This window comes from Chloroflexaceae bacterium (assembly GCA_025057155.1).
Taxonomy (GTDB): Bacteria; Chloroflexota; Chloroflexia; order Chloroflexales; family Chloroflexaceae; genus JACAEO01.
On the sequence record JANWYD010000002.1, the window covers coordinates 57,672 to 115,342 of the forward strand.

The following is a 57,671-nucleotide window of genomic DNA, read 5'->3' on the forward strand; positions in this document are numbered from 1 at the left end:
TATGGAGCCTACCATCGTCAACTGGCTCACCGGGCTGTGGCAGGTGACGCAGGCCAACGGGCGCTTCGGCTCCTTCCTGCTTGGCCCCTACCCCCTGGCGCTGCTACCGCTGGGCCTGTTGCCCCTGATCTGGCGCCCAACCCTGCGTCCCCTCCTCACGCTCCTCGGCCTGAGTCTGCTGGCCCTCTACAGCATCTGGTTTCTCCTGACCCACCAGACGCGCTTTCTGTTGCCGGCCATGCCCTTTGCCATCCTCTTCGGCGCCGCCGGGGCGGCCTGGGTCGGGGCGATGGTCCCGCGACCGGCGCGTGTGGCCATACTGGGCGGGTTGCTGGCCTGGCTGCTCGCGGGGGCGTGGATCTTCGACCCTTACCAGCGCGAAAGCGCCTGGCGCGCCCTGCCCTACCTGCTGGGCCAGATTGACCGCGAGAGCTACCTGACCAGCGTCTACGACGATTATCCCGCCTACGCCTATCTCAACCGCCATCTCGCCACTGGCGACCGCGTGCTGCTGGCGCCCATGGATGTTCGCGGCTACTACCTGGACCCGCCCTACCTCTGGGCCAACGCCATCGGGCAACGCTACCTGCGGCTCGAACAACTGGCCGACGCCGACGCGCTCTACGCTGAGTTGCAACGTCACGGCGTCAGCCATGTGCTGATCAACACGCGCTTTGTGATCCAGGGCATTCCCTACCAGGAGCACATCAATGACCTGCTGAACGGCCTGGTGGAACGTTACGGGCGCCTGCTGTACGAACGCGGAGCCTCGCGTGTGTACGCCCTCGATGGACCGGTCGCAGCCATGCCGAGGTAGCCTCGCACCCCATCGTGACCAACGACATCCCTCTGGAATACATCGCCTGTCCCCTGTGCGGCGCCACCGGCTGCCGGGAGCGCTATCGCCTCCCCGATATGGCCCTCGAACGCCCCGGGTTCTTTACCCTGGTGGAGTGCGACACGTGCGGATTGCTCTACCAGAACCCCCGGCCGGCGCCGGAGGCCATGGGCGCCTTCTATCCGCCCGAGTACGCTCCCTTCGAGGCGCCACCCTGGGCCGATCCCCGACCGCTCCGCCGGCTAGCGCGCCTCTACGGGCTGAAGAAGCGCTGGCGGGTCGTTGAACGCTACGCTCCAGCGCGCCCGGGCCGGCGCGCGATCCTCGACGTGGGCTGCGCGACAGGTCTGTTCCTGGCCGCGGGGAGCGATGCCTGGGAGAAGACGGGGATTGAACCGTCGGCCTACGCCGCCGAGTATGCGCGAAACCGCTTTGGTCTGCGGGTTCACACCGGCACTCTGGAGGACGCGCCCCTGGAAGAGCGGCAGTTCGACGTTATAACCATGTGGGACGTGCTGGAGCACCTGCATGATCCCCTCGGCAGCCTGCGGCGCGCCCGCGCCCTGTTGCGGCCCGACGGGGCGCTGGCGGCCCGCGTGCCCAATCGCGCCGCCGTGGAGGCGCGCTGGTTTGGCGGCGCCTGGGCCGGCTTCGACCCGCCCCGGCACATGTTCGTGCCTGATCGGGTGACATTGACCGGGCTGCTCGAACGGGCCGGCCTGCGCGTCGTGGCCCTGCCCCCCATGGGCGGCAGCTATGCTATGCTTGTGTTAAGCTGGAACTTCTGGCTCAAACGGCGCATGCGCGACGGCTGGCGGCGCCGGCTCGCCCAACGCGTCATTGACAACCTGGCAGTGCGCCTGGCGCTGCTGCCCCCAATCTGGTTCATGGAGCATCAACTGGGGATGGGGTCGTCGCTTACCGTCGTCGCCCGACCCGGTGAGGTGTAGCGCCGTGGAGCCGGGGAGCAACGAGAATGCTCAAAACCCTCTGGAAGAACGGCCGCCTGATCGGCCATAACGCCCACGGGCGCCGCATCGCGCTGGCGCTGATCCTTGCGGCCAGTCTTGGCGCGGTCCTGTGGATCATCGTTCGCGACTGGTACAATCTGACAACCTACGCCTGGCGCTTTGAGTGGGGTTACCTGGCGTTAAGCGGGCTGGCCTATGTTGTGGCACTGGCGCTGGCGATTGCCGCCTGGATCGTGATCATGGCCGGGCTGCGCGCGCGGCTCCCCTGGAAAGAGCACGGGCGGTACTTTCTCTACTCCTGGATGGCGCGGCGTTTGCCCACGCCGGCGCCGTTCGTGGCCAGCCGCGTCCTGCTCTACGAACAGGCCGGGGTGCCCCGCCGCCTGAGCCTGGCCGGCATGCTCTGGGAGCAACTGCTGCTCTTCGCCTCTGGAGGCTGGCTGGTAGTGATGCTCTTCCCGCTCACCCCCGCTCTGAGCCAGCGCCTGCCGCTGGCGCCGACAGTGCTGCTGGCAGTGGTCTGCGCCGGGCTGGTGTTGCGGCCCCAGGTTCTGGCGCGGGGGTTGAACTGGCTGCTGCGGCGCTGGAAGCGCGAACCGCTCACTGCTATGCTGACCGTTCCCGGAGCCCTGGTCGCCCTCGGCCTCCACACCTTGCTCTGGCTGAGCGGCGGGGTGATCTTTTTTCTCATGGTTCGTTCGATTTACCTTGTCAACTGGGATCTCCTGCCTTTGTTCATCCAGATCTGGGTGGCCAGCGGACTGATCGGCTATATCTCCTTTTTCGTTCCTGTTGTGCCGGGCGTGCGCGACATGAGCATGATCGCCCTGCTGAGCATTGTCGTTCCCCTCTCGGTGGCGCTGATCATCGCCCTGCTGGTGCGGCTGTGGGTCACGCTGAATGAGTTGTTGTGGGCCGTGGTGTTCTCGCGGTTGTGAGAGGAGAATGTAAACAAGGATTGGCGGGGAAAGGTCAGGCCATCTCATTTTTTCCTGTTCTGCCAGATCTGAAAGACCATCTATGCCCTGGTACCCGATTGAGATCCGCCATGCTCCGACCGAGCAGGCTGAACAGCAGGCCTATGATCGCCTCTACCGCGAGCGCGGGCTGCACCAGCGCGACTCGCTCTACCTGTGGTTCCTCGACCAGGTGCGCCGCTTCGCGCCGCCGCCGGCCAGCCTGCTCGACGTTTCGTGCGGCGAGGGCGATTTTCTACGCTTCGCGCGCCGGGCGGGGTACCGCGTCACCGGCTTCGATTTTTCGCTCGCCGCCCTGCGGCGCCTCGACCGGCGGGGCGGCGCGAGCATCCCCGTGGTTCTTGCCAATGCCCAGGTTCTGCCATTCGCCAGGGCCAGTTTCGATGTGATCACCAACATCGGGAGCCTGGAGCATTATTTCGACCCCGGCCAGGCCATCGCCGAGATGGCGCGGGTGCTGCGACCGGAGGGCGCGGCCATTATCCTGGTACCGAACGCCTACGGCATCTTCGGCAACGTCTTCCATGTGCTCCGCCACGGGGAGGTCTTCGACGACGGGCAACCCCTGCAACGCTACGCCACCCGGCGTTCCTGGGAGCGCCTGCTGGCCGCGCACGGGCTGCTGGCCCGCCGGGTGCTGGCGCTGGAGCGCCCTTTTCCCCGGACGGCGCGCGATCTCTGGTGGATGGCGCAGCGCCCGCACACCTTCGTGCGCGCAGTGCTGGGCGGCCTGGTGCCGGCTAACCTGGGTGACCAGCTGGTCTTTGTGTGCACCGCGACCAACCTGGACCTCAACCCGTGAGGTCCAGGGCTGACGCCCTGCGAAACGCCGGGCATGCGCGCCATCTTCGGGGAGAAGCCATATAACTCCAAAATCCGAAATCCGCAATCCAAGTATTACTAGTCTGTAAACACAGTCTTTCGTTCCATCCCCACCCCCTCCCCAACCCTCCCCCGCTGGGGGAGGGCGCCTGCCTCCTCCCCCCAAGGGGGGGAGGTTGGGAGGGGGGCGGAAAGGCCAGAACCTTACTTTACAGACTAATTAATCCCAGGACCAGAGTACTACTACTTCTGGATTATTCGTCCCCGAAGCCCAGGAGTAGGCCCGAAAATACTCGCAAAGCGGTATGCGCTTGCTCCGTACGGGGTATGGACTGTGGCCCGCCAGCTAGCTAGGATGGGGCTAATCAGGGCAGTCGCACGTCATCCAAAAAGGAAAGGAACGCTATGTTTCGCAAGTTCATCGCCCTCCCGCTAGTCTGCGCGCTCCTCTTCGCGTTCGGTCTGGCGCTGATGCCGGCGCAGCGGGTCGCCGCCCAGCAGGGCATCACGTGGACGACTGGCTTCCGTGTGCAGAACCTGGGCACCGCCACCGCGAATGTGAATGTGCAACTCTACAACCCTGACGGCAGCACCGCCGGGACTATCAACGACACTATTAATGCCAGCGACGGCAAGACCTACTTCCCTGTGCCGAACGTGCCCGCCGGCTTCCAGGGATCGGCGGTGATCAGCGCCGACCAGCAGATCGCGGCCATCCTCAACATCAGCGGCAACAACTTCGCCTACAATGAGTCGGCCCTGGGCATCTCGCAGCCCTCGAACACTGTGCGCCTGCCGCTGATCATGCGCAACAACGCCGGCTTCAACACCTGGTTCGCCGTGCAGAACGCCGGCACCGCTCCGGCAAGTGTCACGGTGCAGTTCACAGCCAACCCCAACGCGGGCAACAACTTCACCACCCCTGCCCAGACCATCGCCCCTGGCGCGTCGGCTATCTTCGACCAGTCCACCCAGAGCCAGCTTGGCAACCTGTTCGTGGGTTCGGCGATCGTTACCGGCAACCAGCCGCTGGCCGTGGTTGTCAATCAGACCGGCACGGGCAACTTGCGCCAGTTGCTGGCCTACAGCGGTTTCGCCAGCGGCTCGAGCAACGTGATCCTGCCCCTCGTCCAGCAGGCGAACGCTGGCTTCAACACCGGCATCTCGGTGCAAAACTCGGGCACCACGCCCGCGAGCGTGACCGTCACCTACGGTCCCAACCTGGTGCCGGGCGGGTCGCCGCTGGCGAACGATACGGTCACTCTCGATCCGGGTCGCAGCACGGTCTTCCTCAAGAGCGGCGCTGCGCGCTACGTGGGTTCAGCCACGGTGACGACCGGCGCCGGCCAGGAAGTGGTGGTCGTGGTCAACCAGTTCTCGAGCCGCTCGGGCACGGCCTACGAGGGCATTAACAACGCCTCGGCCACCGATAAGGTCAGCCTCCCGCTGCTGATGTCTCGCAATGGCGGTTTTGACACCGGTGTGCAGTGCCGCCACCTCGGCAGCGGAAATGTTACCATCACCCTCACCTACACGCCGAATACGGTGCCGGGCAGCACCTTCAACCCGCCCCCGGCCTCGCAGAGCGTTCCCGCTGGCACGCCCTTCAACGTGCAGCAGGGTCTGTTCCCCGAGCGCTACGTGGGCAGCGGCATCGTGACCACCAACCCCCCCACGCCGGTGGTGTGCATTGTCAACCAGCTCAACAACGCCGCGCCCGATGATCGCTTCCTGACCTACAACGGCGTTAACTACTAAAGCGCGCAAGCCCTCTGAGGGCTGCGCCCGCCCATCTTGCAGGTGGAGGGGTGTGGGGAAAATAAGGTAGTTTTCCCACCCCCCTGCTTAATGAGAGGGGCTGGGAGGCCTGCATCCTCCCAGCCCCTCTTTGCATCTCCACTGCCGGGTGGCGAAGCGGGGGGCGTAGCGGTAAGATGTTAAGATAAGAAGCGGAGGAACGTTTTCTTCCTTCGCAGCACCCTCGCCGCACATCGTTTATGCATGCGTTCCAGCGACAGAGGGGTTATCGAAACGTTGCCTCCTCCGAACGAAAGGTCGCATGGCGAAACCAGGTCTTGCGTAGTTAGCAGGTTATATCCATGAAACGTTACTGGTTATTGAGCGCGCTGCTGGCGCTGCTGGCGGCGCTGGCGGGATGTGGCGCGCCCGCGGCCCCGCAGCCCACCCCTTCGGCGCCGGGCGCCACAGCCATTCCCACGGCAGGTGCTTCTCCGTCCGGGGCGGAAACCGCCGCTCCGGCTGGAACAACCGGCGCCCAGGAAGCCTATCCAGGCCCGCAAACCGAGTACAACCCCTATCCCGGACCGGCGGCAAGCCCGGCGCCGACGACCGCCTCCGCCCCGGCCCCGCCCACCCCGGCGCCGATCCCGACCCCATCGGGTAGCACGGGCGTGGTGCACGGCAAGTTGTACAACATTCAGACGGACGAACCTCTGACCGAGGGCGTGCTCATCTATCTCTCACCGGTGCAGAAGACCGACAATCCCGACATGAGCGCGGTGGCCCTCGATCCCCTGCGCGATCGCAGCACCGTGCCCGATGCCGAAGGCGGCTTCTTCTTCGCCGATGTGCCGCCTGGCCGCTACGGCATCGTAGTGCAGGCGCCCACCAGCCAGTACCTGACCAGGTTCGGAAATAATCTCGATAAGGACGTGGTCATCACGGTGGAGGCCGGGCAAACGGTGAATGTGGAGAAGATCGTATCGGGGTATCCCTAGAGCGCTGTCCGGAATGGTTGATCCGCTGAGGACACTGAGCACTGAGGACACTGATCGTTGCGGATCAACCGTTTCACGCAACGCTACGGACCGCGGTGTGGCTGGATCAAACCGGACGGGTGGCCGTCGCCCACATGTTCAGCCCCAGCTCGAAGTAACCGAAGCGGATCATAGCCCGGGGAAAGCCCGCGCGCCCGAAGTACCATCCCAGAATTGGCAGCGTGTAGGCGTAGGCGTGTTCCTCGATCTCCTCGCGGCTCACCAGGTTGACCCGGGCCATCGCCCGCAGCAGACCGTCGGACCAGGCCGCCGGCGTGGTGATGATCAGCGTTCCGCCGGGGGCCAGCACGCGGTAGACTTCGCTTAACAGGCTCTCGAGCTTTTCGGGATCGAGATGCTCAACCACGGCAAGCATGGTTACAATGCTAAAAAAGCGATCTGGAAACGGCAACCTTGTATCCTCGTTAAGGTCGCTATTGTGCCAATGAATATCGCCAGTAATATCTCCATTGGGTTTAACTCTGTCTAAGGCAAATTTTTCACGAAAGAAGGTATGTGAGAGAAAATAAGGAAACGAGCCGCAGCCGATATCGAGGATGCGCCCGTCACGCAGGCATGGCGGGATCAACTGGTTGGCTTTGCGGGCGCGCAGCCGGGCGAGCAATGGCTCCAGGAGGCCACCGCCACGGGTTGGCCGGACCTTCCTCGATACGTTCATAAGCCGCGGTGATCCTTTCCTGCTGGTTGGAGCGCAAAGATCCACACCTGATCCTCGTGATACACCAGGCGAAATGCAGCATTGCCCAGCAACGCCTCGGGCGCGATGATCTGCTCGCCTCCGCCATAGCCTACCGTGCCGCCGCGCTGGCCCAGGTACACGTGGGTCACTCCGCGCTCACGCAACCGGGCAATTGTCCGTGGATGGGTAATGCCCAGATCATGAACGGCGGCGTAAAGCTCGTTGATCCACATACGATAGTCGGGACGGGGACCGTGTTCGGCGATGTAGAGGATCGGCGGCAGGGTCGTCTCGCGCCGGGCCAGCAGCGGAAGCCACCATCCGCCGTCGGAACCGACCACCACTTCGGGATTGGGAAAGAAGCCGTTCACGAGAAAGCGCGCCTCGGCGGGGGTTGAGCGGCGAATCCACTCAAAGGCCCGCAGGTCCGCCGGTTCAACCATCGCAGTCGTGGTCAGGTCGAGCTGCTGGAGACGCTGCGCGCCTCCCCACCAGGCCAATCCGGCAACGCCCAGGGTAAGCGCCGCCAGAAGACCGGGGCGGCTGATACGGCCCGGCAACCCTCCCGCCAGCGCCCCGAGGATCAGGCCGGCGGGAATATAGGCGGCAATCAGCCAGGTGAAGTTGGTCAGCGTTCCGGCGCCGGGCAGGCCGAACACGTGGGGATTGACGAGCAGGAGCGCCAGCAACCACCACAGGGCGACCGCCAGCACCGCGCGGTTGCGCCGCCACACCGCCCACAGCAGCGCTACGGGCAGGGCATACCACACCGGCGCGGGCAGGAAGAACAGCGGCCCGCCCATTACGTTCAGCGAGTCGGCCCCCGGCGCGGCGACGTCACGGGTGGCCGAAGCGGCCACAATCGAACCGAGTACGACCGGAAGTTGTCCGCCGAGGACCCGCAGCAGCCACGGCGCTGCCAGGCCGCCGCTCAGCAGGGCCAGCAGGCCGAGGCGCAACGCCCACTCGCGCCAGGAACCCCAGCCGCACACGACCATAACGGCAGGGAAGAAACACAGAGCGAAAATCGCGATCCGGTAATGCGTGAGGACCAGGCCGGCAAAGGTGATTGACGCAATGAGCAACAGGCGCCATTCGCGTCGCGGCGCTTCCAGCAAGCGCCATGCCAGATACACCGCCACCGGCAGCATCACCTGACCGGCAAGCTGGGTGTAGCGTCCCCAATGGACGTACAGCATTGGCATCGGCGCGAGCAGCCCGGCCAGCAGCAGCGCGGCAATGCCGGCCCAGCGGCTCCGCCCCAGCCGCAGGGCCAGGGGGTAGATGGCCAGCACGGCGGCGATATTGGCAATTTGTCCGATGATCACAACCGCCCGCGGGGTTGCGATGCCGGTCATCCAGACGATCGCCGCCGCGTGGGCGTGGAAGCCGAAATGATAGGTGAATGTCTGAAGGGCGGCGTAAGGTTCCCAGGAACGAAACAGACCCTGGTGATCCACGATTAACTGGGCGATCATGGCGTGGTGCACGGAGTCGCCCCACAGCGGCACTTCCAACCCGCGAACCGCCAGGCAGCGCACGCCGACAATACCGCCCGTGACTATCAACAACGCCGTTCCGGGCCAGAAGGCGCCTCCGGGCTCGCGGGCGCGCCAGTTGGGGAGTGGCGCTACGGGACGCCGGTAGCTCCACAGGAGGAGGGGCAGGGCCAGCAGTGGCAGCGCCCATCCCAGGGCTGGCCCCACTTGCAGACCCAGGAGGTGCAGCGCCAGAATTACGCAGGGGTAGAGCGCCATCCCGACACCCAGACCAAGGATCAGTTGCTCGGTGAGGGTAAGCCACGCCGCGCCCCTCCAGCGCCGGAGCAGCGCCCACCCTGGCAAGACAAACAGGAGCGTAGTGGCGGCCAGGGCCAGCAACCACTCGCGGGTCTCTGTGATGGTGTCAGGAGACATGGTCATTCCGGATCAACGCCCGATTATACCACTATGGCGCAGGATGGCTTCCAGTTCACGCAGGCGCTTGATCTGGGAGCGGTTAAGGTCAATGATCGGACGAGCGGCGCGGATGCGGGCGAGGGCGATCCGGTGATCCAGATGCTGGCGGTACATCAGGTAGGCCGCGGCCATGAGCGGGGCGCGCCCTACTCCGGCGTGACAGTGGACCAGGACGGTCAACCCGGCCTCGTGGGCGGCGCTGATGAAGGCGATGCCATCGGCGAGTTGCTCAATAGTAGGCGGGGTGAAATCGCGCACTGCCAGTCGCAGGAGGCGCTCGGGCGCGCCCCCGGCGAAGCGATCCTCGCGTTCAGCCTGCAAACTTAGCACCGCCCGCACCCCCAGGGCGCGCAACTGCGGCCACTGGTCAGGGCGAAACTGGCCGCCTACCAGAAGGTTCGGTTCAACGACCGAGGCGTTAAGTCCAAAAAAGCGTCGCCACTGGGTGGAGAAGTAAACGTCCATGAGCGGGTCCTGATTAGTCTGTAAACAAAGTTTTTCGCTCAACTCTCACCCCTTCCCCGACCCTTCTCAGGTGTAGGGTTTTTCAAGCGAGAAGGGGTTTTCGGCATACCAATGCGCTTACGATCCTCAACTCCCTGCCCCTCTCTCCCGCTCGCGGGAGAGGGGAGTCGGGCGTCCCGATGCCTTAGATGGCGAATGCGACGCGAGGATGCGCTGGAAAACCCTACATCTGAGAACTCCCCAACCCTCCTCCGCCGGGGGAAGGCAGCCGGCGCCTCATCCCAACAGGGGGAGGCTGGAAGGGTAGGGGCGGACATGCCAGGAAACTCGCTTTACAGACTACTGATGTTCAGTTATAGCGCAACCCTCCGGTTATAGCCGCCGGTCTTCCGCGCGAAGCCCCGCAGTAGTGTACAATGAGAACGCCGTGGCCGAGACAGGTTCGCACATCCGGCTGACCGTATGTGGCTCTTTCGCAAAAGTTTCGACATCAGCCGCGCCAGGCCGCGCAATGTCACGCGGAACGATGTCCATGCGGTTTCGCGCCTGCTCCGTGACGGGAGTCGCCGGTTCAGTCTTTTGAGCGGCAACGATCTGGAGATCCTGCTTGCCGAGGGGCTGGGGGTCGCGCTCGAAGCCGCGGGCGAATTGCGCGCAGTGGCGCTGATCAGCAGATCAGGCGAGGAGACGTGCTGGTTGCGGGCGGTGGCCTTTGCCGAAGGGGCGGAGGGCAGCGCCGGGATCAGCGCCCTTATCAGCGCCCTGCATACCAGCTTGAAGGCGGCGGGAGTGCGGCGCGTGTATTTCGGCGGCGACGGCAACATCGAGTTCTGGCTCATACCTACCCTGCGCGCCATGGGCTATCAGCATGATACCGACGTCCTGGTGTACGAAAAGCAGCGCCTCACCATTCCCAGCGCCGGCAACCCCGCCGTTCGCATTCGGCCCGCCACACGGGAGGACCTGCCGACCATTCTGCACCTGGATCAGGTGTGCTTTGAACCGCAATGGACCAAGGATGCCACCGTGCTCAGCCCGGCGGTTGAGGAGGGGCCGTACTTCGTGGTCGCCGAACTCGACGGGAAGGTGGTAGGCTATGCCTATGCCACAGCCCATTTTGGAGGGCGGCTGATGCACCTGGTGCGGATCGCGGTTACGCCGGAGCATCGCCGCCAGCGGATCGGGGTCAGCCTTCTGGCCGACCTGATCACCTACGCACGCGAGCGCGGCGCCTCCGCGGTCACGCTCAACACGCAGGCGTACAACCAGAGCGCGCAGCGTCTCTATCGCTGGTTCGGCTTTGCGCCAACTGGCGAACAGCATCCAATCCTGCGCTGCGATTTGTGACACGGTGACACGGTGACACAGTGGCCGTTTGGAGCGCGTTGGGCGCCCTGACAAGGCTTGAGGGTGCGGAAACCGGGTTTCCCTATACCCCTGCCAGAGGGACGGTTGTATGCGCTATAAGAAATGCAAGCGCCTCCCTGTGCCCGCCATCGCCGGTGTTCACCCTGACGCCATACACGGCAATCGAACATCCAAAATCCACAATCGAAAATGGACAAAGGTGCCACGTGCCTCCACGCGCTGATCCTCGAGACTGGGAACGCTATTTTGGCCCTGGCGCGCCGCGCCGGGGCGGCCCGCTCCGCGCCCTCGCCAACCTGCTGATCGCTGGCGCTGCGCTCGCGCTCCTGGTTGGAGGCGGGTTTTTTGCTGTGCGCTTCGGCCTGGAACGCGCGCGCGTCAGCGCCAGGGCCACGGCCAGCGCCATTGAAACCAGCAACGCCGCCGTGCTTGCCACCCGCACCGCCCGCGCCCTCGCCACGGCCCGCGCCTCCCCTGTCTCCGGCACGCCGGCGCCGGCCATTCTGGGCCGCGGTACGGTGCTGGCTGGCGGCAATCTGCGCAGCGAGCCGCGCATCGCTCCGGAGACGGTTATCGGCCAGATCTGCCCTGGCGACGAGGTAGAGTTTCTGGAACAACGCATTACTGCCAATCAGGACACCTGGTATCGCATCCGGGTCACCGCGAGCGCTGGCGTATGCACCCCGCAACGGGTCAGCGTTGGCAGCCAGGGTTGGGCCTCCGCAACTCTCCTGTCGCAACCGCTGCCGTAGCGGTGAGAAGAAGCTCTTTTATCGCCAGGCGCACCTTCGTGGATTTCTGTGGAGGTGTGGAGGTGTAGAGATGTGGAGGTGAAAGAACACCTCCACACCTCCGCACCTCCGCACCCCTACCTCAGGCTCTCATACACCCGCAGCGTTGCGAGCGCGGTGCGGCGCCAGCAGAACATGCGCGCCCGGCGCCGGCCCCGCTCGCTGAGGGTGCGGCGCAGCACAGGGTTGCTCAGCAGCCGCGTCAGTCCCTCCGCCAGTTCGTGGATGTTGAAGGGGTCCACCGTTAGCGCGGCATCGCCCACCACCTCGGGCAGGCTGGAGGCATAGGCGCAGAGCACCGGCGCGCCGCAGGCCATCGCCTCCAGCGGCGGCAAGCCGAAGCCTTCGTAGTACGAGGGAAAGGCGAAGACCGTCGCGCCGCTGTAGAGCGCCGGGAGATCGGCTTCGGCCACGTTGGGCGCGAAGCGCACCCGCGCCTCAAGCCGGTGTTCGGCCACGAAGCGGCGCGCGTCGCCGTAACGCGGATCTTCGTGACCGGCGATGACCAGTGCCACGCCCTCAGAGGCCCCTGGCGCCTCTTCGAGCACCTTGCGCCAGGCGCGCGCCAGCCGTTCGAGATTCTTGTGCGGCTTGTTGGAGCCGACATACAGGACGTAGCGTTCCGGCAGGCCGTATCGCCGGCGCACCGCCGCTACAGCCTCGGGCGCCTGGGGGTGAAAGCGCCGGCTCGCGGCCAGGGGCGTCACCGCGATGCGTTCCGGCGGCAGACGGTAGACGTGGGCGATGTCAGCACGGGCGCTCTGGGAGATGGTGATGAGGCCAGTTGCAGTGCGGACCGCGAGAGCCATGCTCACGCGATAGAACAGCCGTCCGCGTCGCGAGAGGGTGCGCGGGAAATGCCAGCCAATCAGATCGTAGATCGTCACCACCGAGGGGCACGGCAATCCCAGGTAGGGTTTGATGTAGTAGGGGGAGTGCCACACATCCAGGCGCAACCGGCGCGCCAGGGCGGGCAGAACCAGGTGCTGCGCCGCCGAAAACGGGCCGACGCGGGCTTCGGCCAGTTCCACCCGTGGCAGCGCGCCCGGCGCCGCCAGGTCGTAGCGCCCCCCCTGCGCCCGCGGGTCCACGATCAGCACCAGGGTGTGGTTGTGCTCCAGCTCGGCCAGCGCCTCGGCCAGACTCAGGGTGTAGCGCCCGATGCCGGGAAAGTGGTCCGTCGTGTAACGTGCGTCAAGCCCGATGCGCATAGGTGTCGGAGGCGAGCGTTGCGGCTACGAGTGCCCCCTGATGCCGAGAATACATGCTATAGTAGTCGCAGCGGCGCCGGTTGTCCAGACCGCTGCGCCGCGCCCCGGGAGCAACAAGGGTCGTTCGATTCCCGGATGGGGCAGGGACGCGGGGGCGACCGGTTTCCCTGCGTCAGCGTAGCGGAGGGAGAAGGAGATGCCGCCACTGCGGGAACATTACCTCCACCGGCTCGCGGAACTGGAACGGGAGTGGATCGCATTGGGCAGAATGGCCGACGAGGCGATCCGCCGCGCGCTGTGGGCGCTCAAGCAGGGAGCGCTGGAAGAGGCGCGGGCGATCGTCCGTCGTGATAAGGCGATTGATGAGGCGACCGATGCCCTGGTGCAGCATGCTATTGAGATTATCGCCACCCAGGGGCCAGTGGCTGGAGATTTGCGGCTGGTGAGTTCCTTTATGCAGGGCGCCGTTGAACTCGAACGCATCGCTGATTATGCTAAAGGCATTGCCACGGTGGTGCTGCGTCTGGGTGGCCCGTCGCCCGGAGGCGTTCCTGAAGCGATTGAGCATATGGCCGCGCTTACCCGCAAGATGCTCAACGAGGCTCTCGAAGCCCTGATCGCCCGCGACCCCAGCATCAACCTGCGCCTCAAACAGGAAGATGAAGCGGTTGATGCGGCCTATGCGCAACTGTTTGACGCGCAGATCGAACGGATGGAGCGTGATCCGGCCATGGTGCGGCCCGGTACGTTCCTGCTGTGGATTGGCCACAACCTGGAACGCATCGGCGATCGCGCGACCAATATTGGCGAGTATGTCGAATATATCGTGCGCGGGGTGAAGATCGGCCGGCGCCAGACTCCTGCGGAATGACAGGAGCGGCCTCCTGGAAGAGCTGTGCTCTTCCAGGCGCGCGCCTTGTTATACCAGTCCCCGTTGAACACTGTGCATGCGCATCATTTTCGGGTCTTATTGGGATGCCGCATGCCGCAATCGAAAATCCGAAATCCACAATCCGAAATGGCTTACGTCAGGCGGCCTGTCTCACGCAACACGTCGCTGACCCCTCGCAGGCGCGTGCGTAACAGCCCCCGGGCTCGCGAACTGTCGAGGGCGCAGTTGCGTGGACGTCGCACGGGGCTATCGGCGCTCAATGCACCCTGAATGCCCGAGGGGTCCACATTCCAGGCGCGGGCGATCAGGACGCCGAAGGCGTAGCGGCTGAGGGCTTCGGCGCCGGCAATGTGGAGCGGCCCGTAGTACGGCAGGGCGCAGAGCTCCAGCAGCGCCGCCGCCAGGTCCTCCACATAGATCGGACAGCGGATCTCATCGGTGAAGAGCCGTTCCGTACTGCGCCCAGTAGCCACGTCCAGCGCGAACTGCGAGATGCGATCAATGGGTGCGAAGCCATAGATAAGCGACGTGCGCACCACGACGGCCCCCGGATGGGCCGCGGTCACCAGGGTCTCGGCCCGGGCCTTGGCCGCGCCATAGGCGCTAATGGGGGCGGGGGGGTCATCTTCGGTGTATGCGCCTTCACGTTCGCCATCGAAAATGACATCACTGGAGAGGTGGATAAGGCGAGCGCCAATGGCGGCGGCGGCCCGCGCCACGTTACCCGCGCCGGTGGTCGTCACCGGCAGGAGATCGGGGCCGCCCTGCCGGTAGGCGGTGTGGATGACCACCTCGGGCCGCAGCCGGTCAAGCAGATCCTCAACCGCCAGCGAGTCGCGCACATCGAGGGGCAGCCAGAGCGCCTCATCGGAGGGGGGCGCCTGGGTGTAGTAGCTTGCCGCCACGCGATGACCGCTGCGGCTAGCCTGGCGCACGAGGACCCGTCCGAGGTAGCCCGTGCCGCCGGTGATGAAGATGCTTGTCATAGCAATCTCGCCTGGACAGGATCTTGCTGCGCGGCCTGTTGCGCACCCATTTGGGGAGGCGCGGAGGGCGCAGGGCTGCGTGATCCGTTCGTTCCGCCCGCAGCGGCGGACACCTGCTCGTTTTGAACGGGCGCGCGCTTGCCGCGGGCGGAACAGGAGGCCACGAAGAGGCGTAGCCTCCCCGTGACCCTCCCGACCTGACTCATTCCATCCCGATCATAGCAGTATGACCATATCATCCCGGTGCACCACCTCGGGACCATAATCGTAGCCCAGGATCTCGGCAATCTGGGCCGAGTGCAGCCCCTTAATGGCGCGCACATCGGCGGCGCGGTACTGGGTCAGCCCGCGGGCAATTTCGCGGCCCTCGAGGTCGAAGATGCGGACCGTTTGCCCGCGGTCGAACTCGCCTTCCACGGTGACGATCCCCGCCGGCAAGAGGCTGCGGCCGTCGCGCACCAGAGCATTGACGGCGCCCGCGTCAACCACCAGGCGACTGAGGCGCGCCGTTTCGGCCAGGATCCAGCGGCGGCGCGCGTCGGGGTAACTGGCGCGGGCGGGGAAGCGGGTGCCGATACGCTCGCCGCTGGCCACGCGCAGGATCACGTCGGGTTCGGCGCCCGAGGCAATCACTACCGTCGCGCCAGAGCGAGTAGCAAGATCGGCAGCCTGGATCTTGGTGCGCATGCCGCCAGTTCCCCGGGCCGTGCCGGCGCCCCCGGCGGCGGCCCAGATGCGTTCGTCAATGACCGGCACTTCGGGGATCAGTTCCGCGGAAGGGTCGCTCCGCGGATCGGCGCTGTAGAGGCCGGGAATGTCGGTAAGGATCAGCAACAGGTCAGCTCCCACCAGACCGGCGACCAGGGCCGAGAGGTTATCGTTATCGCCCACCCGGATCTCGGCGGTGACCACAGCGTCATTTTCGTTGACAATCGGCACGATGCCGCGCTCGAGGCAGAGGGTGAGCGTATTGCGGGCATTCAGATAGCGCCGCCGGTCGCGCAGGTCATCGCGGGTGAGCAGGGCCTGGGCCACCTGCAGCCCGTAGATCTCGAAAAGTTGCTCGTAGAGGTGCATGAGCCGGCTCTGACCTACGGCGGCGAACACCTGCTTGAGAGGCACATTGGCCCGCGAACGCTGGTGCGGCGTGACGCCGAGGCGCTCGCGGCCCGCGGCAATCGCCCCCGACGACACTAGCAACACCTGGATGCCCCACTCGCGCAGGGTGGCCACCTGCCGCGCCAGGCCGACCATGTAGGGGCGATTGAGCCGGTCAGTGCCGGCGGTGAGCACGCTGGTGCCGAGTTTGACCACAATGCGGCGCGGCAGGGAGGTTGCGGATTGCTGCCCGGCGCTAGCCATGCCTGATCCCCAGCTCGGCCAGCCGCTCTGGCGTTGGATCGCCATCGGCGTTCCAGCCGTGGCGGCGGTAATACTCGGCCAGCAGGTCGGCAAGAGGCGGCGTCTGGCCGGCGGCAGGACCCTCGCCGAGGGGCTGCTTGCGCCAGCGGGCGGGCAGGTCGTCGCGACCGCCATTATCGGCGTAGCGCCGGGCGAAGAGCCGTTCCACAGTCACGATCCGTTCGCCCAGGCGCGTCATATCGGCGGCGGAGATGGCCGTTCCGGTTGCCGCGTTGATCATGGCCAGCAGTTCACCCGGCGAGACCTGGTAGGCCAGCAAGCCCAGGCGTCGGCAGAGACCTGCGGCATCGAGGGCGGCGGCGAAGCGCTCGTGCCAGATGAGCCGCAGGGCCTGGTTCTGGACGCTCGAAGGAGTGGGAGGGGCTTCGGGCAGCCAGGCGGGCGGATCTTCGACCAGGTCCGCATACGGCATGCTGTAGCGCGCATCGCCGCCGATAGGGGCCGTAGCCATAGCCAGGGCGAAGCCGGTGAGCGCGCGTGGATCGAGGGCCGACATGGCCAGGCCCTTGCTTTGCGGCGCGAAGGCCGCGCCGCCCCAGAACACTTCGGCAATCTCACCGACGCCAAGCGAGAGCAGGTCACGCCGTTCCTGCGGCGTGGCCAGTCGCTCCAGCGCCTCCAGCACCGCCGCCGCGTCGCCCCAGGGGAGCGCAGTGGACAGGCTCAGCCCTTCGGCCTGGCACTCCATCAGAAAGGCCACTGCGGCGCTGGTTGAGACGGGGTCAAGGCCGAGGCGCAGGCAGCGCTCCGCAATAGCCGTGAGCGCCCTGCCATCGTCAATGCCACAGCGCGCCCCGAAACCAGCGACCGTCTCCAGATCCGGCATCGGCGCGCGGCTCTCCGAGGTCTCCAGGTCAAAATAGCACGGCATCGGGCAACCGGCGCACCCCCGGCTGCGCCGCTCGCCCAGAAGTTCGGGAATGGACCACCCTGTCGCGCCATCGCGGCCATTATGGCGGCTGAGCGCGCCGAGCGTGCGCGCCCGTTCGAGCAGGTGCAGGTCACCCGACATGCGAATGCCCGCGGCGACCGAACTCCCCTCCACGCGGCGGCGGATGATCTCCAGCGCGGCGGCCAGGCGTCGCGCGTCCTGGGCGGGGAGCGGGTCGGCGCCAGGACGGACCACAATCGCCTTGAGGCGCTTGTTGGCCATGACGACGGCGGTGCCGGCCGGTTCGGCCATATAGCGCCCCTCAGCGACGATGCTACTGTAGGCCACGCCATTCTCGCCTGCCGGGCCAAGACAGAGCACGCGCACATCATTGCCAAGCGCAGCGCGCAGCGCAGCGTCGGTTGCTGCGGTGTCAAGCCCCATCAACTGCGTCGCGGGGCGCAGGCGCACGCTGGTTCCATCAATGTACAGATAGACCCACTCAGGGGCCTGCCCGCGCACCACCAGCACGTCGCAGCCGGCGCGGCGGAGAGCGGCGCCCCAGTGCCCTGCCGCCCAGCTATAGCCGATCGAGCCGGTGAGCGGCGAACGGGCGCCAACGACAAAGCCCCCGTTAGCGAAGGCGCTGAGGCCGGCCAGCGGGCCGGCAGCGAAGATCAACAGATTTTCAGGCGCCAGTGGCGGCGTATCCGGCGGAAGATGGTTCCAGAGCAGCCAGGCAATCGCGCCGCGACCTCCCATGTAGTCGCGCTCGACGGTGGCGGGAAGATGCTGGCGAGCGTGTCCACGCTCGAGATCAATCGTTAGAGTGCGCAGTGCCATGGATGGATAAATGTGGTGATGACGAAAACCTTCGCGCGACTGCGTGGCGAGACATGGCGGGGGCGCCGTAGCCGCAAGGCGGCGCCTGCCTTCCCTGTTGCGGTGAAACCATCTCTAACAGGGTTATGATCACGATGTTCCGGGCGGGTGTCACTCTCCCAGACCCCCATTTACTATTATACCAGGCAGCTCCGGCGCGTCTGCCGGGTCGTATGCTACAATAACACCGCCGATTGAACCTCTTCGAGGAGCCATGTCAGCCAGGAACGTGACACCGCGCATATCGGAACGGGTCCCGGCGCGCGTTGCGGCGCAACAGCAACGCCGCGAGGCCGCCGTCCAGTTTCTGGGGAGCCTGGATTGTCTGCGAGGCGTGCCGGTCAATGAACGCGCGCGGCTCCTCGATCTGTGCGTCTTTCGGGTCTACCCGGTGGGGGCCACTGTCCTCGGGCAGCAGAAACACAGTCTCTTTTTCTTCATGGTGCTTTCCGGCACCCTCCAGTTACGGCTGCGCGACAAAAACGGCCGCGAGGTGCTGATGGGCATCCTCGGGCGCGGCGATTGCTGCGGCGAGGGGCCGCTGTTTGGCGATTACTTCCGCCAGATGAGCGCCCTGGCCCAGAGCGACTGCCAACTGCTGCAGGCTTCGCTCAGCGAGTTGCGCGGCGCGCTGGACACCCTTCCCCGTCTGGCCGCAGCGCTGCGCCAGGTCTATCAGCGACGCCTGGTGGAATGTACGCTGGCCCGTGTGCCGCTGCTCGGCCAGTTGTCGCCAACCGAGCGTCTGGCGCTCGTCGGCTTGTTGCATCCGGCCCACTATGCCCGCGGCAGTCTGATCCTGCGCCAGGGTTCTCCCGCCGACTCGCTCTACCTGATCGAGAGCGGGCAGGTGGCGATTGAACAGGCCGGCCAGACCATCGCCACGCTGAGCGAGGGCGATTTCTTCGGCGAGATGGCGCTGCTGACCAGCCGGCCCCACCACACCGATGTGCGGGCCCTGACGCCGACGGATGTGCTGGCGCTCCCCGGCGCCGAGTTCCACCGGCTGCTCGAGCATCGTCCCGACCTCGAGGTCCAGTTGCGCGCCGAAGTCGAGCGCCGGTTGAAAAATGGCGCGCTCATGCGCAATGATAGCGCTCGCGCTCGCGAGTTGCAACTCGTGGTGACCCGGGGCCTTTTGCGCGGCTCACACCTGTTTGTGCGCACGCCCGACCTGTGCCCGCCCGGCTGCCGGCTGTGCGAAGAAGCCTGCCTGGAGCGCCATGGGCAGCAACGCCTGCACCTGAATGGCGTACCCCTTGAACGGCCCGGCAACGGCGACGCCGAGCGTCTCGATGTGCTTGACGTCTGCCGCCAGTGCAGCACCGGCCCGGAATGCGTGGAAGCCTGCCCCGAAGACGCCTTTGAACGCCTCCCTGACGGCACGCTCCTGATTAGCGATCGCTGCACCGGCTGCGGCGCGTGTATGCCGGCCTGTCCCTACGATGCCATCACCATTCGCCCCCTGCCCGGCCTGCATCCAGGCGGGGGGCCGCTCGGCGCGCGGCTGCGTCGCCTCATTGGCCTGCCTCGCCGCCACCCCCTGATCCCTCTCCACTCCGGCCATTCTGGCCAGCGCGCCGATAAGTGCGACCACTGCCACGGCTTCGCCGATCGCGCCTGCCTCAGTCGCTGCCCCACCGGGTCGCTCCGCATTGTGCCGGTGGAGGAGTTATTTACACTGTAATGAAGATTAAGAATTGCATCCGGCATAGCCCGCGAAGGCGGGCTTCGCAGCGGTAGCCCGCGGCTTCAGCCGCCGGGCTACAGGGCTGCCCGCCGGACAGGTATGGGAAACCTGATTTCCCTATACCCCGCCTGAAGGGGAACGTCTGGGAACGCTGCGCTATCCCGGATGTTCCCCGGAAACCGATTACGGCAGCCGGAAGCGGAGCCGGCGTCCCAGACCGGTGAACGCGGCGACCCATTGCCGCGCATCCTGGTAGCCCTGGGCAGCTTCACGTTGGAACTCGATGTACACGCTGCGCAGCAGCCGGTAGTACACGTTCTGCGTTTTCCAGACATCAACCTCGAAGGGCAGCGAGCGGGCCAGGGCGATGGCCTCGTCGAGTTGCTGGAGCAGTTCTATTGACTCGGGAAAGGCGTTGAACTCTTCCGTGATACGGTCAATCGTCCGGCCCAGAGTATAGGCCAGGCCAACGGTGTCGAGGGTGACTCCCGAACGCACCGCCTCGCGATGGAGGGCCTGGATGGCGTCGAGGTCAAGATGATCCGCTCCGAGCAGGCGCCGCAACTGAGTATTGATGGCGAACTCCGCTGCGATCTGAAACTCGCGAGGCACAGGCATGCCAATACTGGCAAGAAAGCGCATCAATGGCGCATGGTACTCGTAGATCTGCCGGTAGGCCGCCTCGGCCTCAGCCAGGCTGGAGGTCAGGATCTGGTTCAGGATCTTGCGCTGCTCATCGCCGAACAGCAGTTTGAGCGAATAGGCCTCCTGGGGGAAGTTGCGGTCCACCAGGCGAATGGTGCCGGGGATGTCAGCCCGCTGGAACAACTCGGTGCTTTCGCGCACCAGGGCCTGGTAGGAGGCTTCGTCCTGATACTCGCACACGCCGCCGGAGATGTTATGGTCGCCCAGATGCAGCATGCCGAAGATCAGGCGGGTCGACTCGCGGGTAATGGTCGAGGTGACGCGCATACGCCCAAGGGCCAGGCGGTTCTTGCCGGCGGGGAGCAGGTGGTAATCTTCGCGATCCACCTGGTAGGAATAGATCTGTTCCCGCTCCTCGAAGCTCTCGAAGAGCGATGACATGGCGTACAGTGCGCCAACCTTGCGCAGGTCCACCATTGCGGGACGCACGAAGCGGTCGTAGATCGCCCGCCCGTCGCCCATGGCCGGGTTGTTGCTGCGAGCGCGGGCCAGGCGCTCCAGGAACTGCTCCTCGATATCCTCGCCGAACAACTCGCGGGCCAGTTGTACCGCTCGCCCCGCGTAGCGTATCACCTGGATGGTCTCGATACCGGCCAGATCGTCAAAGAACCAGCCGCAGGAGGTGTACATGAGCAGCAGTTGTCGCTGCAACTCCATGAGCTTGAGCGCGGCGATGCACTGGCTGCTATCCAGGGGAACGCGCTCGTGGCGGGCGAGGAACCGGTTCACCGTCTCGTCGGAGCGATCGAGGATCACCTCGATGTAGTCGTTGCGCGCCTCCCACGGGTCTTTTAGCAACCGGCGGCCCTGCAACTCGAATTTCGGCGCCAGCGTGTCGCGCAGCCAGTCGAGGGCGGCACGCAGCGGTTCGCGCCAGTGCTGTCGCCAGCCGGGATTGCTGCCGGTATTGCAGCCGCAGTCGGTGCTCCAGCGCCCGACGCCGTGCACGCAACTCCAGGCGGTGCGCTCGACGATCTGCACCTCGTGCGTCGGGGGATGCTTGGCCAGATAGCTGGCGTAGTTCGTCAACTTCGCCAGGCCCCGTTCCTCGATGTACTGAAGCGCGTAGGCCAGGGCCATGTCGCCGTGACGATGGTGGTGGCCGTAGGTTTCGCCGTCGGTGGCGATGTTAGCGATCTGCGGCCAGGGACGGTACTCGTTAAAGATCCCGGCGATGCGCGCGGCGAAGGTCGCGCCGTTGATCAGCAGCCGCTCGAAGGCTACCGCCCGCGATACCGGACCATCGTAGATGAAGACCGCAATCGAGCGCTGGTTGGGCAACTGCACAAGGTAGGGCCGGGTGGGATCAATCCGCCCGCCGCGCACGTCCGTCCAGACCGTATCGCCCAGGCGGCGCATGTAGTTCACCTGATGCGGTTCAAGGATGGTAAAGCGGATGCCGTACTCGGCCATGATCTCCAGGGTCTCGAGATCCACGGCGGTTTCGGGGAGCCACATGCCTTCGGGGAGCCGTCCGAAGCGATGTTGAAAGTCACGGATACCCCAGACCACCTGGGTGATCTTGTCGCGACGGGAGGCCAGGGGCATGATAATATGGTTGTAGCACTGGGCCATGGCCGAGCCGCGCCCAAACAGGCGCGCGCTCTCCTCGTCGGCGGCGAGGATGCCCTCGTAGACTGCCGGGGCCTTCTCGGCGAGCCAGCTCAGCAAGGTGGGGCCAAAGTTGAAGCTGATCCGGCTATAGTTGTTGACTATCTTGACGATCTGACTCTGGTCATCGAGGATGCGCGAGGCGGCGTTCTGCTCGTAACATTCGGCATTGATGCGTTCGTTCCAGTCGTGGTAGGGATAAGCCGAGTCCTGCTGCTCAATCGCCTCAAGCCACGGGTTTTCGCGCGGCGGCTGGTAGAAGTGCCCGTGGATGCAGATGTAGCGCTCCGCCATACTTATTTCAGAAGGGTTGTCCCCTCCGGCTCCTCTTCGCTGAATACAGAGAACCCGACAACCCGACGCCGCGACAGGCGCGCCTGCCGGGTGGCCGGGTTGCCGGAGATGACGCTGACGGACACTCTCGAAGCGCCCTCAGCCTTCGCTCTTGAAGTACAGCGCCCCCAGCGGCGGCAGGTCGAGCACCAGGGAGTAAGGACGCCCGTGCGACATGTGCTCCTCAGCCATCACGCCGCCTGCATTGCCGATGCCGCTGCCCCAGTACTCGGTGGCGTCGCTGTTGAGAATCTCCTTCCACCACCCGCCACGGGGCACGCCGATGCGGAACTTGTAGCGGGGAACGGGAGTGCAGTTCAGCACCACCAGGATCAAATCGCCGGTAGAGCGCGCCCGGCGGAAGAACGAGTAGGTGCTGTTTTCAGCATCATTGGCGTCAATCCACTCGAAGCCTGCCGGATCGCAGTCAAGCTCGTGCAGGGCCGGCTCATTCACATACAGCCGGTTCAGATCGGCCACGAGTTTCAAGACGCCCTGGTGCGAGGGGAACATCAACAGGTGCCAGTCGAGGCTCTCGTCGTGCTTCCACTCGCGCCACTGGCCGAACTCGCCGCCCATGAAGATCAGCTTCTTGCCCGGCTGGCCGTACTGGTAGCTGTAGAGCAGGCGCAGGTTGGCGAACTTCTGCCATACATCGCCGGACATTTTATCGAGCAGCGAGCCTTTGCCGTGCACCACCTCATCGTGCGAGAGTGAGAGCACGTAGTTTTCGGTGAACATGTATAGCCCGCGGAAGGTCAACTCATTGTGGTGGTAGCGGCGGTGGATAGGGTCGCGGCGGAAGTATTTGAGCGTATCGTTCATCCAGCCCATGTCCCACTTGAAGCCGAAGCCCAGCCCGCCCACGTAGACCGGCCGCGAGACCATGGGCCAGGCCGTGCTCTCTTCGGCGAAGGTCTGAGCGGTAGGATAGTTCTTGTAGACCTCGGTGTTGAACTGGCGGAGAAACATAATTGCTTCGATGTTCTCTTTGCCGCCGTACTGGTTGGGGATCCACTCGCCGGGCCGCCGCGAGTAGTCGAGATAGAGCATACTGGCCACAGCGTCCACCCGCAGGCCATCGATATGGTACTTATCGAGCCAGAAGAGCGCCGAGCTGATCAGGAAGCTCCGCACCTCATTGCGGCCGTAGTTGAAGATGTAGCTGCCCCAGTCGGGATGGTAGCCCTTGCGCGGATCGGCGTGCTCGAAGAGGTGCGTGCCATCGAAGTAGCTCAGGGCGTAGCCATCGGTAGGGAAGTGCGAGGGCACCCAGTCGAGAATGATGCCGATGCCCTGCTGGTGCAGGTAATCCACGAAGTACTTAAAGTCCTCCGGCGTCCCATAGCGGCTGGTGGGCGCAAAGTAGCCGGTGGACTGGTAGCCCCACGAGCCATAGAACGGGTGCTCGGTGACCGGCAGCAACTCGATATGGGTGAACCCGGCGCGCTTGACGTGCTCGGCCAGACGCGGAGCGATCTCGCGGTAGGTTAAGGAACGGCCGCCCTCTTCGGGCACGCGCATCCACGAGCCGAGGTGCACCTCATAGATCGACATAGGCGCGCTGACGCCCTGGAGCTGGCCGCGGGCCTGCATCCAGGCCCCATCCCCCCACTCGTACTCCTGGTCCCAGACAATCGAGGCCGTGCGCGGCGGGACCTCGAAGAAGAAGCCGAAGGGATCAGTCTTGTCTTCGCGGTAGCCATAGTAGCGCGAGGCGATGTGGTACTTATAGTGCGCGCCTTTGCCGACGCCAGGCACGAAGGTCTCCCAGATCCCCGAATTGCCCCTACAGCGCATGGCATTCTTGCCGGCGTCCCAGCCGTTCCAGTCGCCGATGACCGCCACGTACTCGGCGTTGGGCGCCCAGACGGCGAAGTAAGTGCCCTGTTCGCCATTCAGCGTGGTAATATGCGCGCCCAGTTTCTCGTAGGCGCGGAAGTGGGTGCCTTCGCCGAAGAGGTACAGGTCGTCGTCGGTCAGGAACGGCAGCGGGTACTGCGGCGCGGGGGGAGTCACCGCCACGACGGTGTCGGTCGGGGCCTCGGCAGGAGCGGCGGCCTGCTCGGCCGCGCCGGTGGCAGCATGCTCAGCGACAGCGGCCTCTTCCGGCGCCATTTCCGCGCCATTCGTAGCGAGGGCTTTCTTCGAGCGGCTGGTTGTCCTGATGGTCTCTTCCGACATTATGGTTCCTTATCACTACAGACGCGCGTCAGCCACAATGGTCAGGCCGCGACCTGGTGCAGCACACCGCTGAGGGGGATGCTGAGCCAGGCCGGACGGTTGTTCATCTCATAGCCAATTTCATAGATCAGCTTCTCAAGCATAAAGACCTCGAGCAGCGCCTCCAGATCGGCAAGGGCGGCGGGGATAAATGGCGCTCCCGCCGCGTGGCGCAGATAGGCGCCGAGGTACGCGGCGCCTGCCCGGAAGGACCAGCAATCGGCCCAGCGGCGCATCATCGCCCGCTCTTCACTATCCGGCTGCGCGAAGAGGGTAGCATAGGCGGCGTACTGGAACGAGCGCAGCATGCCCGCGACATCGCAGAGGGGCGAGCGTTTAAGGCGGCGCTCGCTGATGGGGCGCACCGGCTCGCCTTCGAAGTCAATGATCATGAAGTCGGCGCCGGTGTAGAGCACCTGGCCCAGGTGAAAGTCGCCGTGGACGCGGGTTCGCAGCGCCGCGATGGTGGTGGCAGTGATACGCTGAAAGCGCGCCAGCAGGGCCGCTTCCAGCGCCAGGACGGCTTCGGCCTGGGCGCGCAACGCAGCGGGCAGGCGGGGGGCCACCTGACGCAAACCCGCGAAAGTCTGCGTAGTGAGGGCATGCATGCTCGCATAGAGCGCGCGCTGGTAGGAGATGGAAAACGGTTCAGGGGCAAAGGCCGGCTCCGCACCGGCGGCGAGGGCCAGATGCAGGTCGGCGGTGCGTTCACCCAGCCGCTGCGCCTGCGCCAGGTAGGGGCCGACCACCTCTTCGGCCGGTGGCGTTGGCGATTCGAGGGCGGCCGCCAGCAGAGCGGACGTCGTCAGCAGCCCTTCGGGCAGGCGCAGCTCGGCACGGGCGCGGGCCTGGTCGTAGGAGCGTCGCGCCACGGCGAGGGTGTACTCCCAGGCATCGCCTTCATTGGCGACGTAGCCCTGAACCATGCCCAGGCTCATCGGAGCCTCGTCGCCGCGCAGGTATTCGAGGGCGCCGACGGTGGGCGGCGTGTAGGGAAAAGCATATTCGGTAAGGTAGCGTCCGATTTCCAGGTCAGGGTTTATCCCCGGTTCGACCTTGCGGAAGATCTTCATAATCAGCGCGCTGCCGAAGATGAGCGAAGTATTGCTCTGCTCGGCGCTGACGACGCGCGGCGCCAGGTTCTCAAAGCGGGCCGGCGGCAGGGCGGGGCCGGGGCAACCCGCGACCTCGCCCCCGTTGATGGTGCGCAGACGCCGCCCCAATACCGCCACTTCAAGCAGGGCGCGGGCAACATCCCGATCAACCAGCAGCGGTTCAAAAATGACCCCCGGCGCCCCGTCAGCGGTGAGCGCCAGGCGAGCGATCACGGCGTGGCGCGCTTCGCCGAGCAGGCGAAGCGCCCGTTGGCCGGCAGCATAGGCCATGGACACGAGATAGGTTTCGGGAGCGCCTTCGGCGTACTGCACGGCCACCAAGACCAGATAGGCCCGATCGCCGGCATCGGGCAACAACGCAGCATCGCTGATGGTCGCCGACGTAATGGTGCGGGACTTGGCCCCGAACCAGCGCTGCGGGCGCAGAAACGCCGGCAGGGCTTGCTCGAGGGCGCCTCGGGGACCATCGGAGAAGATCGCGTCCCACGAACCCGCAGTGATGGCAAGCAGCGGCGGCCATTCAGAACGCATCACGCGAAATACTCGAACCCGGTGAGATCACGTTCGCGGCGGCGAATACGAAAGATATGCACCGGCATGACCTGCGGATTCAGTTCGACATAGTTAAAATCGCCGTGCCAGAGGTAGCGCGCGTCGCTGAGCAGATCGTGGGCCTGATAATCGCCCTCAAGGCCCCACTCGGCCGTGGGCACCTGCACGTAGCCGCTCTGGGTGTTGACGGGATCGAGATTCACCACGACGAGCACGATGTTCTGCAAGTCGGGAGTCGCTTTGCTATAGGCCAGAAGCTGCTCATTCTCGACGAAGTTGCTGTCCACGCGATGGAAGCGCAGCCACTCGTTGCGCTGCAACGCCGGATTCTCGCGGCGAATGCGGTTGAGCCGGGCGATAAAATGGCGCAGGCTATGGGGTTGATCCAGGCGCCAGAAATGGATCTCATACTTCTCAGAGTCGACATACTCCTCGCGCCCCTGCACCGGCACGTGGTACATCAACTCGTACAGGGGCCCATACATCCCCCAGCTTGCGGAGAGGGTCGCGGCCATCGCAGCGCGAGTAAGAAAGACCGAGCGGTGGCCAGGGTAAAACTGGGGGGTTAGAATATCCGGCGTATTGGGCCAGAAATTGGGGCAGAAGAACTCACGCACCTCGGTGCGGGTGAGTTCCTGCAGGTACTCGGTGATTTCCCACTTGGCGGTGCGCCAGGTGTAGTAGGTGTAGCTCTGGGTAAAGCCGAGTTTGGCCAGGTTGTACATCACCTTCGGGCGGGTAAAGGCTTCGGAGAGCAGGATCAATTCGGGATGATCGCGCTTCAACTCACCGATGCACCACTCCCAGAAGCGAAAACTCTTGGTGTGGGGATTGTCCACGCGGAACACGGTGACGCCCTGGGCGATCCAGAACTCAAAGATGCTCTTCAACTCGCGCCAGAGGGCCTGCCAGTCCTCGGTTTCAAAGTCGAAAGGGTAGATATCCTGGTACTTCTTGGGCGGGTTCTCAGCATACTGGATGGTGCCATCAGGACGCTTGCGGAACCACTGGGGATGTTCCTTCACATAGGGGTGATCGGGCGAACACTGAAAGGCGATATCAAGGGCCACTTCAATGCCATAGGCGCGCGCGGCCGCGACCAGGGCGCGAAAGTCTTCCAGCGTGCCCAGTTCAGGATGGACGCTCTTATGACCGCCCTCCTCACTGCCAATCGCCCAGGGGCTGCCGGGGTCGCCAGGCTGGGCGGTAATGCTATTGTTCTTCCCCTTGCGGAACTGCCGGCCGATGGGGTGGATCGGCGGCAGGTAGAGCACATCGAAGCCCAGTTCGGCCACGTAGGGCAGGCGAGCGATCACATCGCGGAAGGTGCCGTGGCGACCAGGTTCGGGCGAGGCCGAGCGCGGGAACAGCTCGTACCAGGCCGAGAAGCGCGCCAGTTGGCGGTTGACCTCCACCTGCAGTTCCCGTTCGTACACGCTCACGAAGCGCGGCGGCAGATGGGCGGCCATGCGTGCGGCCAGGTCGGGCATAAAGGCCGCCTCGGCGTCGCCGTGGCGCAGGGCCTGCTCATAACCGCGCAACACCGCCGCCTCGGCCTCGGGGGCGGCCTCAGCCGCCTCGCGCACCAGATCGGCCCCGATCAGTAGATCCACCTGCACATCCTGATGCGCTTCCACCCGCTTATGCAACTGGTGCTTCCAGGTGGCAAAGCGATCGATCCAGCCAATAACGGTGTAGGTGTAACGCCCCATCTCGGTAACCGTAAACTGCCCCCGCCAGCGATCGTTGACCAGGAACTGCATTGGCGCCTCGCGCCACTGCGTATCCGAAGGACCGCGGTAGCGGATCGCGCAGGCGATCACGTCGTGCCCGTCGGCGAAGGCGTCGCACTCCACCACGACTGTATCGCCAACGACCCGCTTGATCGGGTAGCGTCCACCATCAATCTCAGGCGTCACCCGCTCGATCACCACCCGGCGGCGCCCCTCGCCAACCGCCGCCAGACCGTTGAGCGCAATCTCCTCGGCTTGCTTCACCTTCGCCGTAGACTGCTTCGCCTTCGCTGGCATCACCGGCTCCCCCATGTGCGCGCTACTACAGGTGGCCTATGAAAAACAACACAATAATATCAGCGCGCGGCTCTCTGCCGGCGCCACGCTAGCGACATGCTTCCGTTTGTGAATATAGAACGAGCTTCCCTACCGCTGCCATTCTACCCAATAGCAGGCGCATGTGTCAAACGAGCGCTTAGAATGGGGCGGAACCTGGGTCGCGGTCCGCCTCCTGCGGGACGGCTATGCCGCTTGAAAGCTGGAGTCTGGGATTTGCCCCTCTGACAGGCTCTTTACAAAAGGAGAACCCTGATGACCTGGACGGACCAATCCGAACACTCCGCGGTTGCGCCAGTGCAACCCGCGGAGCGCATCCCGACGCTGGACATGGTGCGCGGCTTTGCCCTCTTCGGCATCCTCACCGTAAACATGTTCTTTTTTAGTCATCCCTTCCAGGACCTGCTGTTGCCCCCGCCATCGGAGGCGACCTGGTACGACCGGCTGGCGACCTGGCTGGTGCGCCTCCTTAGCGAGGGCAAGTTTTACCCGCTCTTCTCTCTGCTCTTCGGGCTGGGGTTTGCGCTCCAGCTCGAGCGAGCACGCGCGCGGGGGGGGCGCTTCGCCCCGCTCTACCTGCGGCGATTACTGGTGCTGCTCGGCGTCGGTCTGGTGCATGCCTGCCTGATCTGGGTTGGCGACATCCTTGTGCTCTATGCAGTGCTGGGAGCGGTGCTGCTGCTGTTTGCCGGAGTCAGGCGCCCGCGCACCCTGCTGATCTGGGCGGCGATCTTCTTTACGGCGCCACATCTCATCACGTTCGCTCTGGCGAGTCTGGTTGAACTGGCGCGTCTCATGCCCGGAGGCGCCGCCCAGATCGAGGCGGTCTTCGCCGAGCAGGAGGCCATGTTTCGCCAGCAGCGCGAAGAGGCCATCGCGATCTACAGCGCCGGCTCGTTCGCCGAGATCACCGCGCAGCGCGCCCGTGATCTCCAGACAATCTGGCTTGGCACGCTGGTAATGGCGCCAATGGTGATGACCATGTTTCTTATCGGAACCGTTCTCGGGCGCCAGAGGGTCTTTCGCGACATTCCGGCACACTGGCGGCTCTGGCGCCGGCTGGTGATCTGGGGCTTTGCGATTGGCCTCCCGGCCAATCTGCTCTATACGGTCATGGCCGAGAATGTGCAGCGGGCCGAGTTCGGCTGGCAACTGGCATGGATGAACCTGGCCCTGGGGATCGGCGGCCTGGCCCAGAGTCTGGCCTACCTGGGCGCGTTGACGCTCCTTGCCGGGCGCATGCCCTGGCAGCGCTGGCTCGGCGCGCTGCGCCCGGCGGGCCAGATGGCTCTGAGCAATTACCTGCTCCAGTCCATCGTTGCGACGCTGATCTTCTATGGCTACGGCCTGGGGCTGTTCAACCAGGTTGGCATGGCCCTCGGGTTGCTCATGGCGCTGCTGATCTACCTGGCGCAGATCCCGCTGAGCCACTGGTGGATGGCCCGCTTCCGCTACGGCCCCGCGGAGTGGCTCTGGCGCAGCCTGACCTACCTGCGCCCGCAACCGATGCGCCAGGCGCCCTCAAGCGCCAGCAAGACCGCCGTTTGAGGGAGACGCCCCCCAGAGTGGTTCAAAGTCAGCCATTCTAACGTTCCCGTCGCTCCGCGTCTCCACACCTCCACACCTCCACAGAACCGGTCCGCGAAGGTGTGGAGGCGTGGAGGTGAAGCCGGCGTTGTCAGGAGGTTTGAACCCTGTACTACGCTCCCTCGATATCCAGACCTATATCCAGGGCCGGCGCGCTGTGGGTTAGCGCGCCAACGCTGATAAAGTCCACGCCGCTGTCGGCAACCGCGCGGATTGAATGCAAGTTGATGCCGCCGCTGGCCTCGGTGCGCGCCCGTCCGGCCACGGCGGCCACGGCAGCGCGGAGCTGTTCGGGGGACATATTGTCGAGCAGGATCAGGTCGGCGCCGGCCTCGGCGGCGATGGCGGCCTGTTCGACGCTCTCCACTTCCACCTCCACCCGCACCATCGGTCCCACCGCCGCCCGCGCCCGGCGCACCGCTTCAGCCAGGTCCACCCCTCGCGCTGCCAGAATGGCCAGGTGGTTGTCCTTGAGCATCACTCCGTCATACAGGCCAGAGCGGTGATTGACCCCGCCCCCGACGCGCACGGCGTACTTCTCCAGCGCCCGCAGTCCCGGCGTAGTCTTGCGCGTGTCGAGAATGCGCGCCCGGGCGCCTCGCACTGCCTCGACGTAACTGGCGGTCAGGGTGGCGATGCCGCTCAGCCGCTGGAGGAAATTGAGGGCTACGCGCTCGCCGCTGAGGAGGCCACGGGCCGGGCCGGCAACGCTGGCCACGCGCTCCCCCGCCGATACCCGCGCGCCCTCAGCCGCCCGCGGTCGCAGCGTCAGGGCCGGGTCCACCAGGGCAAAGACGGCCGCCACCACCGGCAGTCCGCAGACCACTCCGGCCTGGCGGAAGACAAAGTGCGCCTCGGCCCGAGCGTCAGGAGGGATAACTGCCAGGGTCGTCAGGTCGCCCGTGCCGATATCCTCGTTTAGCGCGCGGACAACCACCTCACGGACGAGTTCGGGAGGAAGATCGATAGGATGCATACATCTCCAGTAGGGCCTGCGCCCTGGTTCAACGGTATCCTCCGGGCGGGCGCAGGGCCGCCAGGGCTCCTCGCCCGCCTGGAGAGAGGGCAAAGCCCTTCTCAGGTGCAGGGTTTTCCGGCGCATCCTCGCGTCGCATGCGCCATCCGGGGCATTGGGACGCCCAACTCCCCCCGCTCCCGCTCGCGGGAGCGGGGGGGTGAGGACCGTGAGCGCATGGGAATGCCGAAAACCCCTGCTCGCTCAAAAAACCCTCCACCTGAGAGGGGCGAAGCCCTCCCACAACCTGTGCTCTACACACTAATCAGCCGCATGCGCCCGCGCCGGCGGCGCGGCGATGGTTGCCACCAGAAAGGGTTCCTGGCCCCGGACCTGGACCAGATGGGCCTGCCAGTGCTCACGGGGCTGGGGAAAGTCGGTGCGGAAGTGACCGCCCCGACTCTCTTCGCGCGCCAGCGCCCCGGCCACGATCAGCCGGGCGGTCAGCGCGGCGTTGACGGCGGTGAGACCGTCCGGGTCATCGGGAGCGGCCTGCCAGGGCCAGGCCGCCAGGCGCAGCGCTCCGGCGCGCAGCCCCTCGCCGTCGCGCAGCGGCCCGGCGGCGGCGCGCATTGTCGCCGCCAGAGCCTCGCGCCAGTTCGGCGCCGGGAACGAGCCAGTCTCGCCAGCAGCGATACGGGCGGGCGCCACCGCGGAAAGGGCGATCCTGCCGGAGTGACGCTCCAGGACGGCGGCGATCCCGGCGCGCCGCCCGAAGACCAGGCACTCCAGCAGCGAGTTGGAGGCCAGACGATTGGCGCCGTGCACGCCGGTGCAGGCCACCTCGCCAGCAGCGAACAGCCCCGGCAGGCTGGTGGCGCCATCCAGGTCGGTGCGCACGCCGCCCATCAGGTAGTGCGCCGCCGGGGCCACCGGGATGGGCGTAGTGGCCGGATCCAGCCCATCTTCGCGCAGACGGGCGCAGATCGTCGGGAAGCGGCTCTCGATCGTCGTCCGGGGCAGGTGGGTCAGGTCGAGCAGCACATGGTCACTGCCAGAGCGGCGCATAGCGGCATAGATGCCGCGGGTTACCACGTCGCGGGGCGCGAGTTCGGCGCGAGGATCGAAAGCGGGCATGAAACGTTCGCCGGCGAGCGTGCGGAGGAGGCCCCCCTCGCCACGGACGGCCTCGCTGATCAGGAAGCCCTGACCGGCGCGCGTGCGATAGACCGTGGGATGAAACTGCACGAACTCCAGATCGGCCACCTCGGCCCCGGCGCGGTAGGCCATGGCGATGCCTTCGCCGAGAGCGACGGGCTGATTGCTGGTCAGACCATAGAGCGCGCCGGCGCCGCCACTGGCGAGGATCGTCGCCGCGGCCAGCAGGCGATGCCAGTCCCCAGTCGGATCGCGCGCCAGCGCGCCGACGATCCGGCCCCCCTCGTCAAGCAGATCGGCGGCCTGCCACCCCTCCAGCAACGTGATCCGCGGATGGGCGCGGGCGCGGTCGATCAAGGCGGTCACCACCGCCAGGCCGGTCGCGTCGCCCACGTGCACAATGCGGCGGGCCGAATGGCCACCTTCCAGTCCCAGGGCGAAGCGTCCGGGGGCCACGCGCTCGAAGGGCACGCCAGCGGCGGCCAGTTCGCGCATCAACGCCGGCGCGGCGTAGGCCAGGGCCGCCACGGCCTCGGCGTCGGAGAGGCCGGCGCCGGCTGCCAGCGTATCGGCGATGTGGGCGCGGGGCGAATCGGCGGCGTCGAGGGCCGCGGCGATGCCGCCCTGGGCCCAGGCTGAATTACTCTCGGGCAGGGCGCCGCGGGCCAGCACCAGCACCTCGGTGTACTCGGCGGCCGCCAGGGCCGCCGTCAGGCCGGCGGCCCCGGCGCCGATCACCAGCACGCCGGTGGTTGTTGTTGTAGCCGCGGGCCATGCCGTCAGGGCGAAGCGAGGAGCGGGTATCGGTTTCATGGTTTCGTTCTCGTTTCTTCGGGTAGCGCGGCGAAGCCGCACAGGGCCTGACCTGAACCTGGCTGGTTGGAGCGCAACTCTCCGGGTTGCGGGACGGGGAACCCGTAGTCGCCCCACGCCCGCCGGGACGGTTAAAGGGCGATCATCCGCTCGATGGCCGTGCGGGCGCGGGCGGCCAGATCAGGGGGCACGGTCACCACGTGGGTCAGGTCGCGCAGACTATTGCGCACCTTCTCCAGCGTGATCATCTTCATGTACTTGCAACTGATCGACTCATCAACCGGCAAAAACTGCTTCTCGGGATTGGCCTTGCGCATGCGGTGCAGCACGCCGATCTCGGTGGCGACGACGAAACGGGAGGCGCTGCTGCTGGCCGCATGGCGGATCATGCCCTCGGTCGAGAGAATATGGGCGCCCCGGGGATCGAGCTTGCCGCTCGCCAGATAGTGCATGGCGCTGCTCACACAGCCGCACTCAGGGTGGATCAGCAACTCGGCGTCGGGCATGGCGGCGCGCTGGCGCTCGACCATCGCCGGGCGGATGGCGGCGTGCACGTGGCACTCCCCGGCCCAGATGTGCATGTGCCGGCCGGTAACCTGCCGCAGGTAGCTCCCCAGAAACATATCGGGAAGAAAGAGGATCTCTTTGTCTTCGGGAATGGCTCGAATGACCCGCTCGGCGTTGCCTGAGGTGCAACAGTAGTCGCTCTCGGCCTTGACCTCCGCAGTCGTATTGACGTAGCTCACCACCACCGCGCCGGGATGCTCGGCCTTCCAGGCGCGCAGTTGCTCGGCGGTGATCGAGGCCGCCAGCGAACACCCCGCCTCGGGGTCGGGGATCAGCACGGTCTTCTCCGGCGAGAGGATGGCGGCGGTTTCGGCCATAAAATGCACGCCGCAGACGACCAGCACGGGGGCGTCGCTGCGGGCGGCAAACTGGGCCATGCCCAGCGAATCGCCGACATAATCCGCCAGATCCTGGATCTCGCCGTACTCGTAGTTATGGGCCAGGATCACCGCATTGCGCCGGGCGCGCAGGGCATTGATCTCCTCGACCAGGGCCGCGGCTTCCTCCGGGGCGGTGTGGGTGAGCGCCATGCTCATAGACAACCTCCTCTATAACCCAGAGTTAACGCAGGGTTATTAGTGTAAAAATAACACTAAATGCGTCCGGTAAAGAGGCCGAGCGACCGGATTTGTGTCTTTTTGACACTAACTTTGCCTGGAAAAAAAGTGGCCGCTCGGCCTGTTGTGAAATTGACACTTAGTATACGACGCAGGTCAGGAGTTGTCAATAGCGGTTTCGTGTTCCAACACGGCTCTTGCAACCTCTCTGCGGCAGTGCCCGGACCCCGGGTTTTTCGGCGGGTTTGGCCGCGCAGCCGCCAACACTAAGAAAAAATGGGGTTTGCGCCAGCCCTGGCGCGCCACCCGGGCCTGCGCCATTTCCTCGGGTCAGGTCCCGACCCGACCTGCGGGTTTCTGGACGGCGTTGGCGACGCCGCCGACATTATTGTGATGGGGCGGCTACGCCGCCCTGTGACCCGCCGACGTTGCATCAACTCTGCGTGCCGCCCGCGCCCCCAGGAGGTGACGGCGGTGCGAACCACGGCCTACTCCTGATCAGGATCGATTCCCAACGCCCGCAGGCGCGCAGCCAGACGCTCGGCGCGCTGGCGCTCCGCCTCCGCCCGCTCCCGCTCCGCCTCCGCCCGCTCCCGCTCCGCTTCCATCTGGGCCTGAAGTTCTACGAAGCTCAGGAACGGGCGCCCGTCGGGCAGATACATCCGCACCTCGTCGCCTTCGCGGGCGAAGCGCACCCCCAGGCGCGGACTGACCCAGCCGTCAATGTCGGGTATGACCCTCAACCGCTCCTCTCTGCGCTGCCAGCCGGTCAGATCCCCGCTCTCCGGGTCGTAGAGATAGTATTCCTCGACTCCGTACTGGTCGTAGAACTCAAACCCGGCGGCGATCTCCGCCAGTCTGTTTCCCGGTGACAGCACCTCGAAGACCACATGGGGCGCGACCCCCTCCTCCTCCTACTGGCGATAGGAGCCACGATCGCCCCTGGGACGCCCGAAGACGACCATTGCGTCCGGCGCGCGGCGAATGTCGGGACGTCCTTCAACCGGATACCAGAGCAGGTCGCCGGCGACGAACACGTCGGGACGATTACGGAACAGGCCCTCGAGGTTGCCCTGGATGGTGACAATGGCGCGAAACTGTTTTGTATTGTCCAACATGGGTTGACCGTCGCTGTCGGGGTAGACTACTGGCGCCGCGGCTACGGTCGTGCTGCTCATGGCTCACCTCGTCGCTGGTGGTTCGACCAACTGATGGATTGCATTTCCGTGAAAAAGCCTTCGGCGTACCCACAAAGCTATGCGCAACCCTCGGGGTTGCGCTACGTTGCAGGCAGGCGCACGGGAGAACAGGGCCCCCGTGCGCCAACCGGCAGTCACCCGGCTTCGCCAGCCCAGCGCTCGATGATCGTGGTAATGCCCATGCCTCCGCCGACACAGAGGGCCGCCAGGCCATAGCGCCCGCCGCGGCGCTCCAACTCGTCGAGCAGGGTTCCGAGGATCATGGCCCCGGTCGCCCCCAGGGGATGCCCCAGGGCAATCGCTCCGCCATTGACGTTGATCCGTTCGGGACCCACGCCGGTCTCGCGCTGAAAGTGCAGCACCACCGCGGCGAAGGCCTCGTTGATCTCGAACAGGTCAATGTCGTCGAAGCCGAGGCCAGCGCGTTCAAGAGCCAGGCGCGCCGCGGGGGCCGGGCCGGTCAACATAATCGTCGGCTCACTGCCGACGACGGCGGCGGAGACGATGCGCGCCCGCGGCGTGAGGCCCAGGGCGCGCCCGCGCGCCTCGCTGCCCACCAGGACGAGGGCTGCGCCGTCCACGATGCCCGAGGAGGTGCCGGCGGTGTGCAGATGCTCGATGCGCGTAAGTTGCGGGTAGCGCCGCAGGGCCACGGCGTCGAAGCCCGAGGCGCCGAGTTGGGCAAAGGCCGGCGGCAGCTTCGCCAGGGTCTCCAGTGTGGTGTCGGGGCGGATATGCTCATCTTCGGCGAGGAGCACCTGGCCGCCGGGGTCGCGCACGGGCACGATCGAGCGAGCGAAGCGCCCCGCGGCGCGGGCGGCGGCGGCGCGTCGCTGCGACTCGACGGCGAAGGCGTCAAGCTCCTCGCGGCTAAAGCCATCGAGAGTGGCCAGCAGATCGGCGCCGATGCCCTGGGGCACGAAGCCGACCGCCTGGCTGATCTCCGGATCGTCCATCAAGGCGCCGCCATCGCTGCCCATGGGCACGCGGGACATCGACTCGACGCCCCCGGCCAGCACCAGGTGTTCCCACCCCGAGCGCACCATGGCCGCGGCCAGATTGACCGCCTCGAGACCGCTGGCGCAGAAGCGGTTGAGTTGCATCCCGGGCACGCGCTCGTCCCACCCGGCGGCAAGCGCCGCCGTGCGGGCAATGTTGGCCCCCTGCTCGCCGACGGGCGTCACACAGCCGAGGATGACATCCTCAATCGCGGCGGGGTCGAGGCCGGTACGCCGCGGCAACTCGCGCAGCAGGCTGGTGAGCAGATGCACCGGCTTGACCCCGGCCAGGCCGCCCCCGGCCCTGCCGCGCCCCCTGGGGGTGCGGATGGCGTCGAAAATGAAAGCGTCTGGCATGGTGATGTTCCTTTGAGGGTTCCGACAGGCAGGGACGGTGGGGAAACGTGGTTTCCCCACCCCTCTACCCTTGCCGTTTTGGAAACAGGGAACGCCCGATAATCTCCTTCATAATCTCGGTGGTGCCGCCGTAGATGGTCTGCACGCGGGCGTCAACGAAGGCGCGGGCAATCGGATACTCGCGCATATAGCCGTAGCCGCCGTGGAGCTGTACTCCCCGGTCCACCACGCGGTTCTGCAATTCGGTGGCCCACCATTTAGCCATCGAAGCCTCCTCGGTGGTCAGCCGGCCGGCGGTGTGGGCCTCGATGCAGCGGTCAACGAAGACGCGCCCGATGGTCAGTTCGGTCTTCAGTTCAGCGAGCAGGAAGCGGGTATGCTGGAAATCGCCGATGGGCCGGCCAAAGGCGGTGCGTTCGGCGCAGTAGGCCACAGTCATCTCAAAGGCGGCCTCGGCGCCGGCCATGGCGCTGATGGCGATGATCAGGCGTTCCTGGGGCAGCTTGCTCATCATATAGGCGAAGCCGCGGCCCTCCTCGCCAAGCAGGTTGGCGACGGGCACCCGCACGTCGTCGAAGAACAGTTCGGCAGTATCCTGGGCGTGCTGGCCGATCTTCTCCAGGTTGCGGCCGCGGGTGAAGCCAGGCATGTCGCGTTCGACCACCAGCAGGCTGATCCCCCGGTGCCCGGCGGCGGGGTCGGTTTTGACGGCCACGATCACCAGATCGGCATTGATGCCGTTAGAAATGAAGGTCTTCTGGCCATTCACGACGTAGTAATCGCCCTCGCGCCGAGCAGTGGTGCGGATGCCGGCCAGGTCGCTGCCGGCCGCAGGCTCGGTCATGGCCAGGGCGCCGATGCATTCGCCGCTGGCGATGCGGGGCAGCCAGCGGCGGCGCTGCTCGGGGTTGCCGTGGTGCACCAGGTAGGGGATGACCAGATCAGTGTGGACCGAGAAGCCAACTCCCATAAAGAACGGACGCGACAGTTCCTCGGTGATGATCGCGTTGTAGCGAAAGTCGTCAATGCCTGAGCCGCCGTCCTCCTCGGCGATGCCCAGGCTGAGAAAGCCCGCCGCGCCCGCCTTCGCCCACAGGGCGCGTTCAACCACCCCTTCGCGCTCCCAGCGCTCGTAGTTGGGGGCGATTTCGCGCTCGACGAAGGTGCGAAAGCTCTGACGAAACAGGTGGTGCTCGCTCGTGAAGATCGTGCGTTCCATTGAAAGGCTCCTCCTCGTTGAGGCCGTGGATGGCACGACTCTCAGGCTGGTCAAATCTACGCGGTTGTACAAAGCTTACCACACCCGCGGTCCAGGCAGGCGGCAGTTCTGCACGGGCTTTGCCCAACATCCAAGTGAGCATTGACAACTTTTGGCGAAGATCACAATACCATTCTTTACAATCGCGAAGCGCATGTGTTAGAATAGGCTCCACGGACACGGAACTGCGGTATAATTGCACACATCGCCTGTTTCCCCGTCGCGGAATGATTGGTGAGGGCGCCGTCAGGGTGAGGGAGCGCCTTTGCTGTGTAAGGCATGGTTAAGGCCGTGACGCCCGCCTTGACCGTTGCCCGGCCGATCCACAAGATGCAGAGCGGTAGGGTTGTAGACTTGTAGAGGTGTGGAGGCGCGGGCTGGCTGGTCAGGCGAGGGTGAACCACGACCGAGGGTGTTAGCGGTTTGCTTGCCGACGCAACGTGAAGGAGTTGGACGATGCAGGATCTCACACCACTACAGCAGTACGCCGTATGGACGGTGCTCTTCATCTCCATCTTCGGCATCGCCTACGCCTTTTACCTGAGGAGCATGATCCTCGCTCAGGACAAGGGCACGACGAAGATGCAGGAGGTCTGGGGGTTCATCAAGTCGGGCGCCAATGCGTATCTCAGCCAGCAGTTCCGTACCATTTCCATCCTGATCGTAATCCTCACGTTCGTGCTCGGCGCGAGTGTGTTCATTATCCCGCCGACGCGCGAAGCAATCGAGCACTTCGGCAGCCCCGAGGCCGCTACGCTGTGGGTGGCCATCGGGCGGGCCATCGCCTTCCTGATGGGGTCGCTCTTCTCCTACACTGTAGGCTTCGTGGGCATGAACGTGGCGGTTGAGGGCAACGTGCGCGTGGCCGCCGCCTCACGGAAGGGCTACAACCCGGCGATGCAGATCGCCTACCGCGCCGGCTCGGTGACGGGTATGCTCACCGTGGGTCTGGGGCTCCTGGGCGGCACGTTGATCTTCATGGTCTTCGGCATCGCGGCTCCCGACGCGCTGCTGGGCTTCGGCTTCGGCGGCTCGCTGATCGCGCTGTTTATGCGCGTGGGCGGCGGCATCTACACCAAGGCCGCCGATGTCGGCGCTGACCTGGTGGGCAAGGTTGAGGCAGGCATTCCCGAGGACGATCCCCGCAACGCCGCGGTGATCGCCGACCTGGTGGGCGATAACGTGGGCGACTGCGCCGGTATGGCCGCCGACGTGTTCGAGAGCTTCGAGGTGACCCTGGTCTCGGCGTTGATCCTCGGTCTGGTGCTGGGCGATGCCGTAGCCGGGACGATTGGCGACGGGAACTACGATCTGCGCTTCATTATCTTCCCCCTGGTGCTGCGGGCCATTGGCGTGGTCGCCTCGGTGATCGGCAACCTGTTCGTGACCACCGATGAGCGCCGCCGCAATGCCATGGCGGCCATGAACCGCGGCTTCTATATCGCTGCGGGCCTGGCGATCGCCGGCTGCGTGGCCGCGACGGCGGTGTTTATGCGCGAGCCGAACGGCGCGATTGACTGGCGCCCCCTCTGGGCGACCGTTGCCGGTGTGGCCCTGGCCATCGTGCTCGACAAGCTGACCGAGTACTTCACCAGCACCCACTACAATCCGGTGAAGGAAGTGTCGCGCTCCTCGCAGAGCGGCGCGGCCACCAATATCCTCTCCGGTCTGGCGCTGGGCATGGAGTCGAGCGTCTGGGCCATCCTGGTGATCTGTGGCTCCATCCTCACCTCGGTGATCATCTTCAGCGGCTATTCGGCCGATCCGGTGGTGACCTTCACGGCCATGCTCTATGGCGTCTCGCTCACCGGCATTGGCATGCTCCTGCTCACCGGCAATACGATCTCGATGGACAGCTTCGGCCCCATCTCCGACAATGCCAATGGCATCGGCGAGATGGCCGGGCTGGACAAGAATGCTCGCAACGTGATGGACGACCTGGACGCGGTGGGCAATACGACCAAGGCGGTGACGAAGGGTATTGCCATTGGTTCGGCGGTGATCGCCGCGGTGGCGCTCTACGGCTCCTACCTCACCGACGTGAACAAGGTGCAGCAACAGTTGATCGAGGCGGGCGCCCAGGGCGTGCAGTTGCTCACCGGCATCAACGTCTCAGCGCCGATCGTCTTCATCGGCCTGCTCATCGGCGGGGCCGTGCCCTTCCTGTTCTCCTCGCTCACCATTCGCGCCGTGTCCCGCGCCGCCTCGCAGATCGTCGCCGAGGTGCGCCGGCAGTTCCGCATCCCCGGCCTGATGGAAGGCAAGGTACAGCCTGACTACGCCCGCGCGGTGACCATCAGCACCGCCGCGGCGCAGAAGGAGCTGATCAGCCTGGGCATTATCGCGGTGATGGTCCCCATCCTGGTGGGCTTCACCCTCGGGGTTGAGGCGCTCGGCGGCTTCCTGGCCGGCATTATCCTCTCGGGCCAGTTGATGGCCGTGTTCCAGGCCAACGCTGGCGGCGCCTGGGATAACGCCAAGAAGTACATCGAGGAAGGCAACTTCGGCGGCAAGCACAGCGACCCGCATAAGGCCGCCGTGGTTGGCGACACCGTCGGCGACCCGCTTAAGGACACCGCCGGTCCGGCCCTGAACCCGATGATCAAGGTGATCAACCTGGTGGCCCTGATCATCGCCCCGATGGTGGTGACGATCAATCCCGGCAGCCCTGGAGTGATTATCGCCATGATCATCTGCGCCGTGGCGCTGTTCTGGGCGATCTGGCAGAGCAAGCGCGAGGCCCAGTCGCTGGTTGAGCCGACCAAGGCCCCCGCCGGGGCTGACTAGGCGCGAGAAGGGTGGAGAACCCCGGGTTCCCCACCCCCCTGACCGATGGGAGGATGGAGGAGGGCCATGCCCTCCTCCATCCTCCCGTTTTCACATCAGGTTATCACCTGGTTGTCAAGGCTTAACCGGGCCGGCGGCCTCCCTGATGCACCATGAGGCCAGGACGGGGCGGTGGCGCCCCGCGTATCCGCGAGGAGGCGACCATGGCCAGACGCAAGCCCGAAGGCTACCTGAAGGGACGGCCCCTGCGTCCTGAAAGCCTGATGATGAGCTATGGCTACAAGCCTGAGCTGTCCGAGGGTGCGATCAAGTGTCCGATCTTCCAGACCTCAACCTTCGCCTTCAAAACCGCCGAAGAGGGCAAAGCCTTCTTCGAAATCGCCTATGGCCTGCGCCGCCGCGGTCCCGGCGAGGAACTGGGCCTGATCTACAGCCGTCTGAACAATCCTGACCTGGAGATCCTCGAAGATCGCCTGACGCTGTGGGACGAGGCCGAGTGCGCCGCGGTGTTTGCCAGCGGTATGGCGGCAATCAGCACCACCCTGCTCACTTTCCTACGACCGGGTGACGTTCTGCTACACAGCGAGCCGGTCTACGGCGGCACCGATTATTTGCTCAAACACGTGCTGCCGCGCTTCGGCATCCGCGTGGTTGGCTTCCGCGCGGGCGCGCCGCCCGAAGCCGCCGAGGCCGAACTGCGCCGCCTGGGGTTGGCCGAGCGCCTGGCCATGATCTTCATCGAAACTCCCGCCAATCCCACCAATGCGCTGGTGGACATCGCCGCTTACGCCGGCCTCGCCGCCCGTCTCAGCGGCGAACGGCCCGTGCTGACCGCGGTGGACAACACCTTCCTCGGGCCGCTCTGGCAGCAACCGCTCCGCCATGGCGCCGACCTGGTGCTTTACTCCGCCACCAAATACATTGGCGGCCACAGCGACCTGATCGCCGGCGTCTGCCTGGGCAGACGCGAATTGCTCGACCAGGTCAGGTTCCTGCGCACCATCTTCGGCACCATGGCCGGCCCGCACACCGGCTGGCTGCTGATGCGCAGCCTCGAAACCCTTAAATTGCGCATGACCGCCCAGATGAAGACTGCACGCCATGTGGCCGAGTTTCTCAATGATCACCCCAAAGTGGACCGCGTCTACTACCTGGGCAACCTGACCGAGGACGACCCGCAGTACGAGGTCTACCACCGCCAGTGCAGCGCGCCGGGCGGCATGATCGCCTTCGATGTGGTCGGCGGCGAACGGGAAGCCTTTCGCCTGCTCAACGCCCTCAAGCTCATCAAGCTGGCGGTAAGCCTGGGCAGCAACGAGTCGCTGGCCGAGCATCCCGCTACCATGACCCACGCCGATGTGGACCCCGAAGAGCGCCTGGAACTGGGCATCACCCCGGCGATGGTGCGCCTGTCCATCGGCGTCGAGCATCCTGAGGACCTGATTGCCGATCTGGCCCAGGCTCTTGAGGCCGTCTAATCAGCGCAACAACCTGGCTGGCCCTTCAGGCAGGGGGATGGAGAAACCCGGTTTCCCCATCCCCTCCAAATGCTACCGCAGACATCAACCACGGCTCAATCAATGGTTCCCAGAAAACGCATCACCGCCTCCTGGAAAGCGACAGGGTTATCCCAGTTGACCCAGTGGCCGGTCCTGGGAATGACCGCCAGCGCGGCTCCGGGGATGCCCGCGGCGAGGCGGATGGCCTGCGCGGCGGTGAACAGGTAGCCGTCGCTGGCCACAATCAGCGTCGGAGCGGTGATCCGCCCCAGACGGTCGTGGCTATCGAAGGCTGTAGCCGCGTCCCAGATGTGCAGGAGCGTCTCGCGGTCGCCGAGATAGCGGCTCATCGTCTGGAGGGCGTAGGGCCGAATGGCGGGTGTGCGCAGCGCGGCGCTTCTAGACATTATATCAATCACCTGCGCCACCGAGTAGGCCCGCAGGAACCAGTGCAGGTAGGCGGTGCGGAAGGGGAAGGGTTCGAGGAAATAGCCCCGCGGACGGCACCAGGTATCGGCGAGGATCAGGGCGCTGACGCGCTCGGGCGCCATCAGCGCCAGTTCCTGAGCCACCATGCCGCCAAGCGAGTGGCCCAGCACCCGGACCGCGGGCGCCTCAAGGGCGTCGAGTGTAGCAAGCACCTCTCTGGCCAGATCGGCAATGCTGGTCGGCCCGGCGAGGGGCGGGGCAGCGCCATGGCCCGGCAGGTCGCAGGCGATCACCTCGTAGCGCGCGGCGAAAACGGGGATCTGTTCGCGCCAGTACTCCCGGTCCACCATGGCGCCGTGGAGCAACAGCAATGGCGGCCCCGCGCCCCTGCGTTCGTGGGGCAGGGCCTGGCTGGTTGTCGGTGTGGCGTGCATCGGAACCTCCTCCCTGGGCATTTTCCGCTATTCTACCGCACCTGCGCTGCCGCAATCCGGAGGGTTGCGCTCTAACCGGCGTCAGGAGCGGAGCTCCTCACCCTCTCCTGCCTCGCTCCGCTCGGCGCCCTCTCCCTCTCCACCGCAGGTGGAGAGGGAGGGGGCGGGGGGAGGGTGAGGATCAGAACCCACGAGGCTTCGCCGCACCCCGACAGGCGGAGAAGAGGCATTTCTGGGAGACTTCGCCCTCCCATGTTGATCCGCACCGCGAATCTCTGCGATAATATGGCCGTCCTGCGCGTACTGAAATTGGCGTGAAGCACCAGAAGGAGCCCCGCCTATGGCAGCCCATCCGCTGGCCGGCCAGCCGGCCCCCCGTGAGTTGCTCGTCAACGTGCCGCGCCTCGTTTCGTCCTACTATATCCTCACCCCTGATCCCGGCGTCGCGGAGCAGCAGGTGGCCTTTGGCACCTCGGGCCACCGTGGTTCGTCGTTGCAGCACTCCTTCAACGAGGAGCATATCCTGGCGATCTGCCAGGCCCTCTGCGAGTGGCGGAGCGCCCAGCGCATCAGCGGGCCGCTGTACCTGGGCATGGACACCCATGCCCTCTCCGAGCCGGCCCTGGCGACCGCAATCGAGGTCTTTGCCGCCAACGGCGTCGAACTCTGCGTGCAGACCGGTCTGGGCTACACCCCTACGCCAGCGGTTTCGCACGCCATCCTCACGTACAACCGCGGTCGCCGCGAAGGGCTGGCCGATGGCGTGGTGATCACCCCGTCGCACAATCCCCCGGACGATGGCGGCTTCAAGTACAACCCGCCTTCGGGCGGCCCCGCCGACACCGGCACCACCCGCTGGGTGCAGGAACGCGCCAACCAGTTGCTGCGCGACGGACTGAAAGACGTGCGGCGCGTGCCCTTTGCCCGGGCCATTGCCGCCAGTACCACCCACATGCACGACTACGTCGGCCCCTACGTGGCTGACCTGGCTAACGTGATTGATATGGAGGCCATCCGCGCTGCCGGCCTGAAGCTGGGCGTGGACCCGATGGGTGGGGCCTCGCTGCCCTACTGGGGGCCGATCGCCGAACGCTACGGCCTCGACCTCACCGTAGTCAACCAGACGATTGACCCCACCTTCGCCTTCATGCGCGTGGACAAGGACGGCAAGATCCGCATGGACTGCTCCTCGCCCGCGGCCATGGCCGGATTGATCGAACTGAAGGACCGCTTCGACGTGGCCTTCGGCAACGACCCCGATGCTGATCGGCACGGCATCGTCACTCGCAGCGTCGGCCTGATGAATCCGAACCACTACCTGGCGGTGGCGATCTGGTACCTGTTCCAGCACCGCCCCGCCTGGCGCGCTGATGCCGCCGTCGGCAAGACCCTGGTCTCCAGTTCGATGATTGACCGCGTCGCCGCCCATCTGGGCCGCCGACTTGCCGAGGTGCCGGTAGGCTTCAAGTGGTTCGTAGACGGTCTGGTGGACGGGAGCTACGGCTTTGGCGGCGAGGAGAGCGCCGGGGCTTCCTTCCTGCGCCGCGATGGCACGGTGTGGACTACCGACAAGGACGGGATCATTATGGATCTGCTGGCCGCCGAGATCACCGCGGTGACGGGCCGAGACCCCGGCGAGCACTACCGCGAGCTGGAGGAGCGCTTTGGCCGCTCGGTCTATGCCCGCAGCGACGTGCCAGCCACTCCGGCGCAGAAGGCCGTGCTGGGCAACCTTTCGCCCGAACTGGTAGCCGCCACCGAACTGGCCGGCGAGCCGATCATCGCCCGCCTCACCCGCGCTCCGGTCAACGATGCGCCCATCGGCGGCCTGAAGATCGTTACGGCCAGCGGCTGGTTCGCAGCGCGCCCTTCGGGCACCGAGAACATCTATAAGGTCTACGCCGAGAGCTTCAAAGGCGAGGAGCACCTGGCCGCCATCCAGGCCGAAGCCCAGACGATCATTAACGCGGCGCTCCAGGAAGCAGGCGTGTGATGCCGCGGCATCGCCCCGCACTGGCGGGATGAACGTTCCTGGGCGGGCGCAGCACCCCGGTTCCCTCTTCTTTGCCAGAGGAAGGAGGAAACCCGGTTTGCCCGCAGGCGCTTTCAGGGGAGGATTTAGGAAGACGCAGCCCTCCCGTAGGGCAGGGGAAGGGTGACACCGGGTTTCCCCCCTTCCCCTAACCGGTTGCATTCACTTCAGTGGAGGAAGCGCCGATGAAAATCTTCGATCTGAGCGTACCGACCGAGAGCGGCCCGAGCGAGCCGCTGCCGGTGCTGGTCGAGCACGAAAACCACCAGCAGAGCGCGCCGTTCATGGCCAGCTTCTTCGGGGCGCGGGTGGAGGATCTGCCCGAAGGCAACGGCTGGGCAAACGATAAGGTGACGATGAGCAGCCACGCCGGCACCCATGTTGACGCCCCCTGGCACTACTACCCGACCTGCGGCGGCCAGCGCGCCCGCACGATTGATGAGATGCCCCTGGAGTGGTTCTTCGGCAACGGCGTGGTGCTGGACATGCGCCACATCCCCCGTGGAGGGGTGATCAGCGCCGCCGATGTGCAAACCGCCCTGGCGCGGATCAACCACGCCCTTGCGCCCGGCGAGATTGTGCTCATTCAGACCGGGGCCGACAAGCTGTGGGGCCAGGCCGAGTACTTCCACGCCGGCGCGGGGATGAGCGCCGAGGCGACCCGCTGGCTGATCGCCCAGGGCATCCGCGTAATGGGCATAGACGCCTGGGGCTGGGACCAGCCGTTCTGGGCGATGAAGGAGCGCTTCCAGCAGACCGGCGACCCTGCGGTGATCTGGGAGGCCCATCGGGTGGGACGCGACCTGGAGTATTGCCACATCGAGAAGCTCGCCAACCTGGACGCCCTGCCGCGTCCTACAGGGTTCAAGGTCGCTTGTTTTCCGGTCAAACTCACCGGCGGCAGCGCCGGATGGACACGGGTGGTGGCGATCTTCGAGGATCTTTAAGGCGCCATTTCGAGGGAGTGTTACCGCATCCTCATATCGGTGGCTTGCGGCAAGCCCGCCAGGGCAACTGAAAGGAACCCGCATGGAACCGTTAATCGTCACTGCCGCGCTGACCGGCGCGGTAACGGTGCCAACGCAGACCCCCTACCTGCCCTACACCATCGAGCAACTGGCCGAGGATGCCGAACGGTGCGCCCGCGCCGGTGCAGCAATCATCCACATTCACGCCCGGAACCCTGAGAACGGCGCGCCATCGTCGGATATGGAACTCTTTGGCGCCATCCTCAAGGCGATCAAGGCCCGTACCGACGCGGTGATCTGCACCACTACCGGCGGCGGGGTCGGCATGTCTCCCGCCGACCGGGTGCGCGTCGTCCCGACCTGGAAGCCGGAACTGGCGACCTGCAACATGGGCTCGATGAACTTCTCGGTGCATCCGGTGGCGCGACGCTTCAACGATGGCGACTACCGCTTTCCCTGGGAGGCCCAGTGGCTCAAGGGCAGCGAGGATTTCATCTTCCCCAACACCTTTGCCAGCATCCGGCACTTCCTTGAAGAGATGCGCAAGACCGACACGCGGCCAGAGTTCGAGATCTACGATGTCGGCCATCTCTACAACCTCGACTTCATGCTCAGTGAAGGATTGGTTGAAAAACCGATCTGGCTACAGTTTGTGATGGGTGTGCTGGGCGGCATCCGCGCCACGCTCTACGACCTGACCCATCTGCTCGACACGGCTACCCGCCTCTTCGGCCCCGACGGCTACCGCTGGTCGGTGATCGGCGCGGGGTACCCGCAGCAGTTCCATATGTGCACCGCAGCAATTATGCTTGGCGGGCACGCCCGCGTGGGGCTGGAGGACAACATCTTTGTGCGCCGGGGCGTGCTGGGCCGGAACCACGAACTGGTCGAGAAGATCGTGCGGATCGCGGGGGAGTTCGATCGGCCCATTGCCACACCTGCCGAGGTGCGTAGCCTGCTGAACCTGAAGGGCCTGGAGCGAGTGGGGTTTTAGAGCTCTGAACGGAATGTGGAATGTTTGGCCCGCTAAGGACAATGAGTGGTCTGTGAACAAGTTTCCTTGCCTTTCCGCCCCCCTCCCAACCTTCCCCCGTTGGGGGGAGGGTTAGGGAGGGGGCGGAGTTGCCGAAAAACTTCGTTCACAGAGTACTGAGTCGTGCAGCTCGCGGCCTCGCGCTGCCATCGTTGCAGGTCAACCTTTTCAAGAAACGCGATAGGACCTCTCCGTATCCGGTAGCGTTCTGGGAGGCGCGGCCGTCTCAGACCCTCGCCTCAGGCAGGGGTGCGGGGAAACCAGGTTTCCCCATTGTCATATCAGCCGTGACGCAGCGCGCTGCGCAGGGCCGCGCGCAGCTCCAGCAGGCCAATCTCCAGGCCAGTGCGGTCATCGGTGTGGAAGAGACGCAGCCGGGGTTGGGGGCGCTGAGGGGCGCACCGGGCGACCCACGGCTGGATGCTGTCGAAGCGGGCTGCCAGAGCAGCGGTGGCCGCGGCGACGGCTTCGCGCGGGCCGACCAGGGCCACCTGGGGATCGAAGCCAGGGTGTGCGGCGAACACCTCTGGACCGGCCACCGCCCGCACCAGCGACCCGAGGCGCGCCAGCAACCCTTCGGCGGCGGGGCGGCCAAAGCGCCGCGTCAGCGCTGCGAACCCCCCGATGCTTACACTGGTCGCCGCCCATCCGGGCCGCGCGGTGAGGGCAGGCAGCGCCCTGGCCAGGGTGTGCATGCAGGGCAGGCCGGTGACGGGATGAAAGTGTTCGTAGCAAGAGAACCGTTGCGCCTGCATCACCAGTTGATTGTGGGCCGCCGCGCCCAACGGCAGCAGAGCCGCCACGCGGTAGAGCAGAGCTTCGAAGGCGAAGGGCTTGAGGAAGCTGTCGTCCAGCGGGCCGACGGGGGCCAGACGCGGATCGCTCATCGGATCCATCGTCGAGACGATCAGCACAGGGATGTGGGCAGTGGCCGGATTGGCGCGCACCATATCGCGCAAGCGATAACCGTCGAAGCCCGGCTTGTGAATGTCGGTGATCAGCAAATGCGGCCGGACGCGGACCGCCAGGTCGAGCGTCGCCGGCCCGGCGCCCGCCGGCGCGCCGATGTATTCGAAGTCGTGACTGGTCAGCAGCCGGGCATAGATCTGGCGAATGTCCGGATCATCGTCGCTCACCAGTACGCGCGCCAGCGGGCGCGACGGCGCCGGGGCGGGGAGCGCCGCGAACCGCGCGTGCTGGAACAACGCGCGCCGGGGAGTTCTCGTTTCAGGACGAATTGACGGTGCGTAGCTCACGGCCAGATCCGGGTCTGCTCATCTGCGTGGCGCTGCCGCTGCGCCCCTGCTCTATCAGGAAGAACGCCGCTTCGGGCCGCGAAGTTACGGCCTGCAGGAAAAAAAAGCGCCTCGCCGCGGGGGAGGGGTTGAAAGGGCTTGCTCTCTCAGAAAACTCGTTGTTCTCGTCGCTGTGCGGCTGCGCCGCGCTATGGCTGATGCAACGTCCGCCTCCAGCAGGGGATCGGGGCGGCGTAGCCGCCCGATACGGTCCTTGTTCGTTGGTTCTGGCGGTGTAGCTGCCAGAACCAACGAACAACCCGGGGCCTGGGACAAACCTCAAAGACCTTGCAACAACCCTGGCAGGCGCATGGAGTCTAACTTGTAACAGGACAGAGTATGCTACAATAAGCGGCGGCGCAGCGGACCTGCCGCACGCTCGGAATCGCCCTGGTACCAGTTCCCGCACGACACCTCCCTCTGCCGGACCGCGCGACCACCATCGAGGCGGTTATGCTTGAGTTTTCGGGATGTCGGGTGCGTGGCGACTGGGCATATGGAAGCGGAAGCGTATGTTCGACACCGTGCTGATCGCCAATCGCGGCGAGATCGCCTTGCGTGTGATGCGCGCCTGTCGGGAACTGGGGTTGCGGTGCGTCGCCGTATACTCCGAAGCGGATCGTGAGGCGCCTCACGTCGCCTATGCCGACGCCGCCTATCTGCTTGGACCCGCGCCTTCAGCGGAGAGTTACCTGAACATTCCTCGCATTATCGAGGTGGCGCGTCAGGCTCGTGCCGGCGCCGTTCATCCGGGATATGGATTCCTCGCCGAGAACTCCGACTTCGCCCGCGCCGTTACCGAAGCGGGTATGGTCTTTGTCGGTCCGCCGCCCGAAGCGATGGAACGCATGGGCGGGAAGACCGCCGCCCGTCGCGAGGCCACGGCAGCCAAAGTGCCGCTGGTACCCGGAACGTTGGAGGCAATTGAGGAACTGGCCGAGGTACGGCGGATTGCCGATGAATTTGGCTACCCGATCGCCATCAAGGCCGTTGGCGGCGGCGGCGGGCGTGGGCTGCGCGTGGTGCGCTCGCCTGATGAACTGGCCGATGCCTTCGCCAGCGCTCGCCGCGAGGCCGAGGTGGCCTTTAAGAACGGCGCCCTGTACGTTGAGAAGTACCTGGACAATCCGCGCCACATCGAGATCCAGGTGCTCGCCGACGCTCACGGCAATGTAGTGCACCTGGGCGAGCGAGATTGTTCAGTACAGCGCCGCCACCAGAAGTTGATCGAAGAGGCGCCCTCTCCCGCGCTGACCCCCGAGATCCGCGCCGAGATGGGCGCGGCGGCGGTGCGCCTGGCCCGGTCGGTAGGCTATGTGAGCGCCGGAACGCTGGAGTTTCTCTTCCAGGACGGGAAGTATTACTTCCTGGAGATGAATACTCGCATCCAGGTGGAGCATACAGTGACCGAGATGGTCTACGGCGTGGATCTGGTCAAGGCGCAGCTTCGTATCGCCCAGGGCGAGCGTCTCTGGCTGCGCCAGGAGGATCTGACGCCGCGGGGCCATGCTATCGAGTGCCGCATCAACGCCGAGGACCCGCTGCATAACTTCCGGCCCGCTCTGGGAACGATCACTACCTACCAGGAGCCATCCGGTCTGGGTGTGCGTGTAGATAGCGGGGTGCGAGCCGATTATACCATCCCCCAGTACTACGACTCGCTGCTCGCCAAGTTGATCGTATGGGCTGAGACGCGCCCCGAAGCGATTGCCCGCGCCCAGCGCGCTCTGGCCGAGTATACCATTGGCGGCGTCATTACCACGATCCCCTTCTATCGCGCCGCGCTGAGCCATCCGACCTTCAGCGGCGGGCAGGCCACGGTGAACTTCATCGCCCAGCATCCCGAACTGATGGATCAGGTGCGGGCCTTTATGCCCCCGCCGCCTGAACCAGGCCCCGCGCCTAGCCCTGAAGAGCCGCGTGAGTTTACCGTGGAGGTCAATAACCGTCGCTTCGGAGTGAAGGTCTTCGGAGCGGCCCCGGTGTCGGCGCCGGCTGTCGCGGCGCCGGGCGCGCGTCCCGCTGCGCCGGGTGAGCGTCGGCCTGCCGCCGGGGCGAAGAAGAGCGCGCTGGCGCCCAAGGTTGATGGGGTGATCAGCCCCATCCAGGGCCGCGTGGTTGCGGTGCGGGTGGAGCCGGGCCAGCACGTGGAGGCCGGACAGGTGCTCTTTATCGTGGAAGCGATGAAGATGGAAAATGAGATTACCGCCACTCACCCCGGCGTCATTGCTGAGGTGCGCGTGCAGGTTGGCGGCACCATCGAGGCCGGAGGCGTGCTGGCCACCTACGCAGGAAAGTAATTGCTCCAGGGCGCGGTTGACCGTGTGGACCAGGCCGGGTGTTTTGCCCGCCTCTGCCATAGGGGCGCGGGGAACCGGTTTCCCCGCGCCCTCCTTTCTCCGGTCGTGTGCGTTGCCGCGCGATCTCTGACGCATCCTCCACGACCGATGGACAACGGCGTATGGCGACCGAGACGGTCACGCTGCGGCCCGCAACCTCTGCCGATGCCGAGGCCCTGGCGGAACTGGTGGTGCAACTCTTTCACGCCGAGATGCCGGGCGTCCTGCGCGGCCCGCGTCCTGGCCAGGTGCGCCTGATGCGCTACCTCGTCGAACACGAACTGGCCAGCGGCGTGCGCGGGCGCTTCATAGCTCTCGATGCTGGCGGCAAGGTGGTGGGAAGCGCCAGTATCCGCCTTCACGGCGACGCCAGTACGGTGAATTTGCCCCGAGGAACCTTCACGCTGGCCATCCACTGCCTGGGGTTGCTCAATACCCTCATCCTGATTGGCAACATGCTGCGGGCCGCTCTCGTTGGCGAAACGCGGTTGCGCCCCGGCGAATGCTACATCTACAGCGTCGTCGTCGCCGAGGACCAGCGCGGGCGGGGCATCGGCGACGCGATCATGGAGCGGATCGAGGACCAGGCGCGCCGCATGGGCGTCAGCGTCGCCTACCTGCGCGTTATCAGCAGCAACGAACCCGCACGGCGCCTTTACCTCCGCCGCGGCTATCAGATCGTGTCGCGCGCCTCTCCTCTTGCTGGCAGGATCAGCATCCCCAGTGAACTCATGCGCAAGGATTTGCGTTAGAATGCAGGCGGAAGGCGCGCTCACTTCGCGCCGGCGCCAAGGCTTGAGGAGCGACTATGCCAAAGGATGTTATTACTCCCCGCGCCACCGATTATAACCAGTGGTACCTCGATATCGTGCGCGAAGCCGACCTGGCCGAGCCGGCCGAGGTTGTGCGCGGCTGCATCGTGGTCAAGGCCACTGGCTGGGGCATCTGGGAGATGATGCAGCGCGAACTTGATCAGCGCATCAAGGCTACCGGCCACGCTAATGTGCAGTTCCCTCTGCTCATCCCTAAGAGCTTCATCATGAAAGAGGCCGAACACGTCGAGGGCTTCGCACCTGAGGTCGCCGAGGTTACCCGCGCTGGTGGCGAGGATCTGACCGAGCCATACGTGATTCGCCCCACCAGCGAGACGATTATCGGCTATTTCTACAGCCGCTGGATCCGCTCCTACCGCGATCTGCCCCTGCTCTACAACCAGTGGTGCAACGTTATGCGCTGGGAGATGCGCACCCGCCCCTTCCTGCGCACCTCGGAGTTCTGGTGGCAGGAGGGGCATACTGCCCATGCCACTGAGGCCGAAGCGGAGGCCGAAACGCTCAAGATCCTCCACGAGGTCTACGCCGATTTCGTCGAGCAGGTGATGGCCGTGCCGGTGATCCGCGGGCTGAAGACCGAAAAGGAGAAGTTCCCCGGCGCGCTCCGCTCCTACTGCATCGAGGCGATGATGCAGGACGGGCGCGCCCTCCAGGCTGGCACCTCGCATAACCTGGGCCAGAACTTCGCCCGCGCCTTCGATATCACCTACACCGACCAGAACAATACCGTGCAGTACTGCTGGACGACCAGCTGGGGCGTCAGCACCCGTCTCGTCGGCGCGCTGATTATGACCCACTCCGATGATGAGGGCCTGGTGCTGCCGCCGCGCCTGGCGCCCACCCAGGTGGTGATTGTGCCGATCTATAAGAATCCAGAGGAGCGCGCCCGCGTCCTGGAGGCCATCGAACGCATCACCGGAGACTGGCAGGGACGCCTGCGCTTCAAGGTGGATGACCGCGACAATCTGACGCCCGGCTATAAGTTCAACGAGTGGGAACTGAAGGGGGTGCCGCTGCGTCTGGAAGTCGGCCCGAAGGACGTGGAGAAGAACAGCGTGGCCATCGCCCGGCGCGATATGCCGGGCCGCGAGGGCAAGAGCTTCGTGCCCCAGGCTGGCCTTACCGAGCGCCTGGTCGCGCTGCTCGACGAGATGCAGACCGGTCTCTTCCAGCGCGCCCTGGCCTTCCGCGAGCAACGCAGCGCCACCGTGCGCACCTACGACGAGTTGAAGCAGCAGGTCGAACAGGGCTTCGCCTGGGCCTACTGGGACGGGAGCGCCGATGATGAGCGCCGCATCCAGGAAGAGACCCGCGCCACCATTCGCTGCATTCCCCTGGAGCAGCCTGACACGCCCGGTGTTTGCGTCTACACCGGGCGCGAAACCAGGCGCCAGGTAGTGTTCGCCCGAGCATACTGAGAGGTTGAGTATGGGTATGGGTCTCCGCCGCCGGCTGCGCGCCGGACTTGAACCGATCCTGGGCGCTCTGAGATTACTCCCTCCAGGAGTGAACCTGTTTGCCGACCTTAAGGTTCGTCTTCCCCACTACCGGGCGACGCTGGTTTTCGATGTGGGCGCCTATGTGGGCGACACGGCGCGCCGGTATTTGCGCGCCTTTCCCCAGGCGCGCATCTATTGTTTTGAACCGACGCCCGAGACTTATGCCGCGCTGTGCAGGAGCCTGGGCGCAGAGCCGCGGGTGCGCTGTGTGAACCTGGCGCTGAGCTCCGCCCCTGGTACAGGGGCAATCGTATGCGAGAGCACGCCCGACTGTTTCTACCTCGACGGGGCGGGCCGGCGTCGCTTCGATCACTCCGACGCTCCCCGCGCTCCTGTGCAGGTTGAGACGGTGGATCGCTTCTGCGCCGCCGAGGGGATCACGCACATCAGTTACCTCAAGATTGACACCGAGGGGGTCGATCTCGATGTTCTGTGCGGCGCAGAGTCTATGCTTCGCGCCGGGCGGATTGATCTGGTTGAAGTGGAAGCCGGCCTGTACCCCGGTAATACCTGGCACGTCCCGCTGGAAGAGATGAAGGCTTTTTTAGAAGCACGCGGGTATTTTCTCTTCGGGCTGTACGAACAGTTTCCCGAGTGGTCAACGGGCGAACCCCATCTGCGGCGCGCCAATGCCGTCTTTATCTCGCCTGCGACCATTCGGGCCAACCGGTGGCCGGTGTAATGCCATTTTGGATTTCTGTGATTTCCACAGATGTGCATAACCTGTGGAGAACCCGAACAGGACCTTACTGCCTGCGCATGGCCGTGTAGACCTCGACGTGGCGGCGGGCTATGGCGGCCTGGGTGAAGTGGGCCAGCACACGCTCGCGCCCGCGGCGGGCCAGGTCGCTCCAAGTGGCGGGATCATCAGCGAGGCGCGCAATCGCGGCGCTAAGCGCGCCGATGTCGCCTTCGGGATAGGTCAGGCCGGCCTCGCCGATGACGTGGGGGATTTCGCCGGAACGCGACCCGATCACCGGCACGCCGCAGCTCATCGCCTCGATCAACACGCGCCCGAACTGTTCCTTCCAGGTCGGGGTGGTCCGTGAGGGGAGCGCCAGCGCGTCGAAGCTGCGCAGCACTGCCGGCGTCTCGGTGCTGCTGACCGCGGGGAGCAGTTCGATCCGCTCAGCGAGGCCCAGTTGCGCCGCGCGCCGCGCGATGAGCGGCCGTTGCGCGCCATTGCCCACCACGCGCAGGCGCACGCGCCGTGGCAGCCGGGCCAGGGCTTCTAGCAGATCGAGCACCCCTTTCTCGGGGACCAGCCGGCCCAGGTAGCCCACCACGAAGGCCGCGCCATTGCGCTGCTGCGGGATGGGGGCGAACAACTCCGGGTCCACGCCCACCTGGGGCACAATCGTCAGCGGCCCCGTGTAGCCATGACGGCGGATGATCCGCGCGGCATCCTGGTTGCAGGCCAGGGCGTGGGCCGCATGGCGAAAGTTGTAGCGTTCGAAGAGATTGAACGGCGGCGGGTAGAATCGATCAATGTTGGCATAGTTATAGAAACAGCACCGCGCGCCGAGGACCACCCCCAGACGCATCGCGTGGAACGTGGCGAGATTGAAACTCTCTTCGTCAATGTGGAAGACTTCGGGCCGCAGCCGGCGCAACGCGCGTCCCAGGGTGGGGTAGAAGTGAAGGTGGTGCCGGCCATTAAACGCGATGGGCAGCACTTCCAGCGCGTATCCAGCGGTATAGCGCCGTTCCAGCCGCTGCATGCCCACCCGCGGCTCGCGCCAGCCGGGCGGCACCAGCACCGTCAATTCGACGCCAAGCCGGGCGATCTCTTCGAGCTTGCGCTGGTACGCGCCGGCTACCAGCGCCTTCGAGAGGATAACGACCCGCATACAAAGTTAGCAGGGCAACCAGGTTGCCCCACACCGCACTTCCAGGCAACCCGTTGGGGCATTGGCGTCACGCCAGTATGTTCATATGCGTCGCGCCCAATCCGCAATCTAAAATCGGCAATCTCCAATCGCACTAGCCATACCTGGAGGCGAAGGCGTCCATAAACTGGGTCAGCGCCACGCAACTCTCCTCCTCCAGCGCGTTGTAGAGGGAAGCGCGGATGCCGCCGACCGAGCGGTGCCCGGCCAGACCCACCAGCCCTTCGGCCTGCGCCTCGCTCACGAAGCGTTTCTCCAGGGCCTCATCGGGCAGACGGAAGGTCACGTTCATCTGCGAGCGCGAGCCGGTTTCGGCGTGGCCGCGGTAGAAGCCGCCGCTGCGGTCAATGGCCGCATAGACCATTGCAGCCTTGCGGGCATTGCGCTCGGCTACGGCCGAAAGACCGCCCAGGCCCTCGATCCATTCCAGCACCAGATCGAGCAGGTACACCGCGAAGACTGGCGGGGTATTGTAGAGAGAGTTGTTCTTGGCGTGCGTCTTGTAGCTGAAGATGGCCGGCAGATCGGCGCGAGCCTGCTGCATAAACCCCTGGTTGATCGCCACCACGGTCACCCCGGCAGGACCAATATTCTTCTGCGCTCCGGCGTAGAACAGGGCCAGCCGCGAGGCATCAAAGGGGCGGGCCATGATGTCGCTGCTCATATCCGCCACCACGGGCGCGCCTTCGATGGCGGGAATCTCCGGCCACTGCACCCCCTGAATGGTCTCATTGGTGGTAATGTGCACATACGCCGGCTCTTCGGAGAGGCGGATGTCGGCAGGGGATGGCACGCGGCGATAGTTGTTTTCGGCGCTGCTAGCCGCTACCGCTGTGCGACCGACCCGGCGCGCCTCTTCGAGCGCCTTTTCGCCCCAACTGCCGCTGACGACATAATCGGCCACTTTGCCCGGCACGAGGAAATTCAGCGCCACCAGCGCGAACTGCGTGCTGGCGCCACCCTGCATGAACAGCACCCGATAGTCGTCGTTCAGCCCAAGCAGGGCCTTGAAGCGACTTTCGGCGCGCGTATTAATTGCTTCATACTCTTTCGAGCGATGGCTCATCTCAAGGATGGACATCCCTCGCCCCTGGTAGTCGAGAAGTTCGGCCTGGGCGCGCTCCAGTACGGCTCGCGGCAACACTGCCGGACCGGGGTTGAAATTGTGAATGGCCATGGGCTTGCTCCTGATGGGCAAGTTTAGCGGGCTTACCGCGCCAGTTCCTTCGGGCGCGGCGTCCACGAGCACCTCTGCTGCACAGTATACTCGATACCGCAGAGTTTGTGGCGCATTTGGGCAGGGGAGGGTGTGACAAAAAGTCTTGCGCGCTCCCCTTCGCCTGGCGGCTGATGAGGATTAAGAAATGGATCCGGTATCCTGGCGCTATCGCGTCGCGCGTGCTCTAAGCTGCGGGCTAAAGCCCTCGCTCATGACGTGGAAGCCCCGGAGGGTCTTTTATGACCTCAGCCGGGGCTGCAGCCCGCAGCGCCCAGGAATACCGGACTATTTTCTTAATCTTCATTAGCCCGCAGCGTTCGGTGATACCGGAATATTTTCTTAACGTTCATCAGCCTCCCGGCGGGCCGGTGTACCGCGGCACGTGCAGAACTTTTCGTCACACTCGGCAGGAGAATAACCCGGCGGTTCCAAACCGGGAGGGGGATGGGACGACACGTGACCCCATCCCCCTCAGCACGAGCGAAGGTCCTCCGCCGGGCGTCCCTCACCGCCGCAGGACCGGCAGCCAGACCAGGTTCGCATTGACGGTCGTGATCGGCCCGTATTCATTGGTCTGGCCGCCCCGTTCGACTTCGACCAGCCAGTAGGTGTACACGCCGCCAGTCGTCGCGCCGGTATCGAGGAAGCTGTAGCGTGCCCCGCTGCTGCCGCCCCGCGCCGCGATCAGGCCTGGCGTCACGCGGCTGGCCGTGACGCGCGTGCCGTCACTGCTGCGGTACAGGTAGAAGCCCGACGTGTTGAACTCCACCCCTGTCTCCCACTCTACCAGCACGCCCGACGGCGTCTTGGTCGCCGTGAAGCGTCTGAGCGTCACCGCCGTCAGCAAGCTGAGGCGGCGCACGTCTTCGTCATCCTCAACCCGTACCGGAACCGGACGGTTGCCGGGGGTGCTGTCAATGTCGAACTCGTTGGCCCGCGACACCTGGGCGAAGTTGGTGATCTCGCGGTTGTCGCCAGATAGCACCCTGGTTGTGATCAGCAGGAAGGCCGCGCCATTCGGCGGCAGCGTTCCCACGATCCAGCGTCCGCTGCGCGGGTCGTAGGCGCCCTGTGACGGCGCGGCGCTTACGAAGGCGAGTTCCGGCGGCAGCAGATTCTCGACTTCAACCCCGGTGGCCGTATCCGGCCCCCGGTTCACCAGGTTGATCCGCAGCAGGGCGCCGTTGTTGAGCCTTCCGATCGCCTGCACCGGCGCCTGGTCCAGTTCCAGGTCAATCACCCCGCTGGGCAACGACACGCTGGCGAAGTCGTCTTCATTGGGATTGCCGTTGTTTGGCGTGCTGTCGGGATCGGGCAGATCCGAGGCGATCACTTCGACTGTGTTTACAAATGGCGGGCTTCCAGACACGCGAATCACTATCGCGAGCGTGGCGCTCTGACCCACGCCCAGGGCGCCCACATCCCACACCCCGGCGGCGTAGGTCCCCTGGCTGGGGGTGGCCGCGATGAGGGTGGCGCCGGGGGGCAGGTTCTCACCAACGCGGACGCCGGTGGCGATATCGGGGCCGGCATTGTGCACCCCGATCACGTAGCCGACTTCACCCGCGGCGTTCGGACGCGGCTGCACAGCGCGCTTGCTCACCGACAGGTCCGCCAGGGGCGACTGCACGGTCACGCTGGAGCTGTCGTCCTCGCCAGGCTGACCGTTATCCGGCACGCTGTCGGGATCGGGTTGATCGGAGTTGGTGATTTCGGCGAGGTTGGTCAGTGGCCCGG

Annotated in this window: 41 protein-coding genes and 2 pseudogenes (2 of these 43 cut by a window edge); 21 read left to right on the forward strand and 22 right to left on the reverse strand. The window is 65.4% G+C overall.

Translation table 11 applies throughout. The features are described 5' to 3' along the window. The 6 genes from NZU74_01585 to NZU74_01610 form a co-directional block, all read left to right on the forward strand. Positions 1-817, forward strand: partial view of a hypothetical protein gene (locus NZU74_01585; protein ID MCS6880001.1) — the 3' end only. Its footprint begins 1,196 nt before the window's first position; only the last 817 of its 2,013 coding nucleotides appear in the window; its start codon lies off the left edge, out of view; the stop codon is at positions 815-817. A gap of 14 nt (positions 818-831) precedes the next feature. After that, a complete protein-coding gene (locus NZU74_01590; protein ID MCS6880002.1) occupies positions 832-1,788 on the forward strand; it encodes a class I SAM-dependent methyltransferase in 957 nt (318 codons plus the stop codon). Positions 1,789-1,814: 26 nt separating this feature from the next. Next, entirely contained in the window at positions 1,815-2,747 is a 933-nt protein-coding gene (locus NZU74_01595; protein ID MCS6880003.1) for a hypothetical protein, read from the forward strand. Between the two features lie 82 nt (positions 2,748-2,829). Further along, positions 2,830-3,588, forward strand: coding sequence for a class I SAM-dependent methyltransferase (locus NZU74_01600; GenBank protein ID MCS6880004.1), 759 nt, complete (start codon positions 2,830-2,832; stop codon positions 3,586-3,588). A gap of 425 nt (positions 3,589-4,013) precedes the next feature. Next, complete coding sequence (locus NZU74_01605; GenBank protein MCS6880005.1) at positions 4,014-5,366, forward strand: hypothetical protein; 1,353 nt, start codon at positions 4,014-4,016, stop codon at positions 5,364-5,366. 341 nt (positions 5,367-5,707) lie between these two features. After that, positions 5,708-6,346: a carboxypeptidase-like regulatory domain-containing protein gene (locus tag NZU74_01610; protein ID MCS6880006.1), complete on the forward strand. Its 639-nt coding sequence runs from the start codon at positions 5,708-5,710 to the stop codon at positions 6,344-6,346. Between the two features lie 106 nt (positions 6,347-6,452). Here NZU74_01610 and NZU74_01615 read toward each other — a convergent pair whose 3' ends face one another. Genes NZU74_01615 through NZU74_01625 form a run of 3 tightly spaced genes read right to left on the reverse strand, consistent with a single transcriptional unit; the run spans position 6,453 to position 9,508 of the window. Further along, positions 6,453-7,064 (reverse strand): class I SAM-dependent methyltransferase, encoded by a 612-nt coding sequence (locus tag NZU74_01615; GenBank protein MCS6880007.1) that lies wholly within the window; start codon positions 7,062-7,064, stop codon positions 6,453-6,455. Then, positions 7,061-9,001, reverse strand: a complete 1,941-nt coding sequence (locus tag NZU74_01620; protein MCS6880008.1) for a hypothetical protein — start codon at positions 8,999-9,001, stop codon at positions 7,061-7,063. The genes NZU74_01615 and NZU74_01620 overlap by 4 nt, the downstream gene beginning before the upstream one ends. A gap of 12 nt (positions 9,002-9,013) precedes the next feature. Next, positions 9,014-9,508: a dual specificity protein phosphatase family protein gene (locus NZU74_01625; GenBank protein ID MCS6880009.1), complete on the reverse strand. Its 495-nt coding sequence runs from the start codon at positions 9,506-9,508 to the stop codon at positions 9,014-9,016. Positions 9,509-9,970: 462 nt separating this feature from the next. On the opposite strand from NZU74_01625, the gene NZU74_01630 reads away from it, so the two are divergent. After that, a complete protein-coding gene (locus tag NZU74_01630; protein MCS6880010.1) occupies positions 9,971-10,855 on the forward strand; it encodes a GNAT family N-acetyltransferase in 885 nt (294 codons plus the stop codon). Positions 10,856-11,082: 227 nt separating this feature from the next. Further along, the gene (locus NZU74_01635; protein ID MCS6880011.1) at positions 11,083-11,628 is read left to right on the forward strand and encodes an SH3 domain-containing protein; all 546 of its coding nucleotides are present in this window, start codon (positions 11,083-11,085) and stop codon (positions 11,626-11,628) included. Between the two features lie 116 nt (positions 11,629-11,744). On the opposite strand, the gene NZU74_01640 is transcribed toward NZU74_01635, so the two are convergent. Beyond that, positions 11,745-12,878 carry a glycosyltransferase family 4 protein gene (locus tag NZU74_01640; protein MCS6880012.1) on the reverse strand — a complete coding sequence of 378 codons (1,134 nt, stop codon included), beginning with the start codon at positions 12,876-12,878 and terminating at the stop codon, positions 11,745-11,747. A gap of 196 nt (positions 12,879-13,074) precedes the next feature. Between NZU74_01640 and phoU the strand changes: the two genes are divergently transcribed. After that, a complete protein-coding gene (gene phoU, locus NZU74_01645; GenBank protein ID MCS6880013.1) occupies positions 13,075-13,749 on the forward strand; it encodes a phosphate signaling complex protein PhoU in 675 nt (224 codons plus the stop codon). Positions 13,750-13,901: 152 nt separating this feature from the next. Here the strand turns inward: phoU and NZU74_01650 are convergent, their stop codons facing one another. The 3 genes from NZU74_01650 to NZU74_01660 form a co-directional block, all read right to left on the reverse strand. Beyond that, the gene (locus NZU74_01650; protein ID MCS6880014.1) at positions 13,902-14,756 is read right to left on the reverse strand and encodes a sugar nucleotide-binding protein; all 855 of its coding nucleotides are present in this window, start codon (positions 14,754-14,756) and stop codon (positions 13,902-13,904) included. 216 nt (positions 14,757-14,972) lie between these two features. Further along, positions 14,973-16,118, reverse strand: a complete 1,146-nt coding sequence (gene proB / locus NZU74_01655) for a glutamate 5-kinase (GenBank protein ID MCS6880015.1) — start codon at positions 16,116-16,118, stop codon at positions 14,973-14,975. Beyond that, positions 16,111-17,892 (reverse strand): aldehyde:ferredoxin oxidoreductase, encoded by a 1,782-nt coding sequence (locus NZU74_01660; protein MCS6880016.1) that lies wholly within the window; start codon positions 17,890-17,892, stop codon positions 16,111-16,113. Before NZU74_01660 ends, proB begins: the two co-directional genes overlap by 8 nt. Positions 17,893-18,145: 253 nt before the next feature. On the opposite strand from NZU74_01660, the gene NZU74_01665 reads away from it, so the two are divergent. Beyond that, entirely contained in the window at positions 18,146-19,618 is a 1,473-nt protein-coding gene (locus NZU74_01665) for a cyclic nucleotide-binding domain-containing protein (protein ID MCS6880017.1), read from the forward strand. Positions 19,619-19,804: 186 nt separating this feature from the next. Here NZU74_01665 and NZU74_01670 read toward each other — a convergent pair whose 3' ends face one another. From NZU74_01670 to NZU74_01685, 4 genes are all read right to left on the reverse strand, one after another. After that, positions 19,805-22,231, reverse strand: coding sequence for a DUF3536 domain-containing protein (locus NZU74_01670; protein ID MCS6880018.1), 2,427 nt, complete (start codon positions 22,229-22,231; stop codon positions 19,805-19,807). A gap of 138 nt (positions 22,232-22,369) precedes the next feature. Then, complete coding sequence (gene glgB, locus NZU74_01675) at positions 22,370-24,454, reverse strand: 1,4-alpha-glucan branching protein GlgB (protein ID MCS6880019.1); 2,085 nt, start codon at positions 24,452-24,454, stop codon at positions 22,370-22,372. 41 nt (positions 24,455-24,495) lie between these two features. Next, the gene (locus tag NZU74_01680) at positions 24,496-26,139 is read right to left on the reverse strand and encodes a putative maltokinase (GenBank protein MCS6880020.1); all 1,644 of its coding nucleotides are present in this window, start codon (positions 26,137-26,139) and stop codon (positions 24,496-24,498) included. Continuing rightward, positions 26,139-28,190, reverse strand: coding sequence for a DUF3416 domain-containing protein (locus NZU74_01685; protein ID MCS6880021.1), 2,052 nt, complete (start codon positions 28,188-28,190; stop codon positions 26,139-26,141). The genes NZU74_01680 and NZU74_01685 overlap by 1 nt, the downstream gene beginning before the upstream one ends. Positions 28,191-28,484: 294 nt before the next feature. On the opposite strand from NZU74_01685, the gene NZU74_01690 reads away from it, so the two are divergent. After that, a complete protein-coding gene (locus NZU74_01690) occupies positions 28,485-29,777 on the forward strand; it encodes a DUF418 domain-containing protein (GenBank protein MCS6880022.1) in 1,293 nt (430 codons plus the stop codon). A 151-nt stretch (positions 29,778-29,928) separates the two neighbouring features. On the opposite strand, the gene nadC is transcribed toward NZU74_01690, so the two are convergent. From nadC to nadA, 3 genes and pseudogenes are all read right to left on the reverse strand, one after another. Further along, positions 29,929-30,792, reverse strand: a complete 864-nt coding sequence (nadC, locus tag NZU74_01695) for a carboxylating nicotinate-nucleotide diphosphorylase (GenBank protein ID MCS6880023.1) — start codon at positions 30,790-30,792, stop codon at positions 29,929-29,931. Between the two features lie 300 nt (positions 30,793-31,092). Beyond that, positions 31,093-32,673: pseudogene (gene nadB, locus NZU74_01700) on the reverse strand (L-aspartate oxidase). Positions 32,674-32,873: 200 nt separating this feature from the next. Further along, positions 32,874-33,845, reverse strand: a complete 972-nt coding sequence (gene nadA, locus NZU74_01705; GenBank protein ID MCS6880024.1) for a quinolinate synthase NadA — start codon at positions 33,843-33,845, stop codon at positions 32,874-32,876. 297 nt (positions 33,846-34,142) lie between these two features. On the opposite strand from nadA, the gene NZU74_01710 reads away from it, so the two are divergent. After that, positions 34,143-34,364: a hypothetical protein gene (locus NZU74_01710; protein ID MCS6880025.1), complete on the forward strand. Its 222-nt coding sequence runs from the start codon at positions 34,143-34,145 to the stop codon at positions 34,362-34,364. Here the strand turns inward: NZU74_01710 and NZU74_01715 are convergent. From NZU74_01715 to NZU74_01725, 3 genes and pseudogenes are all read right to left on the reverse strand, one after another. Beyond that, positions 34,355-35,044, reverse strand: a pseudogene (locus tag NZU74_01715) (Uma2 family endonuclease). The gene NZU74_01710 and the pseudogene NZU74_01715 overlap by 10 nt on opposite strands. A gap of 155 nt (positions 35,045-35,199) precedes the next feature. Further along, positions 35,200-36,420: an acetyl-CoA C-acetyltransferase gene (locus NZU74_01720; GenBank protein MCS6880026.1), complete on the reverse strand. Its 1,221-nt coding sequence runs from the start codon at positions 36,418-36,420 to the stop codon at positions 35,200-35,202. 64 nt (positions 36,421-36,484) lie between these two features. Next, a complete protein-coding gene (locus NZU74_01725) occupies positions 36,485-37,639 on the reverse strand; it encodes an acyl-CoA dehydrogenase family protein (protein MCS6880027.1) in 1,155 nt (384 codons plus the stop codon). 495 nt (positions 37,640-38,134) lie between these two features. Here NZU74_01725 and NZU74_01730 point away from each other — a divergent pair, with 495 nt between their 5' ends. Together NZU74_01730 and NZU74_01735 are read left to right on the forward strand one after the other, a co-directional pair. Further along, a complete protein-coding gene (locus tag NZU74_01730) occupies positions 38,135-40,465 on the forward strand; it encodes a sodium-translocating pyrophosphatase (GenBank protein MCS6880028.1) in 2,331 nt (776 codons plus the stop codon). Between the two features lie 203 nt (positions 40,466-40,668). Beyond that, positions 40,669-41,943 carry a cystathionine gamma-synthase family protein gene (locus NZU74_01735; GenBank protein MCS6880029.1) on the forward strand — a complete coding sequence of 425 codons (1,275 nt, stop codon included), beginning with the start codon at positions 40,669-40,671 and terminating at the stop codon, positions 41,941-41,943. A 95-nt stretch (positions 41,944-42,038) separates the two neighbouring features. On the opposite strand, the gene NZU74_01740 is transcribed toward NZU74_01735, so the two are convergent. Continuing rightward, positions 42,039-42,827, reverse strand: a complete 789-nt coding sequence (locus tag NZU74_01740) for an alpha/beta hydrolase (GenBank protein ID MCS6880030.1) — start codon at positions 42,825-42,827, stop codon at positions 42,039-42,041. Positions 42,828-43,167: 340 nt separating this feature from the next. Here NZU74_01740 and pgm point away from each other — a divergent pair, with 340 nt between their 5' ends. The 3 genes from pgm (at position 43,168) to NZU74_01755 (ending at position 46,821) form a co-directional block, all read left to right on the forward strand. Then, positions 43,168-44,820 (forward strand): phosphoglucomutase (alpha-D-glucose-1,6-bisphosphate-dependent), encoded by a 1,653-nt coding sequence (gene pgm / locus NZU74_01745; GenBank protein ID MCS6880031.1) that lies wholly within the window; start codon positions 43,168-43,170, stop codon positions 44,818-44,820. Positions 44,821-45,044: 224 nt separating this feature from the next. Further along, a complete protein-coding gene (locus tag NZU74_01750; protein MCS6880032.1) occupies positions 45,045-45,806 on the forward strand; it encodes a cyclase family protein in 762 nt (253 codons plus the stop codon). Between the two features lie 82 nt (positions 45,807-45,888). Beyond that, positions 45,889-46,821, forward strand: a complete 933-nt coding sequence (locus tag NZU74_01755; protein ID MCS6880033.1) for a 3-keto-5-aminohexanoate cleavage protein — start codon at positions 45,889-45,891, stop codon at positions 46,819-46,821. 320 nt (positions 46,822-47,141) lie between these two features. On the opposite strand, the gene NZU74_01760 is transcribed toward NZU74_01755, so the two are convergent. Then, entirely contained in the window at positions 47,142-48,116 is a 975-nt protein-coding gene (locus NZU74_01760; protein MCS6880034.1) for a response regulator, read from the reverse strand. A gap of 551 nt (positions 48,117-48,667) precedes the next feature. Here NZU74_01760 and accC point away from each other — a divergent pair. From accC to NZU74_01780, 4 genes are all read left to right on the forward strand, one after another. After that, positions 48,668-50,455, forward strand: coding sequence for an acetyl-CoA carboxylase biotin carboxylase subunit (gene accC, locus NZU74_01765; GenBank protein ID MCS6880035.1), 1,788 nt, complete (start codon positions 48,668-48,670; stop codon positions 50,453-50,455). Between the two features lie 161 nt (positions 50,456-50,616). Continuing rightward, positions 50,617-51,246, forward strand: a complete 630-nt coding sequence (locus tag NZU74_01770) for a GNAT family N-acetyltransferase (protein ID MCS6880036.1) — start codon at positions 50,617-50,619, stop codon at positions 51,244-51,246. Between the two features lie 56 nt (positions 51,247-51,302). After that, the gene (gene proS / locus NZU74_01775; protein MCS6880037.1) at positions 51,303-52,745 is read left to right on the forward strand and encodes a proline--tRNA ligase; all 1,443 of its coding nucleotides are present in this window, start codon (positions 51,303-51,305) and stop codon (positions 52,743-52,745) included. A gap of 16 nt (positions 52,746-52,761) precedes the next feature. Next, the gene (locus NZU74_01780; protein MCS6880038.1) at positions 52,762-53,508 is read left to right on the forward strand and encodes an FkbM family methyltransferase; all 747 of its coding nucleotides are present in this window, start codon (positions 52,762-52,764) and stop codon (positions 53,506-53,508) included. A 64-nt stretch (positions 53,509-53,572) separates the two neighbouring features. Here NZU74_01780 and NZU74_01785 read toward each other — a convergent pair whose 3' ends face one another. The 3 genes from NZU74_01785 to NZU74_01795 all read right to left on the reverse strand — a co-directional run. Next, a complete protein-coding gene (locus tag NZU74_01785) occupies positions 53,573-54,676 on the reverse strand; it encodes a glycosyltransferase family 4 protein (GenBank protein ID MCS6880039.1) in 1,104 nt (367 codons plus the stop codon). A gap of 133 nt (positions 54,677-54,809) precedes the next feature. After that, a complete protein-coding gene (gene serC, locus NZU74_01790; GenBank protein ID MCS6880040.1) occupies positions 54,810-55,892 on the reverse strand; it encodes a 3-phosphoserine/phosphohydroxythreonine transaminase in 1,083 nt (360 codons plus the stop codon). Positions 55,893-56,439: 547 nt separating this feature from the next. Then, positions 56,440-57,671, reverse strand: partial view of a DUF11 domain-containing protein gene (locus NZU74_01795; GenBank protein ID MCS6880041.1) — the 3' end only. It continues 3,619 nt past the right edge of the window; 1,232 of the gene's 4,851 nt are visible here — the last part of the coding sequence; its start codon lies beyond the right edge, outside the window; the stop codon is at positions 56,440-56,442.

What these genes read in the sequence shown, in the direction of transcription:
- NZU74_01595 (MCS6880003.1), top strand. Translation starts at nt 1,815, where the DNA reads ATGCTCAAAACCCTCTGGAAGAACGGCCGCCTGATCGGCCATAACGCC.
- NZU74_01600 (MCS6880004.1), top strand. Translation starts at nt 2,830, where the DNA reads ATGCCCTGGTACCCGATTGAGATCCGCCATGCTCCGACCGAGCAGGCT.
- NZU74_01605 (MCS6880005.1), top strand. Translation starts at nt 4,014, where the DNA reads ATGTTTCGCAAGTTCATCGCCCTCCCGCTAGTCTGCGCGCTCCTCTTC.
- NZU74_01610 (MCS6880006.1), top strand. Translation starts at nt 5,708, where the DNA reads ATGAAACGTTACTGGTTATTGAGCGCGCTGCTGGCGCTGCTGGCGGCG.
- NZU74_01615 (MCS6880007.1), bottom strand. Translation starts at nt 7,064, where the DNA reads ATGAACGTATCGAGGAAGGTCCGGCCAACCCGTGGCGGTGGCCTCCTG.
- NZU74_01620 (MCS6880008.1), bottom strand. Translation starts at nt 9,001, where the DNA reads ATGTCTCCTGACACCATCACAGAGACCCGCGAGTGGTTGCTGGCCCTG.
- NZU74_01625 (MCS6880009.1), bottom strand. Translation starts at nt 9,508, where the DNA reads ATGGACGTTTACTTCTCCACCCAGTGGCGACGCTTTTTTGGACTTAAC.
- NZU74_01630 (MCS6880010.1), top strand. Translation starts at nt 9,971, where the DNA reads ATGTGGCTCTTTCGCAAAAGTTTCGACATCAGCCGCGCCAGGCCGCGC.
- NZU74_01640 (MCS6880012.1), bottom strand. Translation starts at nt 12,878, where the DNA reads ATGCGCATCGGGCTTGACGCACGTTACACGACGGACCACTTTCCCGGC.
- phoU (MCS6880013.1), top strand. Translation starts at nt 13,075, where the DNA reads ATGCCGCCACTGCGGGAACATTACCTCCACCGGCTCGCGGAACTGGAA.
- NZU74_01650 (MCS6880014.1), bottom strand. Translation starts at nt 14,756, where the DNA reads ATGACAAGCATCTTCATCACCGGCGGCACGGGCTACCTCGGACGGGTC.
- proB (MCS6880015.1), bottom strand. Translation starts at nt 16,118, where the DNA reads ATGGCTAGCGCCGGGCAGCAATCCGCAACCTCCCTGCCGCGCCGCATT.
- NZU74_01660 (MCS6880016.1), bottom strand. Translation starts at nt 17,892, where the DNA reads ATGGCACTGCGCACTCTAACGATTGATCTCGAGCGTGGACACGCTCGC.
- NZU74_01665 (MCS6880017.1), top strand. Translation starts at nt 18,146, where the DNA reads ATGTCAGCCAGGAACGTGACACCGCGCATATCGGAACGGGTCCCGGCG.
- NZU74_01670 (MCS6880018.1), bottom strand. Translation starts at nt 22,231, where the DNA reads ATGGCGGAGCGCTACATCTGCATCCACGGGCACTTCTACCAGCCGCCG.
- glgB (MCS6880019.1), bottom strand. Translation starts at nt 24,454, where the DNA reads ATGTCGGAAGAGACCATCAGGACAACCAGCCGCTCGAAGAAAGCCCTC.
- NZU74_01680 (MCS6880020.1), bottom strand. Translation starts at nt 26,139, where the DNA reads ATGCGTTCTGAATGGCCGCCGCTGCTTGCCATCACTGCGGGTTCGTGG.
- NZU74_01685 (MCS6880021.1), bottom strand. Translation starts at nt 28,190, where the DNA reads ATGCCAGCGAAGGCGAAGCAGTCTACGGCGAAGGTGAAGCAAGCCGAG.
- NZU74_01690 (MCS6880022.1), top strand. Translation starts at nt 28,485, where the DNA reads ATGACCTGGACGGACCAATCCGAACACTCCGCGGTTGCGCCAGTGCAA.
- nadC (MCS6880023.1), bottom strand. Translation starts at nt 30,792, where the DNA reads ATGCATCCTATCGATCTTCCTCCCGAACTCGTCCGTGAGGTGGTTGTC.
- nadA (MCS6880024.1), bottom strand. Translation starts at nt 33,845, where the DNA reads ATGAGCATGGCGCTCACCCACACCGCCCCGGAGGAAGCCGCGGCCCTG.
- NZU74_01710 (MCS6880025.1), top strand. Translation starts at nt 34,143, where the DNA reads ATGGGGTTTGCGCCAGCCCTGGCGCGCCACCCGGGCCTGCGCCATTTC.
- NZU74_01720 (MCS6880026.1), bottom strand. Translation starts at nt 36,420, where the DNA reads ATGCCAGACGCTTTCATTTTCGACGCCATCCGCACCCCCAGGGGGCGC.
- NZU74_01725 (MCS6880027.1), bottom strand. Translation starts at nt 37,639, where the DNA reads ATGGAACGCACGATCTTCACGAGCGAGCACCACCTGTTTCGTCAGAGC.
- NZU74_01730 (MCS6880028.1), top strand. Translation starts at nt 38,135, where the DNA reads ATGCAGGATCTCACACCACTACAGCAGTACGCCGTATGGACGGTGCTC.
- NZU74_01735 (MCS6880029.1), top strand. Translation starts at nt 40,669, where the DNA reads ATGGCCAGACGCAAGCCCGAAGGCTACCTGAAGGGACGGCCCCTGCGT.
- NZU74_01740 (MCS6880030.1), bottom strand. Translation starts at nt 42,827, where the DNA reads ATGCACGCCACACCGACAACCAGCCAGGCCCTGCCCCACGAACGCAGG.
- pgm (MCS6880031.1), top strand. Translation starts at nt 43,168, where the DNA reads ATGGCAGCCCATCCGCTGGCCGGCCAGCCGGCCCCCCGTGAGTTGCTC.
- NZU74_01750 (MCS6880032.1), top strand. Translation starts at nt 45,045, where the DNA reads ATGAAAATCTTCGATCTGAGCGTACCGACCGAGAGCGGCCCGAGCGAG.
- NZU74_01755 (MCS6880033.1), top strand. Translation starts at nt 45,889, where the DNA reads ATGGAACCGTTAATCGTCACTGCCGCGCTGACCGGCGCGGTAACGGTG.
- accC (MCS6880035.1), top strand. Translation starts at nt 48,668, where the DNA reads ATGTTCGACACCGTGCTGATCGCCAATCGCGGCGAGATCGCCTTGCGT.
- NZU74_01770 (MCS6880036.1), top strand. Translation starts at nt 50,617, where the DNA reads ATGGCGACCGAGACGGTCACGCTGCGGCCCGCAACCTCTGCCGATGCC.
- proS (MCS6880037.1), top strand. Translation starts at nt 51,303, where the DNA reads ATGCCAAAGGATGTTATTACTCCCCGCGCCACCGATTATAACCAGTGG.
- NZU74_01780 (MCS6880038.1), top strand. Translation starts at nt 52,762, where the DNA reads ATGGGTCTCCGCCGCCGGCTGCGCGCCGGACTTGAACCGATCCTGGGC.
- NZU74_01785 (MCS6880039.1), bottom strand. Translation starts at nt 54,676, where the DNA reads ATGCGGGTCGTTATCCTCTCGAAGGCGCTGGTAGCCGGCGCGTACCAG.
- serC (MCS6880040.1), bottom strand. Translation starts at nt 55,892, where the DNA reads ATGGCCATTCACAATTTCAACCCCGGTCCGGCAGTGTTGCCGCGAGCC.